This is a genomic window from Pseudomonas sp. S2_E01 (assembly GCF_054668365.1).
Genome location: NZ_CP162762.1, coordinates 5,597,214 through 5,653,823, shown reverse-complemented (window position 1 = coordinate 5,653,823; position 56,610 = coordinate 5,597,214). Strand labels below are relative to the sequence as shown.

At 60.4% G+C, this 56,610-nt stretch carries 54 protein-coding genes (2 of these 54 running past the window's edge); 26 read left to right on the top strand and 28 right to left on the bottom strand.

Features of this window, described 5'->3' with window-relative positions:
- Positions 1-195: the 3' portion of an ABC transporter ATP-binding protein gene (locus AB4O36_RS26070; protein WP_460140601.1), read on the top strand. It extends 774 nt beyond the left edge of the window; the window shows 195 of its 969 coding nt (coding positions 775-969); the start codon falls outside the window, past its left edge; the stop codon is at positions 193-195.
- Between the two features lie 191 nt (positions 196-386).
- Here AB4O36_RS26070 and AB4O36_RS26065 read toward each other — a convergent pair whose 3' ends face one another.
- The 4 genes from AB4O36_RS26065 to glyQ form a co-directional block, all read right to left on the bottom strand.
- The gene (locus AB4O36_RS26065) at positions 387-1,166 is read right to left on the bottom strand and encodes a lysophospholipid acyltransferase family protein (protein ID WP_460140600.1); all 780 of its coding nucleotides are present in this window, start codon (positions 1,164-1,166) and stop codon (positions 387-389) included.
- Positions 1,167-1,247: 81 nt separating this feature from the next.
- A complete protein-coding gene (gmhB, locus tag AB4O36_RS26060; RefSeq protein WP_460140599.1) occupies positions 1,248-1,781 on the bottom strand; it encodes a D-glycero-beta-D-manno-heptose 1,7-bisphosphate 7-phosphatase in 534 nt (177 codons plus the stop codon).
- A 6-nt stretch (positions 1,782-1,787) separates the two neighbouring features.
- Positions 1,788-3,842 carry a glycine--tRNA ligase subunit beta gene (glyS, locus tag AB4O36_RS26055; protein ID WP_460140598.1) on the bottom strand — a complete coding sequence of 685 codons (2,055 nt, stop codon included), beginning with the start codon at positions 3,840-3,842 and terminating at the stop codon, positions 1,788-1,790.
- Positions 3,839-4,792 (bottom strand): glycine--tRNA ligase subunit alpha, encoded by a 954-nt coding sequence (gene glyQ / locus AB4O36_RS26050; RefSeq protein WP_460140597.1) that lies wholly within the window; start codon positions 4,790-4,792, stop codon positions 3,839-3,841. The genes glyS and glyQ overlap by 4 nt, the downstream gene beginning before the upstream one ends.
- 81 nt (positions 4,793-4,873) lie before the next feature.
- Between glyQ and AB4O36_RS26045 the strand changes: the two genes are divergently transcribed.
- From AB4O36_RS26045 to AB4O36_RS26035, 3 genes are all read left to right on the top strand, one after another.
- Positions 4,874-5,431 carry a DNA-3-methyladenine glycosylase I gene (locus AB4O36_RS26045; protein ID WP_460140596.1) on the top strand — a complete coding sequence of 186 codons (558 nt, stop codon included), beginning with the start codon at positions 4,874-4,876 and terminating at the stop codon, positions 5,429-5,431.
- A gap of 40 nt (positions 5,432-5,471) precedes the next feature.
- A complete protein-coding gene (locus AB4O36_RS26040) occupies positions 5,472-6,359 on the top strand; it encodes a lysophospholipid acyltransferase (RefSeq protein ID WP_460119419.1) in 888 nt (295 codons plus the stop codon).
- A 72-nt stretch (positions 6,360-6,431) separates the two neighbouring features.
- On the top strand, positions 6,432-6,668 hold the full coding sequence (locus AB4O36_RS26035) for a PilZ domain-containing protein (RefSeq protein ID WP_460119418.1): 237 nt from the start codon (positions 6,432-6,434) through the stop codon (positions 6,666-6,668).
- On the opposite strand, the gene AB4O36_RS26030 is transcribed toward AB4O36_RS26035, so the two are convergent.
- From AB4O36_RS26030 to def, 5 genes are all read right to left on the bottom strand, one after another.
- Positions 6,669-6,983, bottom strand: a complete 315-nt coding sequence (locus AB4O36_RS26030) for a tetratricopeptide repeat protein (RefSeq protein ID WP_460119416.1) — start codon at positions 6,981-6,983, stop codon at positions 6,669-6,671. It abuts the gene before it with no gap.
- A 152-nt stretch (positions 6,984-7,135) separates the two neighbouring features.
- Positions 7,136-8,509 carry a Trk system potassium transporter TrkA gene (trkA, locus tag AB4O36_RS26025; protein ID WP_460140595.1) on the bottom strand — a complete coding sequence of 458 codons (1,374 nt, stop codon included), beginning with the start codon at positions 8,507-8,509 and terminating at the stop codon, positions 7,136-7,138.
- A gap of 21 nt (positions 8,510-8,530) precedes the next feature.
- Positions 8,531-9,841 carry a 16S rRNA (cytosine(967)-C(5))-methyltransferase RsmB gene (rsmB, locus tag AB4O36_RS26020; RefSeq protein ID WP_460119412.1) on the bottom strand — a complete coding sequence of 437 codons (1,311 nt, stop codon included), beginning with the start codon at positions 9,839-9,841 and terminating at the stop codon, positions 8,531-8,533.
- Positions 9,838-10,797 (bottom strand): methionyl-tRNA formyltransferase, encoded by a 960-nt coding sequence (gene fmt / locus AB4O36_RS26015; protein WP_460119411.1) that lies wholly within the window; start codon positions 10,795-10,797, stop codon positions 9,838-9,840. Before fmt ends, rsmB begins: the two co-directional genes overlap by 4 nt.
- A 67-nt stretch (positions 10,798-10,864) precedes the next feature.
- Positions 10,865-11,371, bottom strand: coding sequence for a peptide deformylase (gene def, locus AB4O36_RS26010; protein ID WP_460119409.1), 507 nt, complete (start codon positions 11,369-11,371; stop codon positions 10,865-10,867).
- Positions 11,372-11,538: 167 nt separating this feature from the next.
- Here def and AB4O36_RS26005 point away from each other — a divergent pair, with 167 nt between their 5' ends.
- The 3 genes from AB4O36_RS26005 (at position 11,539) to AB4O36_RS25995 (ending at position 14,357) form a co-directional block, all read left to right on the top strand.
- Positions 11,539-12,564: a LysM peptidoglycan-binding domain-containing protein gene (locus AB4O36_RS26005; protein ID WP_460119407.1), complete on the top strand. Its 1,026-nt coding sequence runs from the start codon at positions 11,539-11,541 to the stop codon at positions 12,562-12,564.
- Between the two features lie 80 nt (positions 12,565-12,644).
- Positions 12,645-13,745 carry a DNA-processing protein DprA gene (dprA, locus tag AB4O36_RS26000; protein ID WP_460119405.1) on the top strand — a complete coding sequence of 367 codons (1,101 nt, stop codon included), beginning with the start codon at positions 12,645-12,647 and terminating at the stop codon, positions 13,743-13,745.
- 54 nt (positions 13,746-13,799) lie between these two features.
- Complete coding sequence (locus tag AB4O36_RS25995) at positions 13,800-14,357, top strand: L-threonylcarbamoyladenylate synthase (protein ID WP_460119403.1); 558 nt, start codon at positions 13,800-13,802, stop codon at positions 14,355-14,357.
- Between the two features lie 93 nt (positions 14,358-14,450).
- On the opposite strand, the gene AB4O36_RS25990 is transcribed toward AB4O36_RS25995, so the two are convergent.
- Positions 14,451-15,428, bottom strand: coding sequence for an NADPH:quinone reductase (locus AB4O36_RS25990; RefSeq protein WP_460140594.1), 978 nt, complete (start codon positions 15,426-15,428; stop codon positions 14,451-14,453).
- A 179-nt stretch (positions 15,429-15,607) separates the two neighbouring features.
- Between AB4O36_RS25990 and hemF the strand changes: the two genes are divergently transcribed.
- Together hemF and aroE are read left to right on the top strand one after the other, a co-directional pair.
- Positions 15,608-16,522 (top strand): oxygen-dependent coproporphyrinogen oxidase, encoded by a 915-nt coding sequence (gene hemF / locus AB4O36_RS25985; RefSeq protein WP_460119400.1) that lies wholly within the window; start codon positions 15,608-15,610, stop codon positions 16,520-16,522.
- A gap of 13 nt (positions 16,523-16,535) precedes the next feature.
- Positions 16,536-17,357, top strand: a complete 822-nt coding sequence (aroE, locus tag AB4O36_RS25980) for a shikimate dehydrogenase (RefSeq protein WP_460119399.1) — start codon at positions 16,536-16,538, stop codon at positions 17,355-17,357.
- A 27-nt stretch (positions 17,358-17,384) separates the two neighbouring features.
- Here aroE and AB4O36_RS25975 read toward each other — a convergent pair whose 3' ends face one another.
- From AB4O36_RS25975 to betC, 3 genes are all read right to left on the bottom strand, one after another.
- Positions 17,385-18,953, bottom strand: a complete 1,569-nt coding sequence (locus AB4O36_RS25975) for a SulP family inorganic anion transporter (RefSeq protein ID WP_460140593.1) — start codon at positions 18,951-18,953, stop codon at positions 17,385-17,387.
- Positions 18,954-19,040: 87 nt separating this feature from the next.
- Positions 19,041-19,964 carry a choline ABC transporter substrate-binding protein gene (gene choX / locus AB4O36_RS25970; RefSeq protein WP_460119395.1) on the bottom strand — a complete coding sequence of 308 codons (924 nt, stop codon included), beginning with the start codon at positions 19,962-19,964 and terminating at the stop codon, positions 19,041-19,043.
- 16 nt (positions 19,965-19,980) lie between these two features.
- The gene (gene betC, locus AB4O36_RS25965) at positions 19,981-21,495 is read right to left on the bottom strand and encodes a choline-sulfatase (protein ID WP_460140592.1); all 1,515 of its coding nucleotides are present in this window, start codon (positions 21,493-21,495) and stop codon (positions 19,981-19,983) included.
- 114 nt (positions 21,496-21,609) lie between these two features.
- Between betC and AB4O36_RS25960 the strand changes: the two genes are divergently transcribed.
- On the top strand, positions 21,610-22,560 hold the full coding sequence (locus AB4O36_RS25960; RefSeq protein ID WP_460140591.1) for a choline sulfate utilization transcriptional regulator: 951 nt from the start codon (positions 21,610-21,612) through the stop codon (positions 22,558-22,560).
- Here AB4O36_RS25960 and AB4O36_RS25955 read toward each other — a convergent pair.
- Positions 22,547-23,212: an NAD(P)-dependent oxidoreductase gene (locus tag AB4O36_RS25955; protein ID WP_460140590.1), complete on the bottom strand. Its 666-nt coding sequence runs from the start codon at positions 23,210-23,212 to the stop codon at positions 22,547-22,549. The two genes, AB4O36_RS25960 and AB4O36_RS25955, sit on opposite strands and share 14 nt — an antisense overlap.
- Positions 23,213-23,785: 573 nt before the next feature.
- On the opposite strand from AB4O36_RS25955, the gene AB4O36_RS25950 reads away from it, so the two are divergent.
- From AB4O36_RS25950 to AB4O36_RS25910, 9 genes are all read left to right on the top strand, one after another.
- Positions 23,786-25,093 carry a CitMHS family transporter gene (locus tag AB4O36_RS25950; protein ID WP_460119385.1) on the top strand — a complete coding sequence of 436 codons (1,308 nt, stop codon included), beginning with the start codon at positions 23,786-23,788 and terminating at the stop codon, positions 25,091-25,093.
- Positions 25,094-25,177: 84 nt separating this feature from the next.
- Entirely contained in the window at positions 25,178-25,945 is a 768-nt protein-coding gene (locus tag AB4O36_RS25945; protein ID WP_460119383.1) for a TerC family protein, read from the top strand.
- 281 nt (positions 25,946-26,226) lie between these two features.
- Positions 26,227-27,885: a Na/Pi cotransporter family protein gene (locus AB4O36_RS25940; protein WP_460119381.1), complete on the top strand. Its 1,659-nt coding sequence runs from the start codon at positions 26,227-26,229 to the stop codon at positions 27,883-27,885.
- 110 nt (positions 27,886-27,995) lie between these two features.
- Positions 27,996-29,411, top strand: a complete 1,416-nt coding sequence (locus AB4O36_RS25935; RefSeq protein WP_460140589.1) for a M16 family metallopeptidase — start codon at positions 27,996-27,998, stop codon at positions 29,409-29,411.
- Positions 29,412-29,451: 40 nt separating this feature from the next.
- Positions 29,452-30,480: a DUF5924 family protein gene (locus AB4O36_RS25930; protein ID WP_460140588.1), complete on the top strand. Its 1,029-nt coding sequence runs from the start codon at positions 29,452-29,454 to the stop codon at positions 30,478-30,480.
- A 54-nt stretch (positions 30,481-30,534) separates the two neighbouring features.
- The gene (locus tag AB4O36_RS25925; RefSeq protein ID WP_460119375.1) at positions 30,535-31,683 is read left to right on the top strand and encodes an ABC transporter permease; all 1,149 of its coding nucleotides are present in this window, start codon (positions 30,535-30,537) and stop codon (positions 31,681-31,683) included.
- Positions 31,677-32,483, top strand: coding sequence for an ABC transporter ATP-binding protein (locus AB4O36_RS25920; protein ID WP_460119373.1), 807 nt, complete (start codon positions 31,677-31,679; stop codon positions 32,481-32,483). The genes AB4O36_RS25925 and AB4O36_RS25920 overlap by 7 nt, the downstream gene beginning before the upstream one ends.
- 1 nt (position 32,484) lies before the next feature.
- Complete coding sequence (locus tag AB4O36_RS25915; protein ID WP_460140587.1) at positions 32,485-33,423, top strand: MlaD family protein; 939 nt, start codon at positions 32,485-32,487, stop codon at positions 33,421-33,423.
- Positions 33,420-34,043 (top strand): ABC-type transport auxiliary lipoprotein family protein, encoded by a 624-nt coding sequence (locus AB4O36_RS25910; protein WP_460119369.1) that lies wholly within the window; start codon positions 33,420-33,422, stop codon positions 34,041-34,043. The genes AB4O36_RS25915 and AB4O36_RS25910 overlap by 4 nt, the downstream gene beginning before the upstream one ends.
- A 116-nt stretch (positions 34,044-34,159) precedes the next feature.
- Here the strand turns inward: AB4O36_RS25910 and AB4O36_RS25905 are convergent, their stop codons facing one another.
- From AB4O36_RS25905 to AB4O36_RS25885, 5 genes are all read right to left on the bottom strand, one after another.
- A complete protein-coding gene (locus AB4O36_RS25905; RefSeq protein ID WP_460119367.1) occupies positions 34,160-35,389 on the bottom strand; it encodes a nucleoside recognition domain-containing protein in 1,230 nt (409 codons plus the stop codon).
- Between the two features lie 198 nt (positions 35,390-35,587).
- A complete protein-coding gene (gltP, locus tag AB4O36_RS25900) occupies positions 35,588-36,919 on the bottom strand; it encodes a glutamate/aspartate:proton symporter GltP (protein ID WP_460119365.1) in 1,332 nt (443 codons plus the stop codon).
- Positions 36,920-37,617: 698 nt separating this feature from the next.
- A complete protein-coding gene (locus AB4O36_RS25895) occupies positions 37,618-38,082 on the bottom strand; it encodes an inhibitor of vertebrate lysozyme family protein (RefSeq protein WP_460119363.1) in 465 nt (154 codons plus the stop codon).
- A 2-nt stretch (positions 38,083-38,084) separates the two neighbouring features.
- A complete protein-coding gene (locus AB4O36_RS25890) occupies positions 38,085-38,249 on the bottom strand; it encodes a DUF1328 domain-containing protein (protein ID WP_003177151.1) in 165 nt (54 codons plus the stop codon).
- A 71-nt stretch (positions 38,250-38,320) separates the two neighbouring features.
- Positions 38,321-38,608, bottom strand: coding sequence for a hypothetical protein (locus AB4O36_RS25885; RefSeq protein ID WP_460119361.1), 288 nt, complete (start codon positions 38,606-38,608; stop codon positions 38,321-38,323).
- Between the two features lie 428 nt (positions 38,609-39,036).
- Between AB4O36_RS25885 and algB the strand changes: the two genes are divergently transcribed.
- Positions 39,037-40,383: a sigma-54-dependent response regulator transcription factor AlgB gene (gene algB, locus AB4O36_RS25880; RefSeq protein ID WP_460119360.1), complete on the top strand. Its 1,347-nt coding sequence runs from the start codon at positions 39,037-39,039 to the stop codon at positions 40,381-40,383.
- A 10-nt stretch (positions 40,384-40,393) separates the two neighbouring features.
- Complete coding sequence (locus tag AB4O36_RS25875; protein WP_460140586.1) at positions 40,394-42,181, top strand: KinB sensor domain-containing domain; 1,788 nt, start codon at positions 40,394-40,396, stop codon at positions 42,179-42,181.
- Between the two features lie 6 nt (positions 42,182-42,187).
- Here AB4O36_RS25875 and AB4O36_RS25870 read toward each other — a convergent pair whose 3' ends face one another.
- The 7 genes from AB4O36_RS25870 to AB4O36_RS25840 form a co-directional block, all read right to left on the bottom strand.
- Positions 42,188-43,801: an EAL domain-containing protein gene (locus AB4O36_RS25870; RefSeq protein WP_460140585.1), complete on the bottom strand. Its 1,614-nt coding sequence runs from the start codon at positions 43,799-43,801 to the stop codon at positions 42,188-42,190.
- Between the two features lie 75 nt (positions 43,802-43,876).
- Positions 43,877-44,659: an N-acetylmuramoyl-L-alanine amidase gene (locus AB4O36_RS25865; RefSeq protein WP_460119354.1), complete on the bottom strand. Its 783-nt coding sequence runs from the start codon at positions 44,657-44,659 to the stop codon at positions 43,877-43,879.
- Positions 44,660-44,764: 105 nt separating this feature from the next.
- A complete protein-coding gene (locus AB4O36_RS25860; RefSeq protein ID WP_460119352.1) occupies positions 44,765-46,840 on the bottom strand; it encodes a GGDEF domain-containing protein in 2,076 nt (691 codons plus the stop codon).
- On the bottom strand, positions 46,837-47,715 hold the full coding sequence (locus tag AB4O36_RS25855) for an endonuclease/exonuclease/phosphatase family protein (protein ID WP_460119350.1): 879 nt from the start codon (positions 47,713-47,715) through the stop codon (positions 46,837-46,839). The genes AB4O36_RS25860 and AB4O36_RS25855 overlap by 4 nt, the downstream gene beginning before the upstream one ends.
- 14 nt (positions 47,716-47,729) lie before the next feature.
- Positions 47,730-48,371 (bottom strand): thiol:disulfide interchange protein DsbA/DsbL, encoded by a 642-nt coding sequence (locus AB4O36_RS25850; RefSeq protein ID WP_460119348.1) that lies wholly within the window; start codon positions 48,369-48,371, stop codon positions 47,730-47,732.
- Positions 48,372-48,570: 199 nt separating this feature from the next.
- Positions 48,571-49,182, bottom strand: coding sequence for a c-type cytochrome (locus AB4O36_RS25845; protein ID WP_460119346.1), 612 nt, complete (start codon positions 49,180-49,182; stop codon positions 48,571-48,573).
- Positions 49,183-49,228: 46 nt separating this feature from the next.
- Positions 49,229-49,519 (bottom strand): c-type cytochrome, encoded by a 291-nt coding sequence (locus tag AB4O36_RS25840; protein WP_460119345.1) that lies wholly within the window; start codon positions 49,517-49,519, stop codon positions 49,229-49,231.
- 191 nt (positions 49,520-49,710) lie between these two features.
- Between AB4O36_RS25840 and yihA the strand changes: the two genes are divergently transcribed.
- Positions 49,711-50,355, top strand: coding sequence for a ribosome biogenesis GTP-binding protein YihA/YsxC (yihA, locus tag AB4O36_RS25835; RefSeq protein WP_460119343.1), 645 nt, complete (start codon positions 49,711-49,713; stop codon positions 50,353-50,355).
- A gap of 281 nt (positions 50,356-50,636) precedes the next feature.
- On the opposite strand, the gene polA is transcribed toward yihA, so the two are convergent.
- Entirely contained in the window at positions 50,637-53,408 is a 2,772-nt protein-coding gene (gene polA / locus AB4O36_RS25830; protein ID WP_460119341.1) for a DNA polymerase I, read from the bottom strand.
- 74 nt (positions 53,409-53,482) lie between these two features.
- Between polA and AB4O36_RS25825 the strand changes: the two genes are divergently transcribed.
- Positions 53,483-53,773 carry a DUF2782 domain-containing protein gene (locus AB4O36_RS25825; RefSeq protein WP_460119339.1) on the top strand — a complete coding sequence of 97 codons (291 nt, stop codon included), beginning with the start codon at positions 53,483-53,485 and terminating at the stop codon, positions 53,771-53,773.
- 70 nt (positions 53,774-53,843) lie between these two features.
- A complete protein-coding gene (locus tag AB4O36_RS25820; protein ID WP_460119337.1) occupies positions 53,844-54,794 on the top strand; it encodes a homoserine kinase in 951 nt (316 codons plus the stop codon).
- A gap of 76 nt (positions 54,795-54,870) precedes the next feature.
- Here the strand turns inward: AB4O36_RS25820 and znuA are convergent, their stop codons facing one another.
- Positions 54,871-55,791: a zinc ABC transporter substrate-binding protein ZnuA gene (gene znuA, locus AB4O36_RS25815; protein WP_460119335.1), complete on the bottom strand. Its 921-nt coding sequence runs from the start codon at positions 55,789-55,791 to the stop codon at positions 54,871-54,873.
- Positions 55,792-55,857: 66 nt separating this feature from the next.
- Here znuA and zur point away from each other — a divergent pair, with 66 nt between their 5' ends.
- The gene (gene zur / locus AB4O36_RS25810) at positions 55,858-56,340 is read left to right on the top strand and encodes a zinc uptake transcriptional repressor Zur (RefSeq protein ID WP_460119332.1); all 483 of its coding nucleotides are present in this window, start codon (positions 55,858-55,860) and stop codon (positions 56,338-56,340) included.
- A protein-coding gene (gene znuC, locus AB4O36_RS25805) for a zinc ABC transporter ATP-binding protein ZnuC (RefSeq protein WP_460119329.1) crosses the window boundary here: on the top strand, positions 56,340-56,610 show its start. 497 nt of this gene lie beyond the right edge of the window; the window shows 271 of its 768 coding nt (coding positions 1-271); its start codon is at positions 56,340-56,342; the stop codon falls past the right edge of the window. The genes zur and znuC overlap by 1 nt, the downstream gene beginning before the upstream one ends.

Genomic DNA, 56,610 nt, shown 5'->3' with positions numbered 1-56,610 from the left:
GACGCCGTGCCGCGACTGGGGGTTGCCATGCATGGGGAGCAGGTTGCGGCGCCGACCGAGCTGCCAGGCAACCGTCAGCTGCCGACGGGCTGCTTCTTTCGTGAACGTTGCAGCCTGAGCACTGCGGGTTGTGAGAAACCCCAGGTGTTGCGGGGTAGCGAGCAGCAGCGGGCGCGGTGTCATTTACAGAGCTGACTCCACCCTCATAAAAATACGGATTTCTGCGCACAAAAAAACCGGCTCCATAAGCCGGTTTTTTATACCCCAAGAAACCTATGCACATTTTTCCAAGTTTTATGAGCTTAAGAAATATGCATATAAATCAATTAATTAGGTCGTTATATCGTCAAGCGCCAGCAAAACGGCGCACAGGTTATCCACAGATTTTACGCCGGCAGTTGATTGCCTTCCTGCGGGGCATGCGCCGTAGGCGGAAGCGAGCCCATTTCCCTCTGCATTTGTTCGTTCCAGGCCTGCACCCGGTCGTTGAGGTCGGCAATGGCGCGAGGCCCGCTGCCTTCGGCGTACATTGGCTCGCCGATGATCACGGTGATCACGCCCTGCTTCTTCGCCCAACCGGTTTTTGGCCAGAATTTGCCTGCGTTGTGTGCAATTGGCAGCACGGGGAGCGATGCATTGACAGCCAGTGCGGTGCCGCCACGGGAGAACTTGCCGATGCTGCCGTAGGGAACCCGGGTGCCCTCGGGGAATATCAACACCCAGACACCATCCTTCAACAGTTCGTCGCCCTTCTTCGCCACGTGCTTGAGTGCTGCCTTGGGGTTGTCGCGATCGATGGCGATCGGTCGCAGCATGGCCATGGCCCAACCGAAGAACGGCACATACAGCAGGGAGCGCTTGAGCACCTGGCTCAACGGCTCGAAATAGGCCGAGAGGAAGAACGTTTCCCAGGTGCTCTGGTGGTTCGATTGGATCACGCAGGGTTGGTCGGGCACGTTCTCGGCGCCTTTCACTTCATAGCTGATACCCAGGAACACCTTGCTCAGCCACAGGGCGCATCGGCACCAGTAGACGTTGATGAAACGATAGCGCGCCTTGAATGGCAAAAACGGCGCGATAAAAAAGCTCAGGCTGCACCAGAGCAAGGAGCTGGTGCCCAGCAGCAGGTAAAAGAGGAAAGTTCTGATGGCCTGCAGTATCGACATGGTGACGTTTACCGTGCGGGCTTTGCCCGTCTATATAAAGCGCACTCCCGAACAATCCCTGGTCAGGAATTCGAAAGCGCTCTAATTGTGGATAAGTTCTGCGGCAATCGCCGCAAGATCGTCAAAAATCAGGGTGCCCACTGGCAGGGTCTTGCCTAGCGTTTTTTCGCCTTTCCCGGTCTTCACCAGAACAGGTTGAGAATCGACGGCTTTGGCAGCTTCCAGGTCACCGAGACTGTCGCCGACGAACCAGAGACTCGTCAGCGGCACGTCGTAATGTGTGGCGATGGTTTTCAACATCCCCGGTTTCGGCTTGCGGCAATCGCAGCCTTCGTCCGGCCCATGTGGGCAATAGACAATCAGCCCGACTTCACCGCCCTGCTCCGCCACCAGCGTGCGCAAGCGCTCGTGCATGGCATCCAGGGTGGCGAGATCGTAATAGCCGCGAGCGATGCCCGATTGGTTGGTAGCAACCGCTACCGTCCAGCCGGCCTTGCTCAACTGCGCGATGGCTTCGATCGAACCGGGGAGTGGTATCCACTCCGCCACCGATTTGATGTAAGCGTCGGAGTCGTAGTTGATCACCCCGTCCCGATCGAGAATCAGCAGTTTCAAACAGGCTTACCCCAGCAACGAAATGTCGGCAACGCCGAGGAACAGCCCACGCAGGCGAGACAGCAACGCATAGCGGTTGGCGCGCACATTGGCGTCATCGGCGTTGACCATCACGGCTTCGAAGAACGCATCCACCGGTTCGCGCAACGCCGCGAGGCGTGCCAGCGATTCGCTGTACTGACGGGCCGCCGCCATTGGCTGCACAGCCTGGTCAGCTTGCTGGATCGCCGAGTACAGGGAGAACTCGTTGGCGTTGTCGAAATACTTGGCCTCAACCACAGTCGGCACGGAGCCTTCCACTTTGCTCAGCAGGTTCGACACACGCTTGTTCACGGCTGCCAACGCTGCCGCTTCCGGCAATTTACGGAAGGCCTGCACCGCTTGCACACGCTGGTCGAAGTCAAGGGCCGAGCCCGGCTTCAGGGCGCGAACCGACAGGTAGGTGGCCACGTCGACGCCTTCGTCTTCGTAACGTGCACGCAGACGGTCGAAGATGAACTCCAGCACGGCCTCGTTCAAGCCGGTGGCCTTGACCTTGGTACCGAACGCATTCACTGCGAAGGCGACGGCGTCGTTCAAGTCCAGGTCCAGTTGTTTCTCGATCAGGATGCGCAGCACGCCCAGCGCGGCACGGCGCAGTGCGTACGGGTCCTTGCTGCCGGTTGGCAACATGCCAATGCCGAAGATCCCCACCAGGGTGTCCAGCTTGTCGGCAATGGCCACGGCTGCACCGGTCAGCGTCGCAGGCAGTTCGGCGCCAGCACCGCGCGGCATGTACTGCTCGTTCAGCGCCAGAGCGACGTCTTGCGGCTCGCCATCGTTGACGGCGTAGTAGTAGCCGGCAACACCTTGCATTTCCGGGAATTCACCGACCATCTCGGTCGCCAGGTCGCACTTGGACAGCAGGCCTGCGCGGGCCGCCCAGGAGGCGTTGCCGCCGATGCGCGCGGCAATGTAGGCCGCCAGTTTGGAAACGCGTTCGGCCTTGTCGTAGACGCTGCCGAGTTTTTCCTGGAACACCACGTTCTGCAGGCGCTGGTTGAAGTCAGAAAGCTTCTGTTTTTTGTCCTGCTTGAAGAAGAACTCGGCGTCGGTCAGGCGTGGACGGACCACCTTCTCGTTACCGGCGATGATCTGCTGCGGGTCCTTGCTTTCGATGTTCGCCACGGTAATGAAACGTGGCAGCAACTTGCCGTCGGCATCCAGCAGGCAGAAGTACTTCTGGTTGTCCTGCATGGTGGTGATCAGGGCTTCCTGTGGCACGTCGAGGAAACGCTCTTCGAACGAGCACACCAGCGGCACTGGCCATTCAACCAGCGCGGTGACTTCGTCGAGCAGCGCCGGTGGCACGATCGCGGTGCCTTCCTGGCGGGTGGCCAGCTCTTCGGTGCGTTTGCTGATGATCTCGCGGCGCTCGTTGGCATCGGCCAGCACGTAGGCGGCGCGCAGGTCTGCCAGGTAGCTGGACGGCGAACCGATACGGACCTTTTCCGGGTGGTGGAAGCGGTGGCCACGGGAGTCGCGGCCGGCCTTCTGGGCGAGGAGAGTGCAGTCGATGACCTGGTCACCCAGCAGCATCACCAGCCACTGGGTCGGACGAACGAACTCTTCCTTGCGGGCGCCCCAGCGCATGCGCTTGGGAATCGGCAGGTCGTTGAGGGAGTCCTCGACGATGGTCGGCAGCAGGCTCGCGGTCGGCTTGCCGGCGATGTTCTGGCTGTAGCGCAGCTTCGGACCGCTCTGGTCGATTTCGCTGAGATCTACTCCGCACTTCTTGGCAAAACCCAGGGCGGCCTGGGTCGGGTTGCCGTCGGCATCGAACGCGGCCTGGCGTGGCGGGCCGTCGAGGTTGATGCTGCGATCAGGCTGCTGGGTAGCCAGCGCGGTGATCAGCACCGCCAGACGACGCGGCGCGGCATAGACGGTCTTGGTCTCGTAGTTCAGGCCGGCGGCCTGCAGGCCTTTGTCGATACCGGCCAGGAACGCGTCGGCCAGGGTATTAAGGGCTTTGGGTGGCAGTTCTTCGGTGCCCAGTTCTACCAGGAAATCTTGAGCACTCATTGTGCAGCCTCCAGCTTGGCCAGTACTTCGTCACGCAGGTCCGGGGTCGCCATCGGGAAGCCCAGCTTGGCGCGGGCCAGCAGGTAGGCTTGTGCAACGGAACGCGCCAGGGTGCGTACACGCAGGATGTATTGCTGACGCGCGGTCACCGAGATTGCACGGCGCGCATCCAGCAGGTTGAAGGTATGGGAAGCCTTCAGCACCATTTCGTAGCTCGGCAACGGCAGCGGCACTTCGAGTTCGATCAGGCGCTTGGCTTCGCTTTCATAGAAGTCGAACAGTTCGAACAGTTTGTCGACGTTGGCGTGTTCGAAGTTGTAGGTCGACTGTTCCACTTCGTTCTGATGGAACACATCGCCGTAGGTCACCTTGCCGAACGGACCGTCAGCCCAGACCAGGTCGTAGACCGAGTCCACGCCTTGCAGGTACATGGCCAGGCGCTCGAGGCCATAGGTGATTTCGCCGGTCACCGGGTAGCACTCGATGCCGCCCGCTTGCTGGAAGTAAGTGAACTGCGTGACTTCCATGCCGTTGAGCCAGACTTCCCAGCCCAGGCCCCAGGCACCGAGGGTCGGCGATTCCCAGTTGTCTTCGACGAAGCGGATGTCGTGGATCAACGGGTCCAGGCCGACGTGCTTGAGCGAGCCCAGGTACAGTTCCTGGAAGTTGTCCGGATTGGGCTTCAGGACCACCTGGAACTGATAGTAGTGCTGCAGGCGGTTCGGGTTTTCGCCGTAGCGGCCGTCAGTCGGGCGACGACTGGGCTGCACATAAGCGGCGTTCCAGGTTTCGGGGCCGATGGCACGCAGAAACGTGGCGGTGTGGAAAGTCCCGGCGCCTACTTCCATATCGTAGGGCTGAAGTACCACGCAACCTTGCTCGGCCCAGTATTGCTGGAGGGCGAGGATCAAGTCTTGGAAGGTACGCACGGCTGGCGTAGGCTGGCTCACGAAATTCACCTGTTTCTTGGGCTGCGATTTAAAGAGCGGGAGTATACCCGATTCATGGCTGCGCACGCCCCCTGGAGCCTTATGCCACGCTGCTTTTGGTGTACCGAAGATCCGCTGTACATGGCTTATCACGATCAGGAGTGGGGCACGCCGTTACGGGACGCGCAGGGTTTGTTCGAGTTGCTTTTGCTCGAAGGGTTCCAGGCTGGCCTGTCCTGGATCACCGTGTTGCGCAAACGCGAGCATTACCGACAGGTACTGTTCGGCTTTGACGTGCAGCGCGTGGCGCAGATGAGCGACGCCGAAATCGAGCAATTGATGCTCGACCCCGGAATCATCCGTAATCGCCTGAAGCTAAACGCCGCCCGGCGCAACGCCCAAGCCTGGCTGGCGCTGGAAGACCCGGTGGGGTTTCTCTGGTCCTTCGTCGACAACGTGCCCAAAATCAATCATTTCAAGGATCGCAGCGAAGTACCGGCGATCACGCCCGAGGCTCAAGCGATGAGCAAAGGCCTGAAGAAAGCCGGCTTCAACTTCGTCGGCCCGACCATCTGTTATGCCTTGATGCAGGCCTCGGGAATGGTCATGGACCACACTCGCGATTGCGATCGCTACGCGACCTTGGCCAACGGCGGTTAGAATGACCGCCTCGCGCACCGCACAAGATCAGGAGTGACCTGTGGATAAGTTTAAAGGCGCCTTGCTGGTAGGCGCTCTGCGGCTGTTTGCCCTGCTTCCGTGGCGGGCCGTACAGGCCGTGGGCTCAGCCATTGGCTGGGTGATGTGGAAAACCCCGAACCGTTCCCGTGACGTGGTGCGGATCAACCTGGCCAAGTGCTTCCCCGAAATGGACCCCGCCGAGCGCGAGCGTCTGGTCGGCCAGAGCCTGAAGGACATCGGCAAGTCCCTGACCGAAAGCGCCTGTGCGTGGATCTGGCCGGCACAGCGTTCCATCGACCTGGTGCGCGAAGTCGAAGGGCTCGACGTTCTGAAAGACGCCCTCGCTTCGGGCAAGGGCGTCGTGGGTATCACCAGCCACCTGGGTAACTGGGAAGTGCTGAACCACTTCTATTGCAGCCAGTGCAAGCCGATCATTTTCTATCGGCCGCCCAAGTTGAAGGCGGTGGATGAATTGCTGCAGAAACAGCGGGTGCAGTTGGGCAACAAGGTCGCCGCCTCCACCAAGGAAGGGATCCTCAGTGTCATCAAGGAAGTGCGCAAAGGTGGTGCAGTAGGCATTCCCGCCGACCCGGAACCGGCCGAATCCGCCGGGATCTTCGTGCCGTTCTTCGCGACCCAGGCATTGACCAGCAAGTTTGTCCCGAACATGCTGGCCGGCGGCAAGGCGGTCGGTGTGTTCCTGCATGCGCTGCGCCTGCCGGACGGTTCGGGCTACAAGGTGATTCTGGAAGCTGCGCCGGAGGCCATGTACAGCACCGATACCGAAACTTCCTGCGCGGCCATGAGCCAGGTGGTCGAACGTTACGTGCGGGCGTATCCAAGCCAGTACATGTGGAGCATGAAGCGTTTCAAGAAGCGTCCGCCTGGAGAGGCGCGCTGGTATTGAACCTATTGGCATGATCTGTGGATAAATCCGCGAAGGGATTTATCCACAGCTGTTGAGGAAAGGGCGCAATAGATGTCCGAACACAAGTCGTTTCGCATCAAGATCAGTCATGAGAGCTTCGGCGAATGCCTTGGCCAGACGCGCAACCTTTCCACCACGGGGGTGTACGTCAAGCATCCGGCCTTGGCCGCTTTGTCCAAGGGGGCAGTGGTTTACGGGCAGGTACAGGATTTACCCACAGGCGCCCCGAGGGTCAAGATGGAAGTGGTGCAAGTGGACGCCGAGGGTATTGGCCTGCGTTACCTCTGATCAGCGCGCCTGACGTTCCAGCTTTTTCAGGAACACGGTCATTTCCTTTTCTGCCTGCTTATCGCCATGGGTGCGGGCGGCCTCCAGACCTTGTTCCCAGGCCTGACGCGCGCCGGCAAAGTCCTCTTGCCCCAGACGGGCCTTGCCCAACAGCTTCCACGCCGCCGAGTACTTGGGGTCCAGCTCCACGCAGCGAGCGAAGTGCTCGACTGCCTTCGCGTTTTCCCCGAGATCCAGATAACCCTTGCCCAGGCCGAAGCGCAGCAGGGCGTTATCCACACCCTTGGCGAGCATTTTTTCCAGTGATTCGATCATGTTGAGTTTCCTTATAACCTGTAGGAGCGAGCATGCTCGCGATGGTCGTCAACGATGACGCGGGTTGTCTGATACCCAGTGACGCTCCTGACTCCATCGCGAGCATGCTCGCTCCTACAGGCAGGCCAGTGTTGTCCTTACAAACCTTGGAATCAGAAGAAGCTCAACCCCACATGGAACAGCTTCTCCACATCGCGGATGTGCTTTTTATCCACAAGGAAGAGGATCACATGGTCCCCGGCGGCGATCACGGTATCGTCGTGGGCAATGATCACTTCTTCATCACGAATGATCGCGCCAATCGTCGTGCCCGGTGGCAGGCCAATGTTCTCGATGGCCTTGCCAATCACCTTGCTCGACTTGGAATCGCCATGGGCAATCGCCTCGATCGCCTCTGCCGCACCACGACGCAATGAGTGCACGCTGACGATATCGCCGCGCCGCACATGGGCGAGCAAGGTGCCGATGGTCGCCAATTGAGGGCTGATGGCGATGTCGATGTCGCCACCCTGGATCAGGTCGACGTAGGCCGGGTTGTTGATGATGGTCATCACCTTCTTCGCACCCAGCCGCTTGGCCAACAGCGAGGACATGATGTTGGCTTCGTCGTCGTTGGTCAGGGCGAGGAACAGGTCGGCGTCCGCGATGTTCTCTTCCAGCAGCAAATCGCGGTTCGACGCACTGCCCTGCAACACCACGGTGCTGTCGAGGGTGTCGGAGAGATGGCGGCAGCGGCCTGGGCTCATCTCGATGATCTTCACCTGATAGCGGCTCTCGATGGCTTCGGCCAAGCGTTCGCCAATCTGTCCGCCACCGGCGATGACGATGCGTTTGTAGCTCTCGTCGAGACGACGCATTTCGCTCATGACCGCGCGAATATTGCCCTTGGCGGCGATGAAAAAGACCTCGTCATCGGCTTCGATCACCGTGTCGCCCTGCGGCAGAATCGGTCGGTCGCGACGGAAAATGGCGGCGACGCGGGTTTCGACGTTCGGCATGTGCTCGCGCAACTGGCGCAGTTGCTGGCCCACCAGCGGTCCACCGTAGTACGCCTTCACCGCGACCAGCTGCGCCTTGCCTTCCGCGAAGTTGATCACCTGCAATGCGCCCGGATACTGGATCAGGCGCTTGATGTAGTTGGTGACGACCTGTTCCGGGCTGATCAGCACGTCCACCGGAATGGCTTCGTTATCGAACAGTTCGGGGCGCGTCAGGTAGGACGCTTCGCGCACACGGGCGATTTTGGTCGGGGTGTGGAACAGGGTGTGGGCGACCTGGCAGGCGACCATGTTGGTCTCGTCACTGTTGGTGACCGCCACCAACATGTCGGCGTCGTCCGCACCGGCCTGGCGCAGGACCGTCGGCAGTGAGCCGCGGCCCTGGATGGTGCGGATGTCCAGCCGGTCGCCGAGGTCGCGCAGGCGTTCGCCATCGGTGTCGACCACGGTGATGTCGTTGGCTTCACTGGCCAGGTGTTCTGCCAGCGAACCGCCCACCTGCCCTGCGCCGAGGATGATGATTTTCATCCAGTCACTCCCTTAAACCGGTTAACCGCGCGCGGCGGCGATCTTGATCAGCTTGGCGTAGTAGAACCCGTCGTGACCCCCTTCCTGGGCCAGCAACTGGCGACCATGAGGCTGCTTGAGGCCGGCTGCCGTAGCAAGGTCCAGCTCGCGGGCGCCCGTCGTGCGGGCGAGGAAGGCTTCGATCACTTCGGTGTTCTCGGTCGGCAGCGTGGAGCAGGTCGCGTACAGCAGGATGCCGCCGACTTCGAGTGTCTTCCACATGGCGTCGAGCAATTCGCCTTGAAGCTGTGCCAGGGCAATGATGTCCTCCGGCTGGCGGGTCAGCTTGATGTCCGGGTGCCGCCGGATCACGCCAGTCGCCGAGCAGGGAGCGTCGAGGAGGATGCGCTGGAAGGGTTTGCCGTCCCACCAAGTGGCGGTGTCGCGGCCATCGGCGGCGATCAGTTCGGCATTCAGACGCAGGCGTTCGAGGTTTTCCCGCACCCGCACCAAACGCTTGGCTTCAAGGTCCACCGCAACCACACCGGCCAGTGCCGGTTCGGCTTCGAGGATGTGGCAGGTCTTGCCCCCCGGGGCGCAGCAGGCATCGAGCACCCGCTGTCCGGGGGCGAGGTCGAGCAGGTCGGCGGCCAGTTGCGCCGCTTCGTCCTGCACGCTGATCCAGCCTTCGGCGAAACCCGGCAGGCTGCGCACATCGGTGGCCGCTTCGAGAATGATGCCGTCGCGGCTGTAGACGCAGGCTGTGGCGGCGATGCTGGCGTCGGCGAGCAAGCCCAGGTAGGCATCACGGCTGTGATGGCGGCGGTTGACCCGCAGGATCATCGGCGGGTGCGCATTGTTCGCCGCGCAAATGGCTTCCCACTGCTCTGGCCAGAACGCTTTCAGGGACTTTTGCAGCCAGCGCGGGTGGGCGGTGCGCACCACCGGGTCGTGCTCCAGCTCGGCCAGTAACGCTTCGCTTTCACGCTGGGCGCGGCGCAATACCGCGTTGAGCAGCGCCTTGGCCCAGGGTTTTTTCAGTTTGTCGGCACAACCGACGGTTTCGCCGATGGCCGCGTGGGCTGGGACGCGGCTGTAGATCAGTTGGTAGAGACCGACCAGCAGCAACGCCTCGACATCGGCATCGGCAGCCTTGAACGGTTTCTGCAACAACTTGGCTGCCAGCGCCGAGAGGCGCGGCTGCCAGCGGGCGGTTCCGAACGCCAGGTCCTGGGTAAAACCGCGGTCACGGTCCTCGACCTTGTCCAGTTGCGTGGGCAGCGAACTGTTGAGCGAGGCTTTCCCGCTCAGGACGGCAGCCAGAGCCTTGGCGGCAGCCAGACGGGGATTCATTGAGCCTCCGCCGTTTGGCCGAGCACGGTGCCGATGGCAAATTTCTCACGTCTGCTGTTGAACAGGTCGCTGAAATTCAGCGCCTTGCCGCCGGGTAATTGCAGACGTGTCAGACACAGCGCCTGCTCACCGCAAGCGACGATCAGACCATCCTTGCTGGCGCCGAGGATTTCTCCTGGCGCGCCTTTGCCTTGCGCGAGGCTGGCAGCCAGCACCTTCAATGCTTCGCCGTTCAGCATACTGTGGGTGATCGGCCATGGGTTGAAGGCGCGAACCAGACGTTCCAGCTCAACCGCCGGGCGGTTCCAATCGATGCGTGCTTCGTCCTTGTTCAATTTGTGCGCGTAGGTGGCGAGGTTGTCATCCTGCACTTCACCTTCCAGCGTTCCCGCCGCAAGACCGGCGATGGCCTGGATGACTGCCGCGGGGCCGATTTGCGCCAGGCGGTCGTGGAGGGTGCCGCCGGTGTCGTCGTCGCTGATTGGCGTAGTGACCTTGAGCAGCATCGGCCCGGTGTCGAGGCCCAGCTCCATGCGCATCACGGTCACGCCGCTCTCGCTGTCGCCAGCTTCGACGGCCCGCTGGATAGGCGCAGCCCCACGCCAGCGTGGCAGCAACGAGGCATGGCTGTTGATGCAACCCAGACGCGGGATATCCAGCACCGCTTGCGGCAGGATCAGGCCGTAGGCCACCACCACCAGCAAGTCCGGCTTGAGCGCCGCCAGTTCGGCCTGCGCCGCTTCATTGCGCAAGGTGGGTGGTTGCAGCACCGGGATGTCGTGTTCCTGAGCCAACTGCTTGACCGGACTGGGCATCAGCTTTTGCCCGCGACCCGCCGGGCGGTCCGGCTGGGTGTAGACGGCGACGATCTCGTAAGGGCTGTCGAGCAGCGCCTTGAGATGTTCGGCGGCGAATTCCGGGGTGCCGGCAAAGACGATGCGCAGTGGCTCAGTCATGGGGAACTCTCATTAAAGCAATTGCAAAGAAAAAGGCTTGCCGCAGCAAGCCTTTGAAGGGAGGGCATCAAGCGTTCTGGCGATGGATCTTTTCCAGTTTCTTTTTGATCCGGTCGCGTTTGAGGCTGGACAGGTAGTCGACGAACAATTTGCCATTGAGGTGGTCGCATTCATGCTGGATGCACACGGCGAGCAGACCTTCGGCGATCAGTTCGTAAGGTTGGCCGTCGCGGTCCAGGGCCTTGATCTTGACCTTTTGCGGGCGATCGACGTTTTCGTAGAAGCCCGGCACCGAGAGGCAGCCTTCCTGATATTGCTCCATCTCCTCGGTCAGCGGTTCGAACTCGGGGTTGATGAACACCCGTGGTTCGCTGCGGTCTTCGGAGAGGTCCATGACGACGATACGTTTGTGCACGTTGACCTGGGTAGCGGCAAGGCCGATGCCTGGCGCTTCATACATTGTTTCAAACATGTCGTCGACCAACTGACGCACTTCGTCGTCCACTACGGCCACTGGTTTGGCAATAGTGCGCAGGCGCGAGTCGGGGAATTCGAGGATGTCTAAAATGGCCATAAGATCAACTGATGCACGTGTGAGGTAAAGTCGGGTCGATGGCCTGGCGGGTCTGAAGATGCCGGCTACCGTTGTAAAACGTAGCTCCTTTTTCTCAATTGAGCAGGGAGCGGGCCACGAAGGCTCTGGCGTTTCACGCGAACGCACATGATAAAGGGATTCACCGCATGAGGAAATCACTACTCGCCCTGCTGCTCCTGGCTTCGGCCGGTTTTGCGCACGGGCAAGTGCAGCTCAGGGAAGGTTTTCCACAGCAATACACCGTCGTAGCAGGAGACACACTCTGGGACATCGCCGGCAAATTCCTGCGCGAGCCCTGGAAATGGCCTGAGCTCTGGCAGGTCAATCCGCAGATCCAGAATCCCAACCTGATCTACCCAGGCGACTTGCTATCGCTGGTCTACGTCGATGGCCAGCCGCGCCTGACCCTCAATCGTGGCGCATCCCGGGGCACCATCAAGCTGTCGCCACGGGTGCGCAGTTCACCGGTGGCCGACGCGATCCCGAGCATCCCGCTACAAGCGATCAACAGTTTCCTGCTGAGCAATCGCATCGTCGACAAGGCCGAGGATTTCGACAAGGCGCCCTACATCGTCGCCGGTGATGCCGAAAGGGTGCTCAGTGGCACCGGTGACCGCATCTTCGCCCGTGGCCACTTCGATCAGCAGCACCCGGTCTATGGCATTTTCCGCCAGGGCAAGGTCTATACCGACCCCGAGAGCAAGGAGTTTCTGGGGATCAACGCCGACGACATTGGCGGCGGTGAGGTGGTCGCCACTGAAGGTGACGTCGCCACCCTCGCCCTGCAACGCACGACCCAGGAAGTGCGTCTTGGCGATCGGCTGTTCAGTAGCGAAGAACGGTCGATCAACTCGACGTTCATGCCCAGTGCGCCAGCCAGTGAGATCAATGGCCTGATCATCGATGTGCCGCGCGGAGTCACGCAGATTGGCGCGCTGGACGTAGTGACGCTGAACAAGGGGCAACGTGACGGCCTGGCCGAAGGCAATGTACTGGTGGTGATGAAAACAGGTGAAACCGTGCGCGATCGGATCACCGGCCAGCCGTTGAAGATTCCCGATGAGCGTGCCGGTTTGCTGATGGTATTCCGCACCTACGACAAGCTCAGTTACGGCCTGGTGCTCAACGCTTCGCGGTCCCTGGCGGTGATGGACAAGGTGCGTAATCCTTAGCCTGCTTCACAACTTACCAACAGAGTTATCCACAGCTTGTTCCTGCTGGAAAGGAACTCATAAACGATCAAGGATGATCCATGACCGTGTCTGCCATAACACCGGTTTCCCCTGCGGAACTGGAAGCTCGACTACGTCTGCATCGTTTGCCGGCGCTCGGCCCGGTGCGATTCAAAAAACTGCTTGAAGCCTTCGGCTCTGCTTCCAAAGCCATCGGTGCACCGGCCAGCGCCTGGCGTTCGCTGGGCCTGCCGATGGCCTGTGCCGAGGCGCGGCGCAGCACTGAGGTGCGCGATGGTGCCAGCCATGCATTGGCCTGGCTAGAGCGTTCGGGCCAGCATTTGTTGATGTGGGACCAGCCCGACTATCCGGCGCTGCTGGCAGAAATCAGCGCTGCACCGCCGCTGCTGTTTGTTGCTGGCAACCCGGGCATTCTGGAAAAGCCGCAGTTGGCGATGGTCGGTAGCCGTCGCGCTTCGCGACCAGGCATGGACACTGCGGCGGCGTTTTCCAGAAGCCTGGCCGGGGCAGGTTTTGTCATCACCAGTGGCTTGGCGCTGGGCATCGATGCCGCCGCGCATCAAGCTGCGCTGAATGTCGGCGGGCAAACGGTCGGCGTCCTCGGGACCGGCATCGAAAATTTTTATCCACAGCGCAACCGCAGGCTGGCTGACGACATGATCGCGTCGGGCAGCGCGGTGGTTTCCGAGTTCCCGTTGGATGCCGGCCCCACCGCGAGCAACTTTCCGAGGCGCAACCGCATCATCAGCGGGCTGTCGCTCGGCGTGCTGGTGGTGGAGGCCAGCGTGGCCAGTGGTTCGTTGATCACGGCGAGGTTGGCAGCGGAGCAGGGTCGTGAGGTGTATGCGATTCCGGGATCGATTCATCATCCCGGTGCCAGAGGTTGTCATCAGTTGATCCGCGACGGTGCGACGCTGGTGGAGACCATCGAGCATATCCTCGAGGCCCTGCGCGGCTGGCAGCAGTTACCCTTATCCACAGAGACGCCGACGACAAATCACCCGCTGCTGGCCCTTTTGCATGCGGCGCCTCACACCAGCGAAGCGCTGGCTGAAAGCAGCGGTTGGGCATTGCCCAAAGTGCTGGCGGCGTTGACCGAACTGGAAATGGATGGCCGTGCGAGCTGCGAAAGCGGGCGGTGGTTTGCGCGGGTGAGCTAGGTTTTACAAGGAAGATCGGTAAACTGCGCAGAGCCTAATTCCGGAGAGTTTTTCATGGTCAACAGTTGGCGTGTGCAACAAGCCGCGCAAGCCGTTCGCGCAGGAGCGGTGATTGCCTATCCAACCGAGGCGGTCTGGGGTCTGGGTTGCGACCCGTGGGACGAAGAGGCGGTGGAGCGTCTGCTGCTGATCAAGGGGCGCGCAGTCGACAAGGGGCTGATCCTGGTGGCCGACAACATTCGGCAGTTCGATTTTCTCTTCGAAGATTTCCCCGAGCTGTGGATGGATCGCATGGCCAGCACCTGGCCGGGGCCGAACACTTGGCTGGTGCCCCATCAGAACCTGTTACCCGAGTGGATCACCGGGGTGCACGACACGGTGGCGCTGCGAGTCAGCGATCACCCGCTGGTGAGAGACTTGTGTGCGCTGGTCGGACCGCTGGTGTCGACATCGGCCAACCCCCAAGGAAAACCTGCGGCGCGTACGCGGTTGCGGGTGGAGCAGTATTTCCGTGGGGAGGTTGATTTCGTGTTGGGCGGCAACCTGGGCGGGCGCAAGAACCCGAGCCTGATTCGTGATCTGGCGACGGGGAATGTGATTCGTCCGGCTTGAGACCGTGGTGCCTTCATCGCGAGCAAGCCCGTTCCTACGGGTTTGTGAACGGCGTAGCCCCCTGTAGGAGCGAGCTTGCTTGCGATGGGGACCTCAAGGCAACAGGATGGTCGAACCGGTCGTACGCCGCGCCGACAACTCGGTCTGCGCCTTCGCCGCTTCAGCCAGCGGATAGCGCTGGCTGATATCGACCTTCAGCTTGCCGCTGATGATCATCTCGAACACTTCATCTGCCATGCGCTGCAGGTTTTCGGCGTTGTTGGCGTAGGTCGCCAGGGTTGGCCGGGTGACGTACAGCGAGCCTTTCGCCGAAAGAATGCCCAGGTTCACCCCATCCACGGCACCGGAAGCATTGCCGAAACTCACCACCAGGCCGCGAGGTGCGGTGCTGTCCAGCGAGGTCAGCCAAGTGTCCTTGCCGACGCCGTCGTACACCACCGGCACCTTCTTGCCGTCAGTCAACTCCAGCACCCGTTGTGCGACGTTTTCCACGCTGTAATCGATGGTCGCCCATGCACCGTTGGCTTTCGCCAGCGCGGCTTTTTCCGGCGAACTGACCGTGCCGATCAGCTTCACGCCGAGAGCCTTGGCCCATTGGCAGGCCAGGGAACCGACACCGCCGGCCGCCGCGTGGAACAGGATGGTTTCGCCACCCTTGAGCTCATAGGTCTGGCGCAACAGGTATTGCACCGTCAGGCCCTTGAGCATGACGCCGGCGGCCTGTTCGAAGCTGATTGCATCCGGCAGATGAACCAGATTGGCTTCCGGCAGTACGTGCACGTCGCTGTAGGCACCCAGCGGGCCACTGCCGTAGGCCACGCGATCGCCGACCTTGAAGCGAGTCACCGCGCTGCCTACGGCCTCGACCACGCCCGCGCCTTCGGAGCCCACGCCAGACGGCAAGGACGGCGGCGCGTAAAGGCCGCTGCGGTAGTAGGTATCGATGAAATTCAGGCCGATGGCCTTGTTCGTCACGCGCACTTGCTGCGGGCCGGGCTCGGCCGGTTGGTAATCCACATACTCAAGTACTTCGGGCCCGCCATGGGTGCGGAACTGGACACGCTTTGCCATCAGAACTCTCCTTGGGTCTTGGTACCAGGGCTGTAACGCCAAGCCCTCTATCGGACTCCTAAGCTTGATCTTCGTCAACAGCGACGCGGGCGCCTGCGATGTTATGCTACGCGCCCATTTGCGCCGGACCCCGCTCCGCTGGGGCGCCGCGTAGTTTTGCCCTGATCCAAGGTGATGACATGACGACCCGCACCGAGGCCGTAAAAGCCTATCTGCTCGACCTGCAAGACCGCATTTGTGCTGCCCTGGAAGCCGAAGACGGCGCCATGCAGTTCGTCGAAGACGCCTGGACCCGTGCGGCAGGCGGCGGCGGTCGCACCCGGGTGATCGAGAATGGCGCGGTCATCGAAAAGGGCGGCGTGAACTTTTCCCACGTTTTTGGCAGCGGTCTCCCACCGTCCGCCAGCGCCCATCGGCCGGAATTGGCCGGGCGTGGCTTCGAAGCCCTGGGCGTGTCGCTGGTGATTCACCCGCACAACCCGCAGGTGCCAACTTCCCACGCCAACGTGCGTTTTTTCATCGCGGAAAAAGAAGGTGAAGAACCGGTCTGGTGGTTTGGCGGCGGCTTTGACCTCACCCCCTACTACGGCAATGTCGAAGACTGTGTGCATTGGCACCGTGTTGCCGAGCAGGCCTGCGCGCCGTTCGGTCCAGACGTCTACTCACGCTACAAGGCCTGGTGCGACAGCTATTTCCATATCAAGCATCGCCACGAGCCACGCGGTATTGGCGGCCTGTTTTTCGATGACTTGAACGAGTGGGACTTCGACACCTGCTTCGCCTTCATCCGTGCCATCGGTGATGCCTACATCGACGCCTACCTGCCAATCGTGCAGCGCCGCAAGAACGATACGTTCACCGCCCAACAGCGCGAGTTCCAGGAATTTCGTCGCGGCCGTTACGTCGAGTTCAACCTGGTGTATGACCGAGGTACGCTGTTCGGCCTGCAGTCGGGTGGGCGCACCGAGTCGATCCTGATGTCGCTGCCACCCCAGGTTCGCTGGGGCTATGACTGGAAAGCCGAGCCGGGCACCGAAGAAGCCCGTCTGACCGAGTATTTCCTGCAAGATCGCGATTGGTTGGCCGAGGCCTGAACGAGGAAACCTGATGGACCGTTACGTCGTATTCGGCAACCCGATTGGCCACAGCAAGTCGCCGATGATTCACCGGTTGTTTGCCGAGCAGACCGCTCAGCAACTGGATTACAGCACTTCACTGGCGCCGCTCGAGGATTTTTCGGCCTTCGCCCGGGGATTTTTCCTCGAAGGGCGCGGGGCGAATGTGACGGTGCCGTTCAAGGAAGAAGCGTTTCGCCTGGCAGACAGCCTGACGGCGCGTGCCCAACGGGCTGGCGCGGTGAACACCCTGAGCAAACTCGCCGACGGCACCCTGCTGGGCGACAACACCGATGGTGCCGGACTGGTGCGGGACCTGACGGTCAATGCCGGGTTCAGCCTCAAGGGCAAACGCATCCTGCTGCTCGGCGCCGGTGGTGCGGTGCGTGGAGCGCTGGAACCACTTTTGGCCGAGCAGCCGGCTTCGGTGATCATCGCCAACCGCACGGTGGAAAAGGCCGAGCTGCTGGCCGAGCTGTTTGCGGACCTGGGGCCGGTGTCGGCCAGTGGTTTCGATTGGCTGCACGAGTCGGTGGACCTGATCATCAACGCGACGTCGGCGAGCCTGTCCGGTGATGTCCCGCCGATTGCCGGCAGCCTGGTCGAGCCCGGCAAGACCGTCTGCTACGACATGATGTACGGCAAGGAACCGACTGCGTTCTGCCGCTGGGCAACGCAGCAGGGCGCAGCGGTGTCGATGGATGGCCTGGGCATGCTCGCCGAGCAGGCGGCGGAAGCCTTCTTCCTGTGGCGTGGCGTGCGCCCGGACACGGCGCCGGTGCTGGCGGAGTTGCGTCGGCAGTTGGCTGCATAAACCGGACGCTCCTACAGGGGTGGTGTTTCAATCCTCGAACCGTATCGGGCACTTCTGCGCCCCCTCAAGCTTCCTCAGCTCCTCCACCACCGGCGGCCGAGCCCCGCGCAGCGTCAGGCTGCGATCCTGACGCAACAGCCGTCGTGCCTCCTGATGCAGCATTTCCACCCCTGAATAGTCGATGAAGTTGATCTGCTGCGCTTCGATCACCACGCGCGCGGCGTTCATCCGTTGCAGGCGCACTTGCAGGTAATGGCTGGCACCGAAGAAGATCGAGCCGCCGACCCGCAGAATGTCCTCGTCGCCGTCACGCCAGTGCTGGACCCGTGGTTGCGAGGTGCGTTTAAGGTAGAAGAACAGCGACGCGAGCACGCCGGCGTAGATCGCGGTTTGCAATTGCAGCAGCAGCGTGGCGACGCAGGTCAGTGCCATCACCGCGAATTCCGCGCGGCTGACTCGCAGCAGGGCACGGATGCCGCGATGATCCACCAGCCCCCAAGCGATCAACAGAATGCTGCCTGCCATGGCCGGGATCGGAATGTGCGCAATCAGGTTGGCGCCGAAGATGGCAAACAGCGCCACCCAGACGGCGGAAAAAATCCCTGCCAGCGGTGAGCAGGCGCCGGCTTCGAAGCTCAACCCAGAGCGTGTGAAGGAGCCGGCCGACAGGGACCCGGAAAAAAACGCCCCGACAATGTTCGACAAGCCCTGTGCACGTACCTCCTGGTTCGCATCGAGCAATTGCTGTGAACGCGCCGACAGGGAGCGGGCAATCGACAGGCTGGTGACCAGCCCGAGCATTCCCACTGCGACGGCGCTGGGCAACAGTCGAAGGACCACATCCAGGTCCAGCGGCAACGGGCTGAACGGCGGCAGCCGGCCGACAAAGGTACTGACCAGGCCGACATGGCCGAACATCGAGGGCCACAACCACACCACCAGCCCGCTCAGTACCAACGTGATTAACAAGGTTGGCCAGCGCGGCAACAGCATTTTCAGGATCACGCCCACCACCACGGTCGCTACGCCGAGCACCAGTGAGGGGCGATCAACTTCGCCCAAGTGGTGAAACAGTGTCATGAAACTGTCCAGCGCCGTCGCCTGGTTGGGTACATCCAGCCCTAGCAGGTTGGGCATCTGGCCAATGGCGATGACCACCGCTGCGCCCAGGGTGAACCCCAGCACTACCGAGTGTGAAACGAAATTGACCAAAGCGCCGAACCGCAGCAGCCCCAACAACCACTGGAAAACCCCGGCCAGGAACGTCAGCAGCAGGATCAGCGTGATGTAGTCCTTGGAAGCCGGCACCGCCAGCGGACTGACACTGGCATACAACACAATCGAAATGGCCGCCGTAGGGCCGCAGATCAGATGCCAGGATGAACCCCACAGACAGGCGATCAGCACCGGGATGATGGCGGCGTACAGGCCGTACTCCGGTGGGAGGCCCGCGATCAGGGCGTAGGCAATGGACTGCGGTAACGCAAGAATGGCGCCGCTCAAGCCAACGATCAGGTCACGCCCGACGCCGGCGCGGGTTTGCCGGGGCAACCAACTGAGGAAGGGAAAGAGCGAATGGCGGCTTGGAAGGGCCATGGGTCCTCTCGGTCAGGGTTTTGCGAAAGAGTAACAGCAGATGACATTGTGGGAGCGGCGGTGCGCAGCTCCCACAGGGGGAGAACGTTAAAGCTTGGCCTTGACCACCGGCAACGCCTCCTTGCCATCCAGGGTCTTCACGCCGTCCAGCCACTTGTCCAGCACAGCCGGGTTGGCCTTGATCCACGCCTTGGCCGCATCGGCGTTGCTCAGCTTCTTGTTCACCACCTCAGCCATGATGCTGTTTTCCATGTCCTGGGTGAAACTCAGGTTGGTCAGCAACTTGCCGACATTCGGGCAGGCCTGGGCATAACCCTTGCGCGTCAGGGTGTGCACGGTGCCGGTGTCACCGAAGTACTTCTCGCCACCCTTGAGGTAATGCATTTTCAACTGCACGTTCATCGGGTGAGGCGTCCAGCCGAGGAAGGTCACGAATTTCTGCTTCTTCACGGCCCGCGACACTTCAGCCAGCATGGCCTGTTCGCTGGATTCCACGAGCTTCCACTGCCCCATGTCAAAGTCGTTTTTCTTGATCATGTCCTGCAGCGAAATGTTGGCCGGCGCGCCGGAGCCGATGCCATAGATTTTCTTGTCGAACTTGTCGGCGTATTTGTTCAGGTCGGCAAAGTTATGCACACCCGCGTCCCAGACATAGTCCGGCACGGCGAGGGTGAATTCGGTGCCGTCGAGGTTTTTCGCCAGTTGCGTCACGTCACCGGTAGCCACGAATTTGTCGTAGAAACCTTGTTGCGCTGGCATCCAGTTACCCAGGAACACGTCGACCTGGCCGTCCTTCAAACCCCCGAAGGTGATGGGCACCGCGAGGGTGTCGACCTTGGCTTTGTAGCCCATGCCGTCCAGCAGAAACCCGGTGATGGCGTTGGTCGCGGCAATGTCACTCCAGCCGGGATCGGCCATCTTCACCGTCTCGCAGCTCTTGTCGTCGGCAAATGCCGAGGCACTGCCCAGAGCCAACAGACCGATTGTCAGCGCTGTGGATAACTTTTGCATGGACTTCCCCTTAACATTATTGGTTTTGGCAGGGTTGTGGATAACGTGCTTTGCGCTCCAGGTCGTCGAGATCGATGTGGTTGCGCATGTACTGCTGACTGGCGTCCACCAGTGGCTGGTGATCCCAGCTCTTCAGCTTGCCGATGGTCAGCGCATCGGCAACGAAACGCCGACGACGTTGACTGGCGAGCACCTGCTGGTGAATCGCCGGGATATCCCATTTGGCCCGTGCTTCGGCGAGAAATTCATCGAACAGCCCACGATGTTGCGCAGACTGGCTGAGTTCTTCCTGCTCGCAGGGGTCATTGTTTATGTCGAAGAGCAGGCAAGGGTCTTGCTCGCTGTAGATGAATTTGTAGGCGCCGCGGCGAATCATCATCAACGGGCTGGTGGTGCCTTCGGCCATGTACTCACCAAACACTTCGTCATGACCGCCCTGCCCTTGCAGGTGCGGCACCAGGGAGCGACCATCCAGTGGCAACCCCGGCTCCAGTGAGCCGCCAGCCAGTTCGACGAAGGTGGGCAACAGGTCGGCGGTCGACACGGCGGCGCTGACCCGTCCTGCACCGAACTGCCCGGGCGCGCTGATCAACATCGGTACGCGGGCTGACATTTCGAACCAGTGCATTTTGTACCAGAGCCCGCGTTCGCCGAGCATGTCGCCATGGTCGCCGGAAAAGACGATGATGGTGTCGTCGATCAACCCAGTTTCTTCGAGCGTTTGCAGGAGTTTGCCGACGTTGCTGTCGATATAGCTGCACGCACCGAAGTAGGCGCGTCGCGCATCGCGGATCTTATCCACAGGCAACGGCTTGTCCCATAAGTCGTAAACCTTGAGCAAACGTTGGGAGTGAGGGTCGAGCTCGCTCTGCGCCGGCGTTTCCGGCAATGGGATCTCACTGTCTTCGTACAGATTCCAGAACGCCTTGGGAATCGTGTACGGGTCGTGCGGGTGAGTCATCGACACGGTCAGGCAAAACGGCTGGTCGCCCTCTTCGCGCACGTGATCGAACAGATACTGCTGGGCCTTGAATACCACCTCTTCATCGAAATCCAGCTGGTTGGTACGCACGCACGGCCCGGCTTGCAGCACCGAAGACATGTTGTGATACCAGGTGGGACGCACATCCGGCTCGTCCCAGTTTACCGCCCAGCCGTAGTCGGCTGGGTAGATGTCGCTGGTCAGGCGTTCTTCATAGCCGTGCAGTTGGTCCGGACCGCAAAAGTGCATCTTGCCCGACAGCGCCGTCCGGTAGCCCAGGCGACGCAGATAGTGGGCGTACGTCGGCACGTCGGCGGGGAAATCGGCAGCGTTGTCATAGGCGCCGATCTTGCTCGGCAACTGACCGCTGACCAGGGTAAAACGCGACGGCGCGCACAGGGGACTATTGCAGTAGGCGGCATCGAACACCACGCCTTGGGCGGCGAGGCGGCTGAGATTCGGGAGTTTGATAGGCGAAGGGCCGTAGAACGGCAACATTGGCGCGGCCATTTGATCGGCCATGATGAAAAGAATGTTCTTGCGCTTCATGTGATCGCGGCATTCCATAGTGAATATTTATGCGAAAGTGCTGCAATCGAGGATGGATTCCATGCTCTTTGTGGTAAAGCCCATGCAAGACAATGACTAGGATAAGCACAGCTTATGTATGACGCCTTGGGTGATTTGTCCCTGGATCTGCTTCGGGCTTTCGAGGCGGCTGCGCGCCAACGCAGTTTCACCGCTGCGGCTGTGGAGCTGGGCACGACGCAGCCGGCGATCAGTCAGCAGATCAAGCGTCTGGAAGATCAACTCGCCACGCGTTTGTTCGACCGCATTTATCGCGGCATAGAAATGACCGAGGCTGGGGCGATCCTATTTGAGCAGGTTCAGCTCGGTTTGCTGAATATCGATGCAGGATTGAGCGCAATCAGCACTCAGAATCAACACGAAGTGTTACAGGTTGCCACCGATTTCGCCTTCGCCGCCTATTGGTTGATGCCGCGTCTGCACCGTTTCCATGCCGCCAACCCGCAGGTGGATGTCAGCCTGGTCACCAGCGAGCGCAGCCTCAACATGCTGCGCACGGATATCGATGTGGCCGTGTTGTTCGGTGATGGCCGATTCAAGCAGGGCGAAAGTCATTGGCTGTTCAGTGAAGAGGTCTTTCCGGTATGCAGCCCACTGCTGGTGGCGGACCGACCCCTGCCCTTGCCCGCTCAAGCGTTGCTGGAGTTGCCACTGTTGCATTTACGCGGCGAGAACAGCAGCAAATGGTTCGATTGGAGTGGCGTGTTTCGTGGACTCGGCCTTAGCTCGGCGCCTGCGCCTGGCCAGTTGCGCTTTGACAATTACACGCTGCTGATCCAGGCCGCGATTGGTGGCCAGGGTGTGGCAATTGGTTGGCGGCACCTTGTGGATAACTTGCTGGCGCAGGGGTTGTTGTGTCGTCCGATTGCCGACACGGTCATTTCCCGTCAGGGTTACTACGTGGTGCTGCCGCCCCGCAAACGACGCGGGGCGCTGATCCAGCAGTTCGTCGACTGGTTGATGGCCGAGCAGGCCAGCAGCGCGCAATCGCTCAGCGGCCTGACGTTGCCGTCTATTGCGGTGTAGTACCCACGAAGCTGATGTGCTCACCCACGTGCAGGTTCAAGTGCAACTCATCGGCGATACCTGTCGCGACACGACTGAGACGTTCCAGCGGTTCGGCCAAGCCGGGTTCCAGACTGCTGCTGACCTGGCTGAAATGCTCGATGGTCAGCCCCGCCACGCCTCGCGGTGCGTCGATCAGCGTCCAGTGCAGCGAGCTGCTTTGCAGGGCCTCGCGGATTTCTTCGGCGGCATGGCGCTGCAGTTGGTCCTCAATCTCCGGGTCATCCAGCAGTTCGAAATCACCCACCAGAAACAATCGCGAAATGCCCGCCGCCTGCAGGCCATCGACTAATGCATCAACCGCCAGCACTTGCTCCACAGGCCCCGGCACAATGCTTCTTTCCACGTGCTCGCTGTTGAATGGCAGCCCTGGTGCATCCAGCAGGCAGATCACTGCCGAGCAGCCCGCCACGCTCTGCTTGACCCGCTCGGCATCGAACAGGTCACCGGTCTTGGTGCGCAAACCGGGGCGCGGGGCCAAGGCCGTCAGTTCATCGAGTATCGCGATGACTTCATGCTGACGGCGCAGCATTTCAGCCATCAGCGCACTGCCCAGGCTACTCATGGCACCATACAGCACCACTTTGATGACTGGGGTTTCTGCATTTTTCATGGCTGATCTCCACACTTTCATACGTATATGGCGTGTGACCTGCGGTAATCGGTGAGGGTTCGAATGGGTTTGGAGGGATTGCCATGCAGCAGATCAAGGGCTATCACGCCCATGTGTATTTCGACGCGAACAGCATCGATCAAGCGCGGGGGTTCAGGATGGGCGCGATCCGGCCATTGGACCTGTCTATTTTTTGATCACAGGGTTTCTTCGGTTTCACCCGGCAGGTGTTCGTCCAGATATGCAGTCCTGTAGGAGCGAGCTTGCTCGCGATGGCTTCACCTCGGTCTCACGCCCCGACGACCGGTCACGCATCCGGTCACCACTTTCACAGGCGAAAGCTGGCTGAAAGCTTCCCCGATTAGGATCGCCCCACTACCGGCAACAGACCGGTCGGCCAATGCCAGCGTTTTACCGCTCGCACAGCCCATTAAACAACAACAATGGTGACCCTGATGTCCTTTACTACCCGCCGCTTCGCCATCACTCCGCCCGTACGCCTCGCGCTTCCCGTTCTGCGCTGACCCCTCCGGTTCGCCCATTCCCTAGCCGCGCTACGCCTGGAGTATTCCCATGCTGACTTTCCTTGGCTTCGCCATGGTCATCACGTTCATGTTCCTGATCATGACCAAGCGCCTGTCTGCGCTGATCGCCCTGATCATCATCCCGATCCTCTTCGCCCTGTTCGGTGGTTTCGCCCCGAAAATCGGCCCGATGATGCTCGAAGGCATCACCAAGCTTGCGCCAACTGGCGTGATGCTGATGTTCGCCATTCTGTATTTCGCCCTGATGATCGACTCCGGCCTATTCGACCCGGCCGTGCGCAAGATCCTCAAGATGGTCAAGGGCGATCCCCTGAAAGTTTCGGTCGGCACCGCCGTTCTGGCGCTCGTTGTCTCCCTCGACGGTGACGGCGCGACCACTTACATGATCTGCGTGGCCGCGATGCTGCCGCTGTACAGCCGTATTGGCATGAGCCCGCGCATCATGGCCGGTCTGATCATCCTCGCCGGTGGCGTGATGAACATGACCCCATGGGGTGGTCCGACCGCCCGTGCCGCCAGTGCGCTGCATGTCGACCCGTCGGCGATCTTTGTCCCGATGATCCCGGCGATGGCCGCTGGTGTGGTGGCGATCCTGGCCATCGCTTACTTCTACGGCAAGCGTGAGCGTGCGCGCCTGGGTGAGCTGCACCTGGTGGGTGATGAAATCGACCACAGCGAAATCAGCGTTTCGCAGTTCCCGGATGCCCGTCGTCCGAAGCTGATCTGGTTCAACGGCGCATTGACCCTGGCGCTGATGTGCACCCTGATCGCCGGTCTGTTGCCGCTGCCAGTGCTGTTCATGGTGGCGTTCAGTATTGCGATGATCGTCAACTACCCTTGCCTGCAACAGCAGAAGGATCGCGTCGCAGCGCATGCTGGTAGTGTGCTGGCGGTAGTCGGCCTGATCTTCGCGGCGGGCATTTTCACCGGTATCCTCACCGGCACTGGTATGGTCGACGCGATGTCCAAGAGCTTGCTCGCGGTTATCCCGGATTTCCTTGGGCCGTACCTGGCCGTGATCACCGCGCTGGTGAGCATGCCGTTCACGTTTTTCATGTCGAACGACGCGTTTTATTACGGCGTGCTGCCCGTGCTGGCCGAAGCCGCCAGCCATTACGGTATTACCGCAGTGGAAATGGCACGTGCCTCGATCGTCGGTCAGCCCGTCCACTTGCTGAGCCCGCTGGTACCATCCACCTATCTGTTGGTGGCGCTGGCCGGTATCGACTTCGGTGACCACCAACGCTTTACCCTGAAATGGGCAGTGCTGGTGTGCATGTGCATACTGGTTGCTGCATTGCTGATGGGGATTTTTCCGCTGTTCAGCACTCTATAAGCCCAAGACTCACCATAAAGAGTCCAGGCTTCGTTGATTGAAGCCCGGACTTTTTTGGTTTAACACTCGCTCAAAGGAATACACATGGAATGGCTGACCAACCCTGAGATCTGGGTTGCCTTCTTTACCCTGACTGCCCTGGAAATCGTCCTGGGTATCGATAACATCATCATGATTTCGATCTTGGTCAGCCGCATGCCCAAGCACATGCAGGCGCGTACCCGTATCTTCGGCCTGGCGCTGGCCATGGTCACGCGCATCCTGTTGCTGCTGTCCATCACCTGGGTCATGCGCCTCACGGCCGATCTGTTCGAAGTGTTCGGCCAGGGCATTTCCGGGCGAGACCTGATTCTGTTCTTCGGTGGCCTGTTCCTGTTGTGGAAAAGCTCGCAAGAGATGTACCACGCACTGGAAGGCGAAGACGAAACCAACGACGAGCCAAGCGGCAAGGGCGGCAATTTCCTCTACACCATCATCCAGATCGCGATCATCGACATCGTGTTCTCGCTGGACTCGGTGATCACCGCCGTCGGAATGGTTTCCCATGTGCCGGTCATGGTCGCGGCGATCATCGTGGCCGTCCTGGTGATGATGTTGGCCGCCGGCACCATCAGCGATTTCATCGACAAGCACCCGTCGCTGAAAATGCTGGCGCTGTCGTTCCTGCTGGTGGTGGGTACCGTGCTGATTGCTGAAGCCTTCGACGTTCACGTGCCTAAAGGTTACGTCTACTTCGCGATGGGCTTCTCGCTCGCGGTAGAGGCCATCAACATCAAGATGCGCACCGCCATCGCCAGGAAGAAAAAGCAGCAGGACCCGGTGAAACTGCGCAAGGACATTCCGGGACAGTAACCCGAAACGCCGGACTTCTGTAGGAGCGAGCATGCTCGCGATGGACTCGAAAACGCCACGGGGTGCCAGGTACCCAGCGTTATCATTGACGACCATCGCGAGCATGCTCGCTCCTACAGGGGTAATGCGCTTCACATGACGGTTTTGTTTCAAACCTTTCTTTGGCTGTGCGATGCTGGCGCACAGACCGTTAGCCAACTACAGCTTAAGTACAAGACGTAGAAATTCGCGCGGTACCGTCAACTTGCTCCTTTGGGGCGCTATCACCACAGGGGGCCTGTATGCTCACCCTGCTCAATCTGCTTTCCGCCGTGGCCCTGCTGATTTGGGGCACGCACATCGTCCGAACCGGCATCCTGCGGGTCTACGGTTCCAATCTTCGCCATGTAATCGGCCAGAACATGTCCAGGCGTTGGCTGGCATTTCTGTCGGGCATTGCCGTCACGGCCATGGTCCAGAGCAGCAACGCCACGGCGATGCTCGTGACGTCCTTCGTCGGCCAGGGATTGATGGCGCTGACCCCTGCCCTGGTGACCATGCTAGGGGCCGATGTCGGTACGGCGCTGATGGCGCGGGTGTTGACCTTCGACCTGTCCTGGCTGTCGCCGCTGCTGATCTTTCTTGGGGTCATTTTCTTCCTGTCGCGCAAGCAGACCCGTCTCGGCCAGATGGGCCGCGTGGCCATCGGCCTGGGGCTGATCATCCTGGCGCTGCAACTGATCGTCGAAGCAGCCGACCCGATTACCCACGCCAAAGGCGTCAAGGTGATTTTCGCTTCGCTGACCGGCGACATCCTGCTCGATGCCCTGATGGGGGCGCTGTTCGCCATGATTTCCTACTCCAGCCTGGCAGCGGTGTTGCTGACCGCGACCCTGGCCGGTGCCAAAGTGATCAGCCTGCCGGTAGCCTTGGGCCTGGTCATTGGCGCCAACATCGGCAGCGGTGTCCTGGCCTTCCTCAGCACCAGCATGCAAAACGCCGCCGGGCGTCAGGTGGCCCTGGGCAGCCTGTTGTACAAACTGATCGGGCTGCTGCTGATCATCCCGGTGCTCGATCCGTTGGTGCACTGGATCGACAGCCTGGATTTCAGCCCGCAGGAAATGGTTATCGGCTTTCACCTGCTCTACAACTCCGCGCGCTGCCTGATTTTGCTGCCCACCGTCGGGCCGATGGCCAGGTTCTGTGCCTGGGTGCTGCCGGAGCAACCCCAAGCCAACGGCATGGCCAAACCCCGGCACCTCGATCCGACGGCGCTGGTCACGCCCAGTCTGGCGCTGGCTAATGCGTCTCGGGAAACCCTGCGCATGGGCGATCTGATCGACCACATGCTTGAGGCCATGCTGGATGTGCTGCAGGGCAAGCAAACCGCCGTGACCCAGGAAATACGCCGTCTGACCGATGATGTCGAAGCGCTGTACAGCGCGATCAAACTCTATCTGGCGCAGATGCCCCGCGAAGACCTCAGTGACCAGGACAGCCGCCGCTGGGCGGAAATCATCGAGCTGGCGATCAACCTCAAGCTGGCCAGCGACCTGATCGAGCGCATGCTGCGCAAAGTCCAGCAACAGAAAACCTCACAGCGCCGCTCGTTTTCGGAGGTTGGCCTGGAAGAGTTGGCGGGGCTGCAAAGCCAGTTGATCTCGACATTGCGCCTGGGCCTGTCGGTGTTTCTCAGTGCCGACAAGGAAAGCGCCCGTCAGCTGCTGCGCGAGAAACGTCGCTTCCGCGCACAGGAACGCCGCCTGGCCCACGCCCATGTCAGCCGCTTGCAACGTAAAATTGTGCAAAGTCTGGAGACCAGTTCGCTGCACCTGGAGCTGATCGCCGATATGAAGCGTCTGAGCTCTCTGTTCTGCAGCAGTGCCTATGTGGTGCTGGAAAACGCCGACACCGGGGCACTGATGGTCGACGATTTGGCTGACATCACACATTCGCCTTGAACGTCTGGCACAGTGATCAGTCAGTAACATGGATCTGTAGGAGCGAGCTTGCTCGCGAAAGCGCCCTGACTGACGAAACGGATCCCTGACTGACTGCCCGGAAGCTTCTTATGCGTTGCCTGTTGTTCGCCTGCCTGCTGCTGGGCTCTCTCCCTTCTTTCGCCCTGGATCGCTTCCAGGTTGAGGGCTATACGCTGCGCAACGGCCTGCAACTGCTGCTCAAACCGGGCAGCGAGCGCGGGCATGTGGCGATTCGGCTGGTGGTAGGTGTCGGCATCGATGATTTCAGCTGCGCCGACAAAGAGCTGCCGCACCTGCTCGAACACTTGCTGTTCAGCGGTATCGACGCCACCGGTGAAGGTGGCCTGGAAGAGCGCATGCAGGCACTCGGTGGTGAGTGGAACGCCTTCACCAGCAACGCCGACACCACATTCGTCATCGAAGCCCCGGCGAAGAACCAGCGCAAGGTGCTCGACCTGCTCCTGGCGTTGCTCACGCAGACCCGCATCGATGACCACGCGATCAACGCCGCCAAGCAGGTGGTCGAGCGAGAGGACGGCGGTCACTACACCCATCTGCAACGCTGGCTGGATCGTCAGGACCTCGGTCATACCGCGAGCAATCAACTGGCGGTGGAACTGGGCCTCAGATGCCAGGAGCGGCCGGAAGTCGATCACCTGACCCGCGAACAACTGGAGTCGGTGCGCAAGGCCTGGTACGCGCCGAACAACATGACTCTGATCGTCGTCGGCGACCTTGAGCGTCTACTGCCGGCTTATCTGGAGCGGGCCTGGGGTGCGCTCAAGGCGGTAGACCCGAGCGAGCATCCGCCCTTGCCGGTGATCCTGGCCAGCGCCGCCCATGAGCGTACCTTGAGCCGCGGCCTCGTGGGCGACACGGCCAAACTGCACTGGCTAGTGCCGGAACCGGTGCTGGACGATGTCAATGACGCCACCTTCGACTTGCTCAAGGACTACCTGGACTGGGCGCTGTATCGCCAGTTGCGCCTGGCGCACAGCCTGTCCTACGGTCCGTCGGCCGAGCGCGAGGTATTTGGCGGGGTGGGCTTCATGAGCCTCAATGCCGATCTTGAGCGAGGCGATGTATCAAAGGCTGCGCGGGCGCTGGACGAATTGAAGGCCGGCTTGCTCAAGAACGGCCTGGACGCCGACACCTTCAATCGCCTCAAGCAGGCCGCCATGGCCCGCCAGGCCTGGGCCGTGCAAGGCAACAGCGCATTGGCGGATTACTACTGGAGTGCGCTGGGCGATTACGAGGACGGTCGATTCTCTGACCCGGCCCGGGAGTTGCGCAGCGTGACCCTGGCGCAAGCGAACAAGGCCATGCGTGAATTGCTGATCCAGCCGGGTTACCTGCGGGTGGAGAAGCCGCTGCTGGGTGATGATCAGTTGATCGTGGCGATCGCCGCCGTCCTGGGTCTTCTCGTATTGGTGCTGCTGGGTTGGTGCTGGCGCGCACGGAAAACGGCGCAGGATCGGCTCGCCACAACGACCCGCGGGCGGTAACCTGTCGAGGATTTTTCCCACGACTACTGCGAATCGCCGAATGCCGACCCTGACCTTGTACGTACAGCGCCTTCTCGAATTGATGAAGCGCTACCCAGGCGTCATTGCGCTCGGCGGTTTCATCTCCGGGGTCGCCAGTTTCATGCTGGTGGACCGCCAACAGGGCCTGGCGACCTGGATCACCGTGATCATGGTCCTCAGCTGGGTCTGGCTGATGCTGGAAAACAGCCTGACGCAGCTATTTACACGCATCTTCAAGCGAGAAATCCCACAACCTTTGCTGCGTTACGCGACGCAGATGATCCACCAGGAAAGCCTGTTCTTCGTCCTGCCCTTCTTTTTCATCACCACCACCTGGAATAGCGGCCAGTTGTTTTTCACCGGGTTGTTGGGCATTGCCGCGCTGATTTCCATTATCGACCCGCTCTACTACAAATGGCTGGCCCCGCGGCGCTGGGCGTTCCTGGCGCTGCACACGCTGACGCTGTTCGCCGCGCTGCTGACCGCCCTGCCCGTCATCCTGCACCTGACCACCTCCCAGAGCTTCAAGCTGGCGCTGGGCACGGCGGTGGTCCTGTCGTTCCCGAGCCTGGCGTCGATCTTCCCGATCCGTACCGTGCGCAATGCCGTGGCGATCCTGTGCATCACCGTCGGCATTGGCGCTGTGGGCTGGGTCCTGCGGTCGTGGGTGCCGCCGGCCACGCTGTGGATGACCGACGTCGCGATCAGCACGCAGATGCAGGACCGCACGCCGGGCGACAGCCTCCATGAAGTGAGCGCCGAGCAGATTCGTGGCGGCGGGCTCTATGCCTACACGGCGATCAACGCGCCACGTGGTCTGGACGAGCGGATTTATCACGTCTGGCAGTTCAATGGAAAAGAGGTCGACCGCATTGCTCTGGACATCCATGGTGGTCGCAAGGAAGGCTACCGCGCCTGGACCCATAAACAGAATTTCCCCGGCAGCCCAGCGGGTGACTGGCAGGTTCGCGTGTTGACCGAGGACGGCCAGTTGATCGGTGTGTTGCGATTCAAGATCACAGACAGCACACCGACCAAAGAAAAGTAACGGGGTTCGTGCTATTACGTAGCTCTGCGTAATAGCCGAACAAGCACGGAGCTTATGACCAGCAGCACAACGCCCGGCAGTGCCCTGATGGACACATCACTCTCCCCCGCGCAATTGCGGGTCGTGGGTGACTGGACGCTCGCCCACTACGCCGCCCTCAAGGATCTGTGCGAAAAGCTGCGCGGCCAATACGACAACAACACCCACATCGACCTCAACGGCCTCGGCGCGCTCGACACCGCAGGTGCATCGCTGCTGGCGGAGTTGCTGGGCTCGGAACGTCTTGGACGATCCGCCGAACACCCTGATTGCACCTTGCCCACTGCGGATCGGGCGTTGTTGCAGACGGTGTATCGCTCGATGACCGATTTCTGCGTACCGATCAAGGAGCCGGAGATCAGCGTCGGCATCCAATTGTTGACGCGCATCGGCCGTGCGGTGGATGCCGTCTGGCAGGACACCCTGCAACTGCTGGGTTTCGTCGGGCTGATCCTGGAAACCCTCGCCCGCGGATTGTTTCGCCCCTGGCGTTGGCGGATCACGCCGATGGTTGCGCACATCGAGCAGACCGGCCTCGACGCCGCGCCCATCGTCGCCCTGCTCACGTTCCTGGTGGGCGCCGTGGTGGCGTTCCTCGGGGCGACGGTACTGGCCAACTTCGGCGCGACGGTGTTTACGGTCGACCTGGTGGCCTTTTCCTTCCTGCGCGAGTTTGCCGTACTGCTGACAGCGATCCTGATGGCCGGCCGCACGGCCAGCTCGTTCACCGCGCAGATTGGCTCGATGAAGGCCAACGAAGAAATCGACGCCATTCGCACCATCGGCCTCGACCCCATGGAGCTGCTGGTGGTGCCACGGGTGCTGGCATTATTGGTGTCGCTGCCGATGCTGACGTTCCTGGCGATGATCTCCGGAATCGTCGGCGGCGGTGTGGTCTGTGCCCTGTCGCTGGATATTTCCCCGGCGATGTTCCTGTCCTTGCTGCATTCGGACATCGGCGTTCAGCATTTTCTGGTGGGGATCGTCAAAGCGCCGATCTTCGCGTTTCTCATTGCCGCGATTGGCTGCCTGGAAGGTTTCAAGGTCAGCGGCAGTGCCGAGTCGGTCGGCGCCCATACGACATCGAGCGTTGTGCAGTCGATCTTCGTGGTGATCGTGCTCGATGCCGTGGCCGCCCTGTTTTTCATGGAGATGGGATGGTGAGTCGTCCACTGCGTGCGCCCTCCGAGGCGGTGATCGAGGTACGTGGCCTGTGCAATCGCTTTGGCAGCCAAAGCGTGCACGAAAACCTCGACCTGGATTTGAACAAGGGTGAAATCCTTGCCGTGGTCGGCGGATCCGGCAGCGGCAAGTCGGTGCTGCTGCGCAGCATTGTCGGCTTGCGCCAGCCCAGCGAAGGCATGGTGAAGGTGTTCGGCAAGAACCTGCCGACCCTGTCTGAACATGAGCGCTCGCTGGTCGAGCGGCGGTTTGGCGTCTTGTTCCAGAAAGGCGCCCTGTTTTCTTCGCTGACGGTGACCGAAAACGTCGCCCTGCCCCTGATCGAACACGCAGGCCTGAGCCGTGAGGATGCCGAGCACCTGGCAGCAGTGAAACTGGCGCTGGCCGGCCTGCCGCTGTCCGCCGCCGACAAATACCCTGCCTCGCTGTCCGGCGGGATGATCAAGCGCGCTGCGCTGGCCCGGGCATTGGCGCTGGACCCGGACATCCTCTTTCTCGACGAACCAACCGCCGGCCTTGACCCGATTGGGGCGGCCGCCTTTGACCAGTTGATCCTGACACTGCGCGATGCGCTGGGCTTCAGTGTGTTCCTGATCACTCACGACCTCGATACCCTTTACACCATCACTGACCGCGTAGCCGTGCTGGCGCAGAAAAAAGTGCTGGTGGCAGGCCCCATCGATGTCGTCGCCGAAACCGATGATGCGTGGATTCACGAATATTTCCACGGCCCTCGCGGCCGCGCGGCGTTGACCGCCGCCCAACAGTTGAAAGAGGTCTGACATGGAAACCCGAGCCCATCATGTATTGATCGGCCTGTTCACGGTGATCGTCGTCGCAGGCGCCCTGCTCTTCGGCTTGTGGTTGGCCAAGTCCAGCGTCGACACCGAGTTCAAGGACTACGAAGTGGTCTTCAACGAGGCCGTCAGCGGCTTGTCCAAAGGCAGTTCGGTGCAGTACAGCGGGATCAAGGTCGGCGACGTGGTGACCTTGCGTCTGGACCCGAAAGACCCGCGCCGGGTGCTGGCGCGCATTCGCCTGGGCGGTGACACGCCAATCAAGGAAGACACCCAGGCCAAACTGGCACTGACCGGGGTGACCGGAACGTCCATCATCCAGCTCAGTGGCGGTACCCCGCAGAGCCCGGCCCTCAAGGGCAAGGACGGTGAGTTGCCGACCATCGTCGCCTCGCCCTCGCCCATCGCGCGCCTGCTCAATGACAGCAACGACCTGATGTCCGGCGTGAACATGCTGATGCACAACGCCAACCTCCTGTTCTCCAGCGAAAACGTCGAGCGCATCGGCAAGACCCTGGAACACCTGGAACAAACCACCGGCACCATCGCCGAACAACGTGGCGATATCCGCCTGGCGATGCAGCAATTGGCGTCGGTCGGCAAGCAGGCCAGTGGCATGCTGGAGCAGACGTCGACCCTGATGCGCAACGCCAATGGCTTGCTCAATGATCAGGGCAAGCAGGCGTTCGGCAGCGCGGAGCAAGCCATGAAGTCGCTGGAACAGAGCAGCGCCACCCTCAATAAGCTGCTCAGCAGCAACCAGGATTCGCTCAACAACGGTATGCAGGGACTCAATGGCCTGGCACCGGCGGTGCGAGAACTGCGTGAGACGCTGACGTCGTTGCGGGCCATTTCACAGCGCCTGGAAGCCAATCCCAGCGGCTACCTGCTGGGCACTGACAAGAACAAGGAATTCACGCCATGAAGCTGTGTCACATTGCTCTCCTTGGCGCCTTCGCGGTGACCAGCGCCTGCTCGATCCTGCCCAAGGCCGAGCCCTCCGATGTGTATCGTTTGCCTTCGTCCCAGAGTGGCGCAGCCAGCAGCCATGGCACCGCGCAAAGCTGGTCGCTGCGCCTGGTCAAGCCGCAGGCCAGCGAGGCGTTGAACAGTCGCAACATCGCGGTGATCCCCCAAGGGGATCTGATCAGCAGCTACAAGGCTTCACGTTGGAGCGACCCTGCGCCGGAACTGCTGCGCAATCGTCTGCTCGATGGCTTCCAGCATGATGGCCGGGTGTCGTTGTTGAGCACCGACGACAGCAATTTCCAGGCAGACCTGGAACTGGGCGGAACCCTCCAGGCCTTCCAGACCGAGTACCAGGGCAAGGCCGTCAGCGTCGTGGTGCGCCTGGATGCCTTACTGGTGCGTGGTTTTGACCAGCGCATCCTCGCCAGCCGCCGCTTCGAAGTGCGTCAGCCGCTGGGCGACGTCGCCGTCCCATCGGCGGTGAGCGGGTTTGGTCGGGCCAGTGATCAACTGACGGCGCAGGTGGTCAACTGGGCGGTGGAACAAGGCCAGAAGGTGGCGCCAGCGCGCCCGTGAGGCCAATGATCCCCCTGTAGGAGCGAGCTTGCTCGCGATGCGGTGTGCCATGGAACATCTAGGGTGGCTGATACTCCGCGATCGCGAGCAAGCTCGCTCCTACAAGGGAACTTGGGTTAACCGAAGAACCAATAACAAACCCCAATTGCCCCCAGCACCCCAGCCAACTCCGCCAGCAACGCACAGCCCACCGCATGCCGGGCGCGCTGGATGCCCACCGCGCCGAAGTACACTGCCAGCACATAGAAGGTCGTCTCGGTGCTGCCCTGAATCGTCGCCGCCACCAGCGCAGGGAAACTGTCCACGCCGGAGGTTTTCATGGTTTCGATGAGCATTGCCCGGGCAGCGCTGCCGGAAAACGGCTTGACCATCGCCGTCGGGAGCGCATCGACGAAGCGGGTGTCCCAGCCGGCCCATTCCACCAGGTGACGAATGCCATCGAGGCCGAAATCCAGCGCCCCGGAAGCACGCAGCACCCCAATCGCACAAAGCATCGCCACCAGATACGGCAGCAGGTTCTTCGCCACATCGAAGCCTTCTTTCGCTCCTTCGACAAAGGCCTCGTAGACCTTCACCTTGCGCAGCGCGCCGATGATCAAAAACAGCATGATCAGGCCGAACAGCGTGAGGTTGCCCAGGATCGATGACAGGCCGGCCAATGCAGTGGCCGACATCGTGGCCAACAGCGCCATGAAGCCGCCAAGCAAGAGAACGCCGGGAATCAGGTAGGCCAGCACCACCGGGTCCCAGACCCGCAGGCGCTGCATGAACGCGACGGCGAGGAAACCCACGATGGTGGAGCAACTGGTGGCCAGCAGGATGGGCAGGAACACCAGCGTCGGGTCAGGCGCGCCTTGCTGGGCGCGGTACATGAAGATCGTCACCGGCAGCAGGGTCAGCGAGGAGGCGTTGAGCACCAGGAACAGGATCTGCGCGTTGCTGGCAATGGTGTCGCTGGGGTTGAGTTCCTGCAATGCCTTCATGGCCTTGAGGCCGATGGGGGTGGCGGCATTGTCCAGGCCCAGGCCATTGGCGGCGAAGTTCAGGGTGATCAGGCCGATGGCGGGGTGGCCGGGCGGCACTTCGGGCATCAGGCGCAGGAACAGGGGCCCCAGCGCCTTTGCCAGCCATTCGACGATCCCGGCTTTCTCGGCGATCCGCAGGAAGCCCAGCCAGAGGGTGAGGGTGCCGAACAACAGCACCATGACTTCGACCGACAACTTGGCCATGGCGAAAATACTCTCCACCATCGCCGCAAAGATCCCGGCGTTGCCGCCGATCAGCCACTGCGCCAGCGCCGACACGGCGGCCACGATGAAGAAGCCAAGCCACAGGCCATTTAGCATCAGTCAAATCCCCCAAAAGATGCGCGAATGATAGCGGGGCGGCCAGAAACGACAAACCCCGGATTGTTCCGGGGTTTGTTTGGGTGCTGGGAGTTAACCCTGTGGGAGCAGGCTTGCCCGCGATGGCTTTATGTCAGCCAACAAATAGGTTGAAGCTGCCGACCTCATCGCGGGCGAGCCCGCTCCCACAGGTAAGACTTAACTGTGAGATGACTCAGCGACCGGCATTTTTTCCTTGCTGCGCCAGTGCGGCAGGGAGTTCCAGTAGCGCTGGCCCTTGGCATCGTCGTACATGCCTTCCCAGCGTGAGATGACCAGTACAGCCAGTGCATTGCCGATCACGTTCAGGGCGGTCCGCGCCATGTCCATGATGCGGTCGACACCGGCGATGAACGCCAGGCCTTCCAGTGGGATACCGACGCTGCCCAAGGTGGCCAGCAGCACGACGAAGGATACGCCTGGAACGCCGGCGATGCCTTTGGAAGTGACCATGAGGGTCAGCACCAGCAGCAGTTGCTGGCTGATCGACAAGTCGATGCCGTAGAGCTGGGCAATGAAAATCGCCGCGATGCTCTGGTACAGGGTCGAACCGTCGAGGTTGAACGAGTAGCCGGTCGGCACCACGAAGCTGCAGATGGCTTTCGGCGCACCGTAGGCTTCCATTTTCTCGATGACACGCGGCAGCACGGTTTCCGAAGATGCGGTGGAGTAGGCCAGGACCAGCTCATCCTTGAAGATGCGCATCAGCTTGATCACCGAGAAGCCGAACAGGCGAGCGATCAGGCCCAGTACCACGAAGGCGAAGAAGGCGATGGCGACGTAAACCAGTATCACCAGTTTCGCCAGCGGCAGCAGCGAAGCGAAGCCAAAATTGGCGACAGTTACCGCGATCAGGGCGAAAACGCCGATCGGGGCGTAGTTCATGATCATGTGAGTGACCTTGAACATGCTTTCCGATACGCCCTGGAACATCGTGACCAGCGGATCGCGCAGTTCCGGCTTGAGGCTCGACAGACCGAGACCGAACAGTACCGAGAAGAAGATGATTGGCAGCATTTCGCCGCGGGCCATGGCCGCGAAGATGTTGGACGGGATCAGGTTGAGGATCGTCTCGATGAACGCATGTTCATGCTGAACTTCGGCGGCGGTCGCCTGATACTTGGAAATATCCACCGTACCCAGCGTACTCATATCGATGCCGGCGCCCGGATGGAATACGTTGGCGAGCAGCAGACCGACCACGATGGCGATGGTGGTAACAATCTCGAAATAGATGATGGTCTTGAGGCCGATGCTGCCGAGTTTCTTCGCATCGCCCACGCCGGCGATACCGACGACCAGCGAGGAAATGACGATCGGGATCACGATCATCTTGATCAAACGGATAAAGATATCGCCCGCCGGTTGCAGGACGTTGCTGATCCACCAGGCCTTCTCCGCACTGAAGTGGTTGAGCAGCGCACCGATTGCAATCCCCAACACCAGACCGATGAGGATCTGCCAGGCGAGGCTGAGCTTTGCCTTCTTCATATCTTTACCCTTACTTCAGTTTGACTCGGACTGGATGCGCAAACTGGACCGCTCATGGCGAAAAAGTCGTGTGCATCCGCCCCCGTATAAGGTGCCCGGAGCGTTTTTATGGCTCTCTGGCAGCTGAAAAAAGGCGCAACTATTCCGATGCGGGGAAGCGGCGTCTAATGCCGTAAACGACTACCCTATGCCGAATCGGCATGAGGTTTATGAGTCAAAAGCGACGTCGCAAATGGTTCGAATGTGACATTTCGGCGCTTCAAGTGCCGTGAACCGGTCATCTCCGAGGTGAATGATTGATTTACGGTCAGTTATCCAAGCGGTGGTTTTCAGAAAAATCCGACACTGCCTCGCGACAAAACGCCGCAAAATAGATCGAGTTTTTCTCGATGTACGGTCATGAAAATATCAACGCCTGGAAATCACGAGGGGTGGAAGCGGGGAAGGGCGATACCGAATGGATCGTCCATAAATATCTAAGCGTTGAGCAAGCTCTCCGCAAGTCCGTCGAACCAATATTGGACGGCGAACTTGCGTCGCAGCTTTTACCTGACCCGGCCCTTGCGCAGGCACTCCATGTACCCGTAGGTCACTCCGCCCCTGTTACAGGCAGAACGTCCCGACCCCTTGGTCATGCGCCTACCTTCCTCGGGCGGCGCATCAGAGAGAAACAATGTTGCTTCTTTCATGTGACAGATTCAGTACCAGTTTGGATCTTTCTTTAGCTGTTCCATCAACATCGTCTGCATGCCCTGATCGGGTTTGCCGAGGAAGCGATAGTCGGCATGCCGCGTTGGCGACTTGTCGGTCGGCAAGCCTGCCGGCACCTGCACCAACATCGCATACGCGTCCTTCCTGTCGAGGCTGACGGCAACGATCAGTCTGTTATTGCGGCAGGTGTCCGGAGTTTCGCAAAGCGGGCCCACCAGATAATCGTCGCCATCTTCCTGTACGGCATTCATTTGCTCAGCATTACCCGAGAGATTCATCACCCATTCCGGCAGGCGTTCTTCCTTCTTTACCACACCTTGCCAGGTGTCCCGGAACTGCGGGTCGCTGCTTAGCAGTTCGTTGACCCGCGTCTGACCATCATTGGCCGCCATCGCTATGGCACTGCCGCCCAGAAGCAGGGCGGCTGCCAGCGTCTTGAATGGAACGTTCATCCTCAGCCCCGACCACGACGGCCAAAGAAGAACGAAGCAATGAACATCACCAGGAACACGACAAAGAGGATCTTGGCGATACCCGTGGCGGTGCCCGCGATACCACCGAAGCCCAGTACGGCGGCGATGATGGCAATGATCAGGAAAGTGATTGCCCAGCTCAACATGGTGATTCTCCTTACTTCTATTTAGAGGTCTTGCTCATGCCCGACGCGCTGCCCGCGTCAAGTTCGTATCTTCAAAATACCCAGCGCTCTTGGCGTGGCATCTCATCCAGGGGCTGAGCCTGGTCGACGTCCATCATGCGCAATGGCTGGTTTTCGGCGGCCGAACTGCGTGCGGCGCTGAAGTGAGTTTGAGTGGGATACTGAAACGATACCCGCGGCGCTTCCGGCTGCTGGCTCAGCTCCCAACGCAGCAGCTGTTGACCGCCAATCAGGGTGATCAACAGTGCCAGGACCGCGAACAGACCCTGCTGGATATGCAGTGGCGAGATACGCATTTGGGCGGCACGTTGGCGATTCATCCTGAAATTCCTCCCACACTGTGGTGTTTTGGTTGAGCGAGTGTTTTCGCTCGGGCTGAAAACACTATTGCAGTGTGCGTGCCAGCTTTTTCTTCACAAAAAATCTAATAAAAACAATGATTTAGGAAACACAAAAAATCAATGTCGGACGCATCCTGCACGATGCCCTATTGGTTGTCGTGCGAAATGCACGATAAATTCGTGGGAGCTTTCAGAATTTTTTGAATTGCGTGAGACACGCTGGTGTCTGATGGGGAGCAGATTCAGCCTCGAATGGCAGAACCGATAAAAACAGTGAAATCAGGTGATTAAAAACGGGGTGAGTAGATTTCTCCCCCGACGTGGCCGGAATCGACCAGAATTAACCATGCAACTTGCCCGATTTTTCCGGGACTAACAAAGATCATTCATTTAGGAGCGTAGGAAAAATGGAATCTGCCACCGAGCATCAGGGCCGCATTCTGCTGGTGGATGACGAATCCGCCATCCTGCGAACCTTCCGGTATTGCCTCGAAGACGAAGGCTATAGTGTCGCCACGGCCAACAGCGCGGCACAGGCCGATGTGCTATTGCAACGTCAGGTGTTCGACCTGTGTTTCCTTGATTTGCGCCTCGGTGAAGACAACGGTCTCGACGTGCTGGCGCAAATGCGTATCCAGGCGCCATGGATGCGTGTGGTGATCGTCACCGCACACTCGGCCGTGGACACCGCCGTGGATGCAATCCAGGCAGGCGCAGCCGATTATCTGGTTAAACCCTGCAGCCCTGATCAACTGCGCCTGGCGACCGCCAAACAACTGGAAGTGCGACAACTGTCGGCGCGCCTGGAGGCATTGGAAGGGGAGATCCGCAAACCCAAGGACGGCCTGGACTCTCATAGCCCGGCCATGAAGGTGGTCCTCGAAACGGCCCGCCAGGTAGCGACCACTGACGCCAACATCCTGATTCTTGGCGAGTCCGGCACCGGTAAGGGCGAACTGTCCCAGGCCATTCACGGCTGGAGTAAACGCGCGAAGAAATCTTGCGTCACCATCAACTGCCCATCGCTGACCGCCGAATTGATGGAAAGTGAGCTCTTCGGTCACAGCCGGGGCGCTTTTACCGGCGCCAGCGAAAGCACCCTCGGACGCGTCAATCAGGCGGATGGCGGGACGCTGTTTCTCGACGAAATCGGCGATTTTCCCTTGACGTTGCAACCCAAGTTGTTGCGTTTCATCCAGGACAAGGAATATGAGCGTGTCGGTGATCCGGTCACGCGTCGTGCTGATGTGCGCATTCTTGCCGCCACCAACCTCAACCTCGAGGACATGGTGCGCGAGGGGCGTTTCCGTGAAGACTTGCTGTATCGCCTGAACGTCATCACCCTGCATTTGCCACCGCTGCGTGAGCGCCGTGAAGACATCCTCAACCTGGCTGATCGCTTCCTGGCGCGCTTCGTCAAGGAGTACGCGCGACCGGCACGTGGTTTTAGCGAAGAAGCCCGTGAGGCTTTGTTGAGCTACCGATGGCCGGGGAACATCCGCGAACTGCGTAACGTCGTGGAGCGCGCCAGCATCATCTGTCCGCAGGAACGTGTCGAGCTCAGCCATCTGGGCATGGCCGAGACACCGGCCAACAACGCGCCGCGCATTGGCGCGGCATTAAGCCTGGACGAACTGGAGAAAGCCCACATCGGCGCCGTGTTGGCCACCGCTGGCACCCTCGATCAGGCCGCCAAGACGCTGGGCATCGACGCGTCGACGCTGTATCGCAAACGCAAGCAATACAACCTGTGAGTTGCGCGTGATGAAACTGGCGATGAAGTTGCGTACTCGGCTTTTCCTGAGTATCTCCGCACTGATCACCGTCGCGTTGCTGGGGCTGTTGCTCGGGCTGGTCAGCGTGATGCAGATGGCGGGAACCCAGGAAGTATTTGTACGCAACAGCTTCGTCACCCTGGACCTTGGGCTGAAGCTGCGCCAGACCCTGGGCGACCAGTTGATTCTAATGCTGGGCAACAAGCCCGAGTCGCCGGAGTTCCAAGCGTCAAAACAGCACTATTTCGAATTGCTGGAGCAAGGCATCGCACATGATCTGGGCGAAGATCGGCGTTACGGATTCGCTCAAGCCAAGGCTGACTATCTGGATTTCCTTCAGGCTTTGGATCAGTCGAGCGATCCATCCCACATATTGAGTGGCAACGAAGAGCTGACCAGAAAATTCAATGTGGTGCGCAACGGGCTGATTACCGAGCACAAGAATGCGTTGGACGACATCAGCGACATGCAGCGCCAGGGGCGGGACCGGGCGCTACTGATTGCGGGGTTGTTGGGGTTGGTTGGCCTGGCGGTGCTGATCATCGGTTTCGTCACCGCACAGGCGATTGCCCGACGTTTCGGTGCACCCATCGAAGCGTTGGCCAAAGCTGCCGACAATATCGGCCAAGGCAACTTCGAGGTGACGCTGCCGGTGTCCTCTGCGGCAGAAATCAATCAACTGACCAAGCGTTTCGGCCTCATGGCTGAGGCGTTGCGTGAGCATCAGGCGACCAATGTCGACGAATTGCTCGCCGGTCAACAGCGCTTGCAGGGTGTGCTCGACAGCATCGATGATGGGCTGTTGATGATTGACCGCGAGGGTCGTCTGGAACACCTCAATCCGGTGGCGCAACGCCAGTTGGGCTGGGACACCGATTTCCTCGGGAAAGGACTGGGCTCGGCACTCGACAGGCCCGAACTGGATCAGCAACTGCAAATGGTGCTGCGCGGCGGCACGCTGGAGCGGGTGCCCGAAGACTTGAGTGTCGAGGTCGATGGCGAGTCGCGGTTGCTGACCTACAGCCTGACGCCGGTCAGTCATACCCAGGGCCATATCCTGGGTGCGGTGATGGTGCTGCATGATGTCACCGAGCAGCGCGCCTTCGAGCGAGTGCGCAGCGAGTTTGTCCTGCGCGCATCCCATGAGCTGCGCACACCGGTAACCGGAATGCACATGGCTTTCGGTCTGTTCCGCGAGCGTGCCCATTTCCCCGAGGACTCCCGTGAAGCGGATCTCCTGGACACCGTTAACGAAGAAATGCAGCGCTTGATGCAACTGATCAATGACTTGTTGAATTTCTCCCGCTATCAGAACGGATTGCAGAAACTCACACTGGCGCCCTGTTCCATCGAAGACTTGCTTGAGCAGGCCCGTTTGCGATTCGCCGAGGCAGCGCAGGCGAAGGGCATCGACTTGTTGGTGGAAGTCCAGGAGCCATTGCCGAGGTTGCAAGCCGATCAGCCACAGTTGGACCGGGTGCTGGATAACCTGATCGACAACGCATTGCGTCACACCGGCACGGGTGGCCAGATCCGCTTGCAGGGCCGACGTCATGGCGAGCGAGTGATTATCAGCGTCGAGGATAATGGTGAAGGCATTGCCTATGGCCAGCAGGGCCGGATCTTCGAACCCTTCGTGCAGGTTGGACGCAAGAAAGGTGGCGCTGGGCTGGGCTTGGCGCTATGCAAGGAAATCGTGCAGTTGCACGGCGGGCGGATGGGCGTTTATTCGCGGCCGGGGCAGGGCACGCAGTTCTATATGGCGCTGGCGGTCTGATTGGCGTCAGGCCTCGTCATCCAGGCGTCGTGCGGCGATACGCCGGCCACGGGTAATCAGCTCGATGAACTGCACGGCGCTCAATGCATGGGCGAACAGCCAGCCCTGGCCGAACTTCACCCCTTCACTGCTCAGGAACGCTGCCTGGGCTTCATGCTCGATACCTTCGGCAATGACCTTGAGTTGCAGCGCCTGGGCCATATGAATGATGTGTGGCGCAACGCCACTGCTGGCTGCGTCATGCCCCAGCGCATCAATAAACGCCTTGTCGATTTTCAGGCAATCCACCGGCAGGGTTTGCAGGTAGGCGAGGCTGCAATAGCCGGTGCCAAAGTCATCGATCAACACCTGGTGCCCGACATCACGCAGAGCCTGGAGGTTTTCCCGGGCCACCTCGACATCGATCAGCCCACGCTCGGTGACTTCAAAAGCAATCTGTCGGGCTGCCACGCGGTGCAGGGTCAACAGGCGCGCCATCACCTGGCCGATTCGCGGCACCATCACGTCGCAGGCTGCCAGATTGACCGAGATATAGAGCTGCGGATTGGCACGCAGTAAATGCCCCAACTGCTCCAGCAGACGTTGCAGGACGAAATCGGTCATCTGGCGGATCTGCCCGGTGTTCTCCGCCATGGGAATGAACAGGTCGGGGCTGGTCAGGGTGCCGTCGGGTCGACGCCAGCGCAGCAGGGCTTCAGCTCCGACGCAATGGCGGTTGTCGAGGTTGAAGATTGGCTGATACAACACCTGCAGCTCCCCGCGTCGTATCGCGCCCGCCAGCTCCGCGTCCAGCGACTGGCGCTGGCGCACCAGCAGGAACACCATGAAGCCCACCAATAGTCCTGCTATCAGGCTGGCCGGGCCCAACCACCACCATGCGGTAGGCACATGCCTGCCGGTGCGCGGCGAGATCAGCACCCATTGGTACTCGGGATTGTCGGTGGGCATGCGATAGATCAAGCGAGTCTGGGTCACTTGCAGGGCATCGCGTTTATCCGCTGGCCAGGCTTCGTCGGGGGGCCAGGCCTGCGCCGTACCCAGCACCGGGATGGCTCGCTTGCCGTGGTCGAGCACGACCAGAAGACTGCTGCCCGGCGACAGGTCGACCATATCGGTCAAATGCCCGCGAGAGGTCGCGACGCGAAAGTTGCCACGTCCCAGCATTAGCGCGGCGCGGTTTTCGTCGGGCTCGGTGGAGGTGTTCAGCCAATAGCTGTAGCCCGGATCCTTGATGTCCGGGGGCCGTATCATCGACAGGCCTTCCTGGCGGGGACGGTTGGAGCAGATCCGCGAACCGTCCATGAATGCGGCTTCGTACACGAAGCGATAATTGAACGTGACCTGTTGCAGCGTGGCGACCATTTCGTCGTTGCAGGTGCGCAATGGCTGGGCTTCCAGATCATCGAGACTTTCGCGCAATTGTCCGAACAGTTGCTCGAGACGCGCCAGGAAACGCTCACCTTGCGCATTCATTTCAAGGCTTTCGTTCTGCTGGATCTGGTTCAAGGCCACGAACATGCTGCCGGCCAGTAGCATTACAGTGCTCACCACAGCAGCCAATATCGCCAGAAACCAGGGGCGATAAAACCAGCTACGGAGTGTCTCTCGAGCAGCAGTCATATTGGATATCCGAAGGATTACCAATGAGTTATAGCTGCTGATTTGGAAAGCGCGCTGACCGTCGGGCGGGCGTCATTATTTTGTCTGATTCAACACCAACAGAAGTGCGGCAGTTTGCGCGTCGGGCAGGCCGTCGAAGCGCGAAGGACGGAAATGCATCTGGAACGCCGCGAGCACATGACGCGTCGCGACGTCCAGCTCACCGGTTTGCGGCGTGGCATATCCAAGTCGGGCCAACTGCCCCTGGAACCAACTGATGCTCGGCAACTGGGTGTCGAATTGCGCCTGTTGCCGGGCCACTGCCTGTTCGTTCGGCCAGATACCAAGGCCTTCATCCGCCAGGCGTTTCCAGGGGAACAGCGGCCCAGGGTCGAGTTTGCGCAGTGGGGCGATATCACTGTGGCCGATGATGCTGCGAGGGTTGATGGCGTAACGTTTGCTTATGTCCTTTAGCAGGGCGATCAGCGACTGGATCTGTGCTTCGCTGTAGGGATACCAGAGGCGCTTGCCGTCCGCCGTTTCCTTGAAGCCGGGATTGACGATCTCGATGCCGATGGAGCTGGAGTTCAGCCAGGTTCGGCCTTGCCATTCGCTCTCACCGGCATGCCAGGCTCGAAGGCTTTCATCCATCAATTTGTAGATGGTGGCGTCTTTATCGTCGCCGATCAGGTAATGGCTGCTGACTTCGCCATGGGTCAGCAGTTGCAACGAGCGTTGCAGGGACGCGGAAGTGTAATGCACCACTACAAACTGGATGCGGCTGTCGTGATTGGCCGAAGGATGGCTGGTGTCGTACCGGGGCCCGCTGGCACAACCGGCCAACAGGATCAGCGAAAGGATGAGGGCAAGATATTTCATGGCAGAAGACAGCACGCGAAGGACAGTAATGCAACAGTGTAACGTACTGCCTCGCGCCGTGACGGCTGACCGGGCCCATTTCAACAAAATGGGACAAATTGCCCGTCAGCCGAGTTCGATCCGGTTGCGGCCGGCGTGCTTGGCCCGGTAGAGCGCCTGGTCGGCCCGCTTGAGCACCAGATCGCTGTGTTCGCCGGGCCTGAAGGCGGTCACTCCCATCGAAACGGTAATGGTCACTGGCTCTCCCTTGAAGTGAAACGGGCAGGCTTCGATTGCCGCACGCAATTTCTCCAGCAGTTTTGCTCCCACGGCGGGAACGGTGCCAGGCATCAGCAGGACGAACTCTTCACCGCCGAACCGGGCGATGAAGTCGGTGCCGCGCAGGCGTTTACGCAACACGCTGGCGATGATTTTCAGCACCTTGTCCCCAGCCAGGTGGCCATAGTTGTCGTTGATGCGTTTGAAATGATCGAGGTCGAGCATGGCCAGCAACAGGGTATTGCCATGTTGCTGCCATTGGCCGATCTCGTAATCCAGTCGTTCGCTCCATGCCGCGCGGTTGGGCAGGGTGGTCAGCGGGTCGATCAAGGCCTTCTGGCGCTGTTCTTCCAAGTGCTCGCGGTAGCCCAGCGCTTCCTGCTCCATATGCGCCACGCGTTCGGCCAGACCTTTAAGGCGGGCCGCGACCTCCTGCTCGCGCTCGTCGCGCTGCTTCTGGTGCTGATCCATGGTTCCAAGCAGACCTTCCAGGTGGTTCTCCAGCACGAGCTTGAGATCGTCGAGGTCGGCTGCCTCCTGCACGCTGCTCTGCAAGCCGTCGACTTGTTCGCGGATCTGCGTGTCCATCTCGCGCGCCGCCGATAGGTTGTCGGCGTGGCCATCGCTGGCCGCTTGCAGGTTGCTCTGGAAAGACTCCAGGCGCTCATTGAGCTGTTGCAAATAGACTTCGAACTCATGCTGGCCGCTGTCGTTGATGGCCAGCATCAAGGTCGCCAGATCGTCGAGAATCGGCAGCAATTCGTACCAATTCAAGCCATTTTGCAGCCGGTCACGCATGGCTTCGGCTTGTGGGCGATGGCGCTCGGGCAACGACAAGTCGTCCAGCAGGCCCAGCAGGGTGTCTTCGATATGCTTGGCCACAGAACTGTAGGACGGTTCCGGCGAATCCGGCAGCGCGTAGAGAATGTCTTGCTCGGGTTGCTCCGGATCGATGGCGGCCAATGCCTGGGCCATGACCGGGGGCAGGGGCAGGCGGTCGAGGAAGACCTCCGGCGTCAGTTCGTCCGGATTGCCTTGCGGCGGTGCCGAAGCGACCGGCGTGGCGTCCGGCGGCTCATGTTGTTCGGCCTGCGGCGGCTCGGGCGTTTGTGCCTGCGGTGCGGGTAGAACTTCAAGAATGGGGGGAACAAACGCCACGACTTGCGCCGGTGGTGGTGCGGAGGGGGCCGCTTCGGTTGCCTGCGCCTCGTCCTCGACAGCTTGTTCGATTGACGGCGTTACGGGTGGCGCCTGGACCACTTGGGGCGCTTCGACCTCCACCTTTGACGGTGTGGGGGGCGCTGCGGCAACTTCTTGTTGAGCTTCTACGTCAGCCGGTTGCGCTGGCGACTGCACTGATGTCTCGAGCGCCACTGCCTGCTGCGGTGCTTCTTCGTTTTCACGCTGGCCAAACAAGCGCTGCAGCAAACCTGGCCGGCCAGGTTCCGCTGGGTGCTCCAGTTGACTCAGGGCCTTGCCTTGCAGCCCGCTCAGTTCGCTGAGCAGTAGCGGCATTTCACGAGCCTGGCCGACACGAGCGTCCAGTTGTTTGGCGAAGTTCTTCAGGGGGCGGCTGACTTCGCGCGGCAATGGCAAAGTTTGCAACTGAGTGACCAGTGCAGTCAGCGCGGCGCTGGTCTGGTTGACCCGGGTTTCGCGGCGTTGCTCGGAGTCAAGCACGGCTTTTTCCAAGCGAGGCAACAACGCCGCCAGGCCCGCATCCATTTCATCGGTGCGGATGACGTCGCGCATCTCCTTCATGCACTGGTCGACGGCGCGGTCAGTGCCTTCCGCCGCCAGGGTGCTGCGTACCAGCCCGCGCCGCAGCAGGTCGAGCCGGGCGTCCCAGCGACGCTCGAGCTTTTCCTGTTGTTCGACGCTCTTGAGGTATTTTTCTTTCCAGCGCTGTGTTTCGTCGCTCATTCAACGGTTCCGCGAAGGGCAGGACTCAACGCGGGCAATGCATCGGCCGTGAGCGAACCTGGCAGACGAATCTCTACCGCGACCGGCAGGTGATCAGAAATGGGTTGAGCCAGCACTTCGACTTTTTCGAGCGTCAGGGTCGGGCTCAGCAGAATATGGTCCAGGCAGCGCTGAGGGCGCCAGCTGGGAAACGTCGCTTCCACTTGCGGAGCCAGCAGGCCAAGGTCGCGCAACGGGGAGTTTTGGAGCAAGTCGCTGGCGTGGGTGTTCATGTCCCCCATCAGCACCTGATGCTTGTAGTCGCCGATCAACTCGCGAATGTACGCCAGTTGCAGGCTGCGGGTGCGGGCCCCGAGTGCAAGGTGCATCATCACCACCACCATGGCTTCGGGACCTTCGCCGAACCGCACCAGGATCGCACCGCGCCCCTTGGGGCCCGGCAACGGGTGATCTTCGATGGCCCACGGGCGCAGGCGACTCAGCACGCCGTTGCTGTGCTGTCCCAGGCGCCCGAGGTTGCGATTGAGTTGTTGATACCAGTAGGGAAAGGCGCCCAGTTGGGCCAGGTGTTCCACCTGATTGATGTAGCCGGACCTGAGGCTGCCGCCGTCCGCTTCCTGCAGGGCGACAAGATCGAAGTCGCCCAGCAAATTGCCGATTTTCTGCAGGTTATCGGCCCGCCCGGGGTGGGGCAGTACGTGCTGCCAGCCACGGGTCAGGTAGTGCCGATACCGCTCGGTACTGATGCCGACCTGGATATTGAAGCTGAGCAAACGCAGACGGCTGTCCGTGGGCAGACCCGTCGATTCCAGGTGATGATCGTTGACCCGCGGATCATGCAGGCCAACGACACGTTCAGTTCCCCAGCGGCGCATGGCGGTCGCAGCGCTTAGTTGGCCGCAGCCTTGTGGGTCGCTCGCTCTTTGTCGACCAGTTGGTCGGCGAGTTTCAAGGCCTCTTCCGCGCCACCGGCAGAGCCGATGTCAAAGCGGTACTTGCCGTTGACGACCATGGTTGGAACGCCGGTGATCTGATACTTCTTGGCCAGTTCACGGGCCTGGACGATCTTGCCCTTGATGGCGAAGGAGTCGAAGGTCGCCAGGAACTTGTCCTTGTCTACGCCCTGGGTGGCAAGGAAGTCAGCCATTTCGTTCTTGTCAACGAGCTTCTTGTGTTCCTTCTGAATGGCATTGAAGACGGCGGCGTGAACCGAGTGCTCGACGCCCATGGCTTCCAGGGTCAGGAACATCTGGCCGTGGGCATCCCACGGGCCGCCGAACATGGCAGGGATGCGTACGAAGTTGACGTCCGAAGGCAGCTTCTCGACCCAAGGGTTGATCACGGGTTCAAAGGCGTAGCAATGCGGGCAGCCGTACCAGAACAGCTCCACCACTTCGATTTTGCCAGGCACTGCGACCGGGACCGGATTGGCCAATTCAACATACGAGTCGGGGTGTGTTTCGGCGGCTTGGGCAGTCACGCCGAACAGGCTGGCAGCGACGAATGCGGCGCTGATGATCAGATTACGCATGCTTTACTCCTGGAGAATTTGAGTCGCCTCGCGCGACCTGTTATCAGACGGGTCTGTGCGGGCTCGAGTTCTGTAGTGTAACGGCAGCGGCCACAAAAAAGGGCGGCCGGAGCCACCCTTTTTATACTTGTTGCGACAGATTAATGGAGCGTTAACGTAGCGGCAGATGTAAGCCCGCACGCCGCCCGATTAGCCGCGCTTAGTGCAGGCCCTGAATGTAGCTGGACACTGCGGCAATGTCTTCGTCGCTCATGCGCTTGGCGATGCTCTGCATTGGCTTGGCGTCGCCGTCGTTGGTACGGCCGCCTTCTTCCTTGCGGAAATCGGTCAGTTGTTTGCCAACGTATTGAGCGTGTTGGCCACCCAGGTGCGGGAAGCCGGCGGCCGCGTTGCCTGCGCCATTCGGAGAGTGGCAGCCGGTGCAGGCTGGCAGGCCCTTGGCCAGGTCGCCACCACGGAACAGTGCTTCACCACGAGCCACGAGTTTAGGATCGGCGGCGCCAACGCTGCCTTTCTGGCTGGCGAAGTAGGCGGAGATATCAGCCAGGTCCTGATCGCTCAGGTTGGTCAGCAGGCCAGTCATTTCCAGTACCGTGCGCTTGCCGGACTTGATGTCGTGCAGCTGCTTGTTCAGATAACGTTCGCCCTGACCTGCCAGTTTCGGAAAGTTAGGCGCCATGCTGTTGCCATCCGGGCCATGACAGGCGCCACAGACTGCGGCTTTCGCCTGGCCAGCTGTTGCGTCACCTGCAGCATGGGCTACGCCGGAGATCCCCACGGTCAACAGCAGACTCACGATCAATTTGTTCATCAGCTAATCCAACTACGGCTAAGGGTTAAAGAGTTATGGACCGGGATCACTCGCTCATCCACTGGATGATGGTTCGGTAATCCTCGGCACTGCAGTCCATGCACAAACCACGCGGCGGCATCGCCTTGAAACCCTGGGTCACGTGTTGCACCAGCGTCTCCATACCTTTCGCCAACCTCGGCGTCCAAGCTTCCTGATCGCCCTTTCGGGGCGCCATGGGGAGTTGGCCGGAATGACAGGCACCACAAACACGGTTGTACACAGCTTCCGGATCCTGTGTAGCCTGAGCGCTGTAAAGCGGTATCAGGACTCCGGCAGCCAGCAGCCATTTCGTCATAAAACGACCTTTTCAGGGTTGAGAGCGTTCTGCGTTCTAATGCGCAATCAAGGTCATTCGCTCTCGTGAACTTCATCCTACGCTGGGACAAAGCGCACACAAAATCTGCGGCATTATATACTGGCGCTACTGAAACGGAAACGACACCGCTTGCCGCGTCCATTCCCGGCGCCGCCCACATCGGAAATCCCATGCAACTCAAGAACCCCATCCTCGGCCTGTGCCAACAGTCCACCTTCATGCTCAGCGCTGCCAAAGTCGATCAATGCCCCGATGACGAAGGCTTTGAAGTCGCCTTTGCAGGGCGCTCGAACGCTGGTAAATCCAGCGCATTGAACACCCTGACCCATGCCAGCCTGGCGCGAACCTCGAAGACCCCGGGGCGCACGCAACTGCTTAATTTCTTCAAGCTAGACGATGATCGCCGTCTGGTCGACCTGCCGGGCTACGGTTACGCGAAAGTACCTATCCCGTTGAAGCAACACTGGCAGCGACACCTGGAAGCCTATCTGGGCGGGCGCGAGAGTTTGAAAGGCCTGATCCTGATGATGGACATCCGTCATCCAATGACCGACTTCGACCTGCTGATGCTCGATTGGGCCGTAGCGAGCGGCATGCCGATGCACATCCTGCTGACCAAGGCGGACAAGCTCACCTACGGTGCGGCGAAAAATACGCTGCTCAAGGTTCAGTCCGAGATCCGCAAAGGCTGGGGCAGCACGATCACCATCCAGCTGTTCTCGGCGCCCAAGCGCATGGGGCTGGAAGAGGCCTACACTGTATTGGCGGGTTGGATGGAATTGGCTGACAAGGGCGCGGAGCCTGCCGCGGAGTAAATCGCAGGCAAAAAAAACCCCGGACTTCAATGGGGAGGGGGAAGTTCCGGGGTTCAAGTTCCGGACCGCTAGGGCGGGGTCCGAATATCTGCCAACACTTAACACAACATAGGAGCAATGAACGGCTTCACCAGCCATTCAGTTACTCTGAGTCGCAGTTCACGTATTTAGTTCCGAACGCTCAAAAACCATTTGAAATAAGCCGCTTCGTTTTCTGAAATAAGCGCTCTTTGAGCCGGCCGCGACACTATGCCGCGGCCGTTCCTGGCAAAAAATACCGGTCAGTGGGCCTCGTCCCAGTTATTCCCCACCCCGACCTCCACCAGAAGCGGTACATCCAGCTTCGCGGCTTCGCTCATGTGCTGGCGAATGTCGTCACGAACCTGATCGACCAGGTCCTCGCGCACCTCCAGCACCAATTCATCGTGCACCTGCAGGATGACTTTGGCATCCAGGCCCGAGGTCATCAGCCAGTTATCTACAGCCACCATGGCTTTCTTGATGATGTCCGCAGCGGTGCCTTGCATCGGCGCGTTGATCGCCGTGCGTTCAGCGCCCTTGCGCAGGGCCGGGTTCTTGGCGTTGATTTCCGGCAGGTACAGGCGCCGGCCAAAGATGGTTTCGACGAAACCCTGTTCTGCGGCCTGGGCGCGGGTGCGCTCCATGTATTCGAGCACGCCTGGGTAACGGGTGAAATAACGGTCGATGTACGCCTGGGACTGTTTGCGGTCCACGCCGATCTGCTTGGCCAGGCCAAAAGCGCTCATGCCGTAGATCAAGCCGAAGTTGATCGCCTTGGCACTGCGCCGCTGATCGGTGGTGACGTTTTCCAGCTCGACGCCGAACACCTCGGCGGCGGTGGCCTTGTGCACGTCCAGGTCATTGCGGAAGGCGTGCAGCAGACCTTCGTCCTTGGCCAGGTGCGCCATGATCCGCAATTCGATCTGCGAGTAGTCCGCCGCCAGCAGCTTGTAGCCTTTGGGTGCAACGAACGCTTGGCGAATCCGACGGCCCTCAGCTGTGCGGATTGGAATGTTCTGCAGGTTCGGGTCGCTGGAGGACAAGCGACCGGTTGCTGCGACCGCCTGATGATAAGAGGTGTGGATCCGCCCGGTGCGCGGGTTGATCTGCTCGGGCAGGCGATCGGTATAAGTGCTTTTCAGTTTGCTCATCGAGCGGTACTGCATCAGCACCTTGGGCAGCGGGTAGTCCTGTTCGGCCAGCTCTGCCAGCACCGCTTCGGCCGTTGATGCCTGGCCCTTGGCGGTTTTGCTGAGGATCGGCATGCCGAGTTTTTCGTACAGGATGACGCCCAATTGTTTTGGAGAGCCGAGGTTGAATTCCTCACCAGCAATGGCGAATGCCTCACGCTCCAGTGCGACCATTTTGTCGCCCAGCTCGACGCTCTGGATGCCCAGCAGGTTGGCATCGACGAGCGCACCCTGACGCTCGATTCGGGCCAGGACGGGCACCAGCGGCATTTCGATTTCGTTCAATACCTTGCTCAGGCTTGGAATTGCGTTGAGCTTTTCCTGCAAGGTCTGATGCAGGCGCAACGTTACGTCGGCGTCTTCGGCGGCATAAGGCCCGGCCAGTTCCAGGGCAATCTGGTCAAATGTCAGCTGTTTGGCACCCTTGCCGGCGATGTCCTGGAAACCAATAGTGGTGTGGTTCAGATACTTCAGCGCCAGGCTGTCCATGTCGTGGCGAGTCGCGGTGGAATCCAGCACGTAGGATTCGAGCATGGTATCGAAGGCGATGCCTTGCACGTTGATGCCGCAGCTCTGGTCGCCACCGATGGCGCAGTTGGCCAGGATGTTCATGTCGTACTTGGCGTGCTGGCCGACCTTGAGTTTGTTCGGGTCTTCCAGGATCGGCTTGAGTGCACGCAGCACGGTGTCGCGATCCAGTTGGTCGGGCACGCCCATGTAGGAGTGGGTCAACGGGATGTAGGCCGCTTCATCAGCCTGGACCGCGAACGACAAGCCGACCAGTTGTGCTTGCTGCGCATCCAGACCGGTGGTTTCGGTGTCGAAGGCAAACAGGCTGGCGTCGTTGAGCTTCTTCAGCCATAGGTCAAAATCGGCCTGGGTGAGGATCGTGGTGTATTTGCGCTCAGTCTCGCCAGCGGCGTCTTCGACCACAGGCGCGGTCACTTCCTGGCCGGAACGCTTGGCATCGCGCTGATTCTCATCAAACCAGCTCTTGAATTCCAGCAGGGTGTAGAGCTCGGCGAGGGCATCGTGATCCGGCCGGCCCATCTGCAAATCGTCGAGACCGATGTCCAGCGGGACGTCGATCTTGATTGTCGCGAGCGCATAGGAGAGGAAAGCCATCTCCTTGTGCTCTTCGAGCTTGGCCGGGAGGGTTTTCGCACCACGGATCGGCAGGGTTGGGACGATGTCGAGCTTCGCATACAGCTCGGTCAGGCCACCATTCACGCCTACCAGCAAGCCAGAAGCCGTCTTGGGACCAATGCCCGGAACGCCTGGGATGTTGTCGGAAGAGTCGCCCATCAGCGCCAGGTAATCGATGATCTGCTCGGGAGCGACGCCGAATTTCTCCTTCACGCCTTCTACATCCAGCGCGCTACCGGTCATGGTGTTGACCAAGGTAATGTGGCCATCAACCAGCTGCGCCATGTCCTTGTCGCCGGTGGAGATGACCACCGGGCGGTCGGCTGCTGCACTGCTGCGGGCCAGTGTGCCGATTACATCGTCGGCCTCCACGCCATCGACGCACAGCAGTGGAAAACCCAAGGCCTTGACGCTGTCGTGCAGCGGCTGGATCTGTACGCGCATGTCGTCTGGCATGCTCGGGCGGTTGGCCTTGTATTCGGCGTACATTTCGTCGCGAAAGGTCCCACCTTTGGCGTCGAATACTACGGCAAACGGGCTGTCCGGGTACTGCTTGCGCAGACTCTTGAGCATGTTCAGCACGCCTTTGACCGCTCCGGTCGGCATGCCTTTGGAGGTGGTCAGTGGCGGCAGGGCATGGAAGGCCCGGTACAAGTATGAAGAACCGTCCACCAGGACGAGGGGGGCTTGGCTCATGAGCAGGATCAACCTTTTCGGCGGGTCCGGCGCTAGAATAGCGGGACCGTTGACGACAAAGGGACAAGGTTATCATGCGTACACTAAATCGCCTGTTGCTGGCTGGCTTGTTTGCAATTACACCTTTGGCCGTGATGGCCGCAGATGATGCGCCATCGCCTGAACCGGATGTCACCATCCGAACCGAAGGCGACAATACGATCAAGGAATTCCGCCAGAATGGTTTTCTGTACGCCATCCAGGTCACGCCGAAGGGCGGAAAACCCTATTTTCTGGTGCGCGCCGATGGATCGGACGGTAACTTCATCCGCTCGGATCAGCCCGATATGCTGATTCCGTCGTGGAAGATTTTCGAATGGAAATAGTTTCCTGGAAGTAGATTCTTAATTTCACTTGGCGCCGGCCCCTGGCGGCGCCCGTACTGGCAGTTAAAACATGTCTGTGTTCACCCCGCTGGCTCGGCCCGAGCTGGAAACCTTTCTCGCCCCTTACGGGCTCGGCCGCCTGCTTGATTTCCAGGGAATCGCCGCTGGCAGCGAAAACACCAATTTCTTTATCAGCCTGGAAAAGGGCGAGTTCGTCCTGACCCTGGTCGAGCGCGGCCCAGTGCAGGAAATGCCGTTCTTCATCGAGTTGCTGGATGTCCTGCACGAGGCCGACCTGCCGGTGCCATACGCCTTGCGCACGACCGACGGCGTTGCCCTGCGCGAGCTGGCCGGAAAGCCTGCGCTGCTGCAACCGCGCCTGGCGGGCAAGCACATCAAGCAAGCCAATGCCCAGCATTGTGCCCAGGTCGGTGAGTTGCTCGCCCATCTGCACCTGGCAACCCAGGCCAAGATGATCAAGCGCAAGACCGATCGCGGTCTGGACTGGATGCTGGAAGAGGGCCACCAACTGCTCTCGCACCTCAATGCCGAGCAAAGCGACCTGCTGCAGCGGGCGCTGGACGAGATCACACTTCAAAAAGAGAAAATTCTGGCGCTGCCACGGGCGAATATCCACGCCGACCTGTTCCGCGACAACGCGATGTTCGAAGGCACGCACCTGACCGGGTTGATCGACTTCTACAACGCCTGCTCCGGGCCGATGCTCTACGACGTGGCGATCGCGTTGAACGACTGGTGTTCAGACGATAACGGCTTACTGGACGGCCCGCGAGCGCGGGCATTGCTTGGCGCCTACGCGGCGCTGCGGCCATTCACCGCTGCCGAGGCCGAGCTGTGGCCGACCCTGTTGCGAGTGGCGTGCGTGCGGTTCTGGCTGTCCCGGTTGATCGCCGCGGAATCGTTCGCCGGCCAGGACGTGTTGATTCACGACCCGATGGAGTTTCAGCTGCGCCTGGCGCAGCGGCAGAAGGTCAGTACGCCTTTGCCTTTTGCCCTCTAAAAATATCGCGAGCAGGCTCGCTCCCACTCACCTGTAGGAGCGGGCTTGCCCGCGATAGGGGTCACCTCAATCCTGATCACAGCGACTCCAGGCACCCCGCCAAGTCATTGCCCAGTTTCTCAAGTATCTGCTCATACCCTTGGGCAGTCGCCGGCGTGTACCCCCCCAACGCATCCAGCTCCGCCAGTTTCACCGGCAGGCCCGCGACCAGGGTCTCGGCCAGGCGTGGGCGCAGTGGTGGTTCGCTGAACACGCAGGTCTTGCCCACTTCCTGCAAGCGAGTGCGCATCGCCGCGACGTGCTGAGCGCCTGGCTGCACCTCGGCGGCGACGCTGAACACGCCAGTGTGCTTGAGGCCGTAGGCGTCTTCGAAATAGTCGAATGCCTCATGAAAAACGAAATACGGTTTGCCGGCGATACCCGCCAGGCGCGCTTTCAGGCGCAGATCCAGGGCATCCAGGCGTTCCTCGAACCCCTTGAGATTGCTTTGATAGCGAGGGGCGTTGGCCGGATCGGCTGCGGCCAGGTCCGCTGCCATTTTGGCGGCAATCACTCGGGCATTCGCTGGCGATAGCCACAGATGCGCATCCAGGCTGCCAGGGCGGTGATCGTGATCATGATCGTCCGCCTCCTCGGCGTGAGAGTGGCTGTCCTCGGCAAAGTGGCGCAGCTTCAAACCGGGCAGGTCCTGTATGGCGATGCTCGGCAACGTACGACCTTTCATCACACGAGGCAGGAAACCTTCCATATCCGGTCCAATCCAGTAAACCAGATCTACCGATTGCACCTTCCGTACGTCGGATGGGCGCAGTGCGTAATTATGCGGGGAGGCCCCGGGTGGCAGCAGCACTTCGGGAATCGCCACGCCGTCCTGCACCGCCGCGGCTATCAGCTGCAGAGGCTTGATGCTGGTAAGTACCTTGACCTCGGCCTGGGCTGCACCGACGAACAGAAAACTTGCGACGAAAGCGACAAAGATGGAAAAAAGTCGGGACACGATGACCACTCAAGGAGGTAAGAACGGGTAACATAATAACGTCTCTAACAAAACTCGTCGCCGCTCATGCCTATTACACCGATTGCCAGCCGTCCCCACGACCACTCCCATTGCGTTCACAGCGCCCTGTCTGAGGCCGATGCCCTGTGCGCGCGCCAAGGCCTGCGCCTGACCGCACTGCGCCGGCGGGTGCTGGAGCTGGTGTGGCAAAGTCACAAGCCGCTGGGCGCCTACGACATTCTGGCGGTGCTCAGCGAACAGGACGGCCGTCGGGCGGCGCCGCCTACGGTTTACCGCGCGCTGGATTTCCTGCTGGAAAACGGGCTGGTGCACCGCATCGCCTCGCTCAATGCCTTTGTTGGCTGTAATCACCCGGAGCATGCGCATCAGGGGCAATTCCTGATCTGCCGCGAATGCCATGCCGCCATCGAACTTGAACAGAAATCCATCAGCGACGCGATTGTCGGCAGCGCCAGGGATGTAGGGTTCGTGGTCGAAGGCCAGACCGTTGAAGTGGTCGGCCTGTGCTCGGGCTGCCAGGGGGCTTGATGAGCAATGCGTTGATCCGCCTCGAGCAGGTTGCCGTCACCTTTGCCGGGCAAATCGTGCTGGATAATATCGAGCTGAGCGTCGAGCCGGGGCAGATTGTCACCCTGATCGGGCCTAACGGCGCCGGCAAGACCACCCTGGTGCGGGCGGTGCTCGGTCTGTTGAAACCGGACAGCGGCAGCGTCTGGCGCAAACCGAAGCTGCGGGTGGGTTATATGCCGCAAAAGCTGCATGTCGATCCGACGTTGCCGCTGTCGGTGCTGCGATTCC

Coding starts and splice junctions, on each gene's coding strand:
- def (WP_460119409.1), bottom strand. CDS start 11,371: ATGGCCATTTTAGACATCCTCGAATTCCCCGACTCGCGCCTGCGCACT.
- AB4O36_RS25885 (WP_460119361.1), bottom strand. CDS start 38,608: ATGAATCGCCAACGTGCCGCCCAAATGCGTATCTCGCCACTGCATATC.
- AB4O36_RS26045 (WP_460140596.1), top strand. CDS start 4,874: ATGCCACGCTGCTTTTGGTGTACCGAAGATCCGCTGTACATGGCTTAT.
- AB4O36_RS25840 (WP_460119345.1), bottom strand. CDS start 49,519: ATGACGAAATGGCTGCTGGCTGCCGGAGTCCTGATACCGCTTTACAGC.
- zur (WP_460119332.1), top strand. CDS start 55,858: ATGCCTATTACACCGATTGCCAGCCGTCCCCACGACCACTCCCATTGC.
- yihA (WP_460119343.1), top strand. CDS start 49,711: ATGCAACTCAAGAACCCCATCCTCGGCCTGTGCCAACAGTCCACCTTC.
- choX (WP_460119395.1), bottom strand. CDS start 19,964: ATGCAAAAGTTATCCACAGCGCTGACAATCGGTCTGTTGGCTCTGGGC.
- aroE (WP_460119399.1), top strand. CDS start 16,536: ATGGACCGTTACGTCGTATTCGGCAACCCGATTGGCCACAGCAAGTCG.
- AB4O36_RS26005 (WP_460119407.1), top strand. CDS start 11,539: ATGAGGAAATCACTACTCGCCCTGCTGCTCCTGGCTTCGGCCGGTTTT.
- hemF (WP_460119400.1), top strand. CDS start 15,608: ATGACGACCCGCACCGAGGCCGTAAAAGCCTATCTGCTCGACCTGCAA.
- AB4O36_RS26035 (WP_460119418.1), top strand. CDS start 6,432: ATGTCCGAACACAAGTCGTTTCGCATCAAGATCAGTCATGAGAGCTTC.
- AB4O36_RS25995 (WP_460119403.1), top strand. CDS start 13,800: ATGGTCAACAGTTGGCGTGTGCAACAAGCCGCGCAAGCCGTTCGCGCA.
- AB4O36_RS25820 (WP_460119337.1), top strand. CDS start 53,844: ATGTCTGTGTTCACCCCGCTGGCTCGGCCCGAGCTGGAAACCTTTCTC.
- AB4O36_RS25890 (WP_003177151.1), bottom strand. CDS start 38,249: ATGTTGAGCTGGGCAATCACTTTCCTGATCATTGCCATCATCGCCGCC.
- rsmB (WP_460119412.1), bottom strand. CDS start 9,841: ATGAATCCCCGTCTGGCTGCCGCCAAGGCTCTGGCTGCCGTCCTGAGC.
- AB4O36_RS25825 (WP_460119339.1), top strand. CDS start 53,483: ATGCGTACACTAAATCGCCTGTTGCTGGCTGGCTTGTTTGCAATTACA.
- AB4O36_RS25855 (WP_460119350.1), bottom strand. CDS start 47,715: ATGCGCCGCTGGGGAACTGAACGTGTCGTTGGCCTGCATGATCCGCGG.
- AB4O36_RS25990 (WP_460140594.1), bottom strand. CDS start 15,428: ATGGCAAAGCGTGTCCAGTTCCGCACCCATGGCGGGCCCGAAGTACTT.
- AB4O36_RS25925 (WP_460119375.1), top strand. CDS start 30,535: ATGACCAGCAGCACAACGCCCGGCAGTGCCCTGATGGACACATCACTC.
- fmt (WP_460119411.1), bottom strand. CDS start 10,797: ATGACTGAGCCACTGCGCATCGTCTTTGCCGGCACCCCGGAATTCGCC.
- trkA (WP_460140595.1), bottom strand. CDS start 8,509: ATGAAAATCATCATCCTCGGCGCAGGGCAGGTGGGCGGTTCGCTGGCA.
- AB4O36_RS25870 (WP_460140585.1), bottom strand. CDS start 43,801: ATGACTGCTGCTCGAGAGACACTCCGTAGCTGGTTTTATCGCCCCTGG.
- AB4O36_RS25850 (WP_460119348.1), bottom strand. CDS start 48,371: ATGCGTAATCTGATCATCAGCGCCGCATTCGTCGCTGCCAGCCTGTTC.
- gltP (WP_460119365.1), bottom strand. CDS start 36,919: ATGAAGAAGGCAAAGCTCAGCCTCGCCTGGCAGATCCTCATCGGTCTG.
- AB4O36_RS25950 (WP_460119385.1), top strand. CDS start 23,786: ATGCTGACTTTCCTTGGCTTCGCCATGGTCATCACGTTCATGTTCCTG.
- AB4O36_RS25935 (WP_460140589.1), top strand. CDS start 27,996: ATGCGTTGCCTGTTGTTCGCCTGCCTGCTGCTGGGCTCTCTCCCTTCT.
- betC (WP_460140592.1), bottom strand. CDS start 21,495: ATGAAGCGCAAGAACATTCTTTTCATCATGGCCGATCAAATGGCCGCG.
- AB4O36_RS25915 (WP_460140587.1), top strand. CDS start 32,485: ATGGAAACCCGAGCCCATCATGTATTGATCGGCCTGTTCACGGTGATC.
- AB4O36_RS25960 (WP_460140591.1), top strand. CDS start 21,610: ATGTATGACGCCTTGGGTGATTTGTCCCTGGATCTGCTTCGGGCTTTC.
- AB4O36_RS25865 (WP_460119354.1), bottom strand. CDS start 44,659: ATGAAATATCTTGCCCTCATCCTTTCGCTGATCCTGTTGGCCGGTTGT.
- AB4O36_RS25975 (WP_460140593.1), bottom strand. CDS start 18,953: ATGGCCCTTCCAAGCCGCCATTCGCTCTTTCCCTTCCTCAGTTGGTTG.
- AB4O36_RS25930 (WP_460140588.1), top strand. CDS start 29,452: ATGCCGACCCTGACCTTGTACGTACAGCGCCTTCTCGAATTGATGAAG.
- AB4O36_RS25910 (WP_460119369.1), top strand. CDS start 33,420: ATGAAGCTGTGTCACATTGCTCTCCTTGGCGCCTTCGCGGTGACCAGC.
- glyS (WP_460140598.1), bottom strand. CDS start 3,842: ATGAGTGCTCAAGATTTCCTGGTAGAACTGGGCACCGAAGAACTGCCA.
- AB4O36_RS26065 (WP_460140600.1), bottom strand. CDS start 1,166: ATGTCGATACTGCAGGCCATCAGAACTTTCCTCTTTTACCTGCTGCTG.
- AB4O36_RS25895 (WP_460119363.1), bottom strand. CDS start 38,082: ATGAACGTTCCATTCAAGACGCTGGCAGCCGCCCTGCTTCTGGGCGGC.
- AB4O36_RS26030 (WP_460119416.1), bottom strand. CDS start 6,983: ATGATCGAATCACTGGAAAAAATGCTCGCCAAGGGTGTGGATAACGCC.
- AB4O36_RS25875 (WP_460140586.1), top strand. CDS start 40,394: ATGAAACTGGCGATGAAGTTGCGTACTCGGCTTTTCCTGAGTATCTCC.
- AB4O36_RS25940 (WP_460119381.1), top strand. CDS start 26,227: ATGCTCACCCTGCTCAATCTGCTTTCCGCCGTGGCCCTGCTGATTTGG.
- AB4O36_RS25845 (WP_460119346.1), bottom strand. CDS start 49,182: ATGAACAAATTGATCGTGAGTCTGCTGTTGACCGTGGGGATCTCCGGC.
- AB4O36_RS25955 (WP_460140590.1), bottom strand. CDS start 23,212: ATGAAAAATGCAGAAACCCCAGTCATCAAAGTGGTGCTGTATGGTGCC.
- algB (WP_460119360.1), top strand. CDS start 39,037: ATGGAATCTGCCACCGAGCATCAGGGCCGCATTCTGCTGGTGGATGAC.
- AB4O36_RS25905 (WP_460119367.1), bottom strand. CDS start 35,389: ATGCTAAATGGCCTGTGGCTTGGCTTCTTCATCGTGGCCGCCGTGTCG.
- dprA (WP_460119405.1), top strand. CDS start 12,645: ATGACCGTGTCTGCCATAACACCGGTTTCCCCTGCGGAACTGGAAGCT.
- AB4O36_RS25945 (WP_460119383.1), top strand. CDS start 25,178: ATGGAATGGCTGACCAACCCTGAGATCTGGGTTGCCTTCTTTACCCTG.
- polA (WP_460119341.1), bottom strand. CDS start 53,408: ATGAGCCAAGCCCCCCTCGTCCTGGTGGACGGTTCTTCATACTTGTAC.
- AB4O36_RS25920 (WP_460119373.1), top strand. CDS start 31,677: ATGGTGAGTCGTCCACTGCGTGCGCCCTCCGAGGCGGTGATCGAGGTA.
- AB4O36_RS25860 (WP_460119352.1), bottom strand. CDS start 46,840: ATGAGCGACGAAACACAGCGCTGGAAAGAAAAATACCTCAAGAGCGTC.